Consider the following 57,671-nt stretch of genomic DNA (forward strand, 5'->3'; position numbering starts at 1 on the left):
TGTGACTGACGAATTCGTCAAATTGGATAAGATATTGTGGCAAGTATGCCAAACCATGACAGGCAAAATACTTCCTGTCAGCATTACCAACTCAGCCGTGACAATACCGAATAAACCAGCAAAAACAATTTGCACCACCGTTAAATTAAGGGCCGCCCCGCCTAAAACATTCACCAAGTGACCAATCCCAAAAAGACCAGCTGACAGTAAAATGGCTTTTTTTCTTGAACTTTTTTGTATATAGTTTAAGATTAACCCACGATAGATTAATTCTTCAAATACACCGACTGCTAACATAAAAAGAACTAACCAAACCCATTCTGTCAATTCGATGTGGTTCTTCATTCCTCCAGCAGAAGCTAAGCCTTCAATCACTAATAGCCCCATAAGCCATTTTCCGACAGTAAATTTTCTAAAGCCCAGTTCCTTAAAGGTAAACGAACTTAGTCTCGCCCAGATCAATGCCAACAAACAACCAACTGCGATTGCCACAAATTGGATCATATAGATGGTCCCTTGATTGGTTATCTCCTTGACGCCAATAATCACCCCAGCAATTGTCGGCATGATAAGTGACAGCAGTACTAATAACGTTAGCTTGCCGCCTATTTTCTCTTTTTTCTTAATTCCTAAATCTGTTGTTTTTTTAGTCATGATGATTATCCCCTTTAGCTTGTTTTTTCTCTACAAGGCTTATTCTAGGGGAGCCACGACCTGATTTCCAACGAATTTAACTAAGTGGTCATATAGCGTTACTAAGATGCATTATGCCGAATCAGTCTTGCGTTTTTTACGAGCTAAAAGCTGGGCATTAATATCAGCTGCTTCTTTTTTGTCATGGTTATAAAGCACATATTTCACCACTGCGAACAAGCCTAACACAATCACAGCATTAATGCTGATCGATAATAAACTTTGTTGCCACCCTGCCAAGTAACTGATCAAAATAATTGCCGCCATGATTATCACCAAATAACTGATTTGATTGAGAATCACTCGACGATTGCTATGGCGTTCATTGGGGATGAGCATTATTCCTAAAAGACTAGAAAAAAGCGCCATCCCTAAAAAGATACCCGTCACTTTCGCGGGAATATCGCCATTCATCATAAAATGAATCAGTGACAACACAGTGTAAACAATACAAAAGATCAAAAACCCATTCTTGCGATATGCTCTCATGACTTGTCCTTCCCAATTCCTAATTTATTTTTTAAGTTAGTGACATAAGAGCGAGAAATCGTCACTCGCTCCTGATTGACCAAACGAGCTTCGAAACGTCCACTAATTGTCGGATAAACGGCATCAATTTTATCGATATTGAGAATCATCGATTTTGACACTCGGATACAATCCACAATCGCTAGCTTCTCCTCTAATTGATACAGCTTATCCCGTAAGCTGTACACGTGTTCTTCCGTATATAAAAATGATTTTTTATCCACTGTTTCAATGTATAAAATAGCTTCATAGGCAATGGTATATAGCTCCTCATTACGCTCTCCTACAATATGAGTAACCGTCTCTTTTAAGTGAGAAATAGCTTGAGAAATTCGATCTGTCATGTGATAGACGTGAAACGAAACATATTCTTCCGCTGACTCTTCAATATTGTCGATAATTATCTTCATCTGAACCTCCTCTAGCCCAATATTCATTTTTATTTATCACAAAAAAGAACCCGATACGAGTTCTCTGCTTAACCTATTTATTCTTAATCGAACGCTTCATGTTTTTCTGCCCTTTTTGCTTATTGTCTCGATTAGGACTTTTGCCAAAACTGGCTTGATTGCCTTTATTAGACTGGATCAACGCCTGCAATTTTTGTTTCTGCTTATTTTTCTCGATTAGTTCTTTCGCTTTTTCTGTCTCACTCATCTTTTTCCCTCGCTTCCATCGTTCACCTATAAGGTTACACTGATTTGGACAAACTGTCACTAAAAAGATATTTCTTAAACCGACTTAGTTTAAAGCAATCCCTCCTACCAACCGCTAAACATCCCACTGCTTTGCCTAAGTGCCATAAAAGGGGCTGTTTGTGATATAATTAATTTGAAAACGTTTTACCTACAATCAACTGCAGATCATCACTAAGTTACACCAGCAGAGTCAATTGACAAGTAAAAGGAGATGTTAATATGTTCGATCATTTTTTTCAAAATTTAAACGATCTTAGTAGTTTATTATTGTTAGTTTGTTCTTCCTTAGTTATCTCTAACTTGAGAAAAAGAAGGAAAGAACTAAAAATCACTGACCGCATCTTTTATTATGCCTTAAATCTAATTACAACAGCATATTTCGTCAGTTATTTTTTGCTGATGCTTGGCTATCACTAATCAACAGGGGATAACCTGAACATTTAATATCGTTCATTTACATTTAGTTATTTATATCTATCAAAAAATCTAATAATTATCGTTTATGATAGTCATTGGCATTGCTATTATTAGGCGCGATAGACGTTTTAGCTGCTTTATTTACGACTGACGTAGTGCTTGCTTCGTTTATGTAAGTCTTAAATGATTAGTTAGACAAAAAGCAGATCCACTTCTGGATCTGCCTTTTGTTTATTTTGAAAGCAACTGATGTTTCACCAAATAATCGTGTGCAACCTTACTAGGTGCTTCACCATTAACATTGACATCATAATTCATTTCGCTCATCTCTTCTTCAGTAATTTTACTGGCAAGCTGATTGAGAATAGCTGCTAACTCTGGGTATTTTGCCAATGTTTCCTGACGCAGTAATGGCGCCCCTTGATAAGGTGGAAAAAGTTCCTGATCGTCTTGTAATATTTGCAAATCATATTGTTTTAACTCACTATCCGTTGAATAAGCGTCTATGACGTTGACGTCACCATTCTCAATGGCCTGATAGCGTAGAGCTGGCTCCATCGACTTAACGGTCAACTTCAATCCATAAAGACTCTCCAGTCCTTTTAAGCCATCTTGACGATCGATAAATTCCAAAGTAAAGCCCGCTGTCAACTGATTTTGAACCTTTTTCAGATCAGAAATTGACGTCAAATTGTATTCTTCTGCAAATGTCCGCTTGACGGCTACGGCATACGTATTTTGGTAGGCCATTGGGTCTAAAAAGGTGAAGTTATCTTGGTCTTGAATCTCATCCCGAGCTAGCTCATAGACCTCTTTGGGATTATTAGAGTAAGTGACCTCTTTTTTGATAAACGATTCTAAAATCGTTCCGGAAAATTCTGGATAAAGATCAATTTCAGCTGACTTTAAGGCATTGTATAAGAAAGTAGTCTTGCCAAAGTTCTCTTTTAGTTCCACTGAAATATCCGTTTGGTCCTCAATTAACTCTTTGTACATGTTAATTAGAATATCTGGTTCTGAGCCTAATTTCCCGGCAATTGTTAGTTCTTCTCGCTGCCCTATGGAGCTGTAAAAAAAAGTTCCACCTAAAATCAGCATCAAAGCGCCAAAAACGATGGCGATTTTTTTGCCACTGGCTTTTTCTAAATAACGAATGCCAAAGTTAAAAATAACCGCTAGCAAAGCTGATGAAATGGCCCCAATCAAAATCAAGTTAATATTATTGCGATCAATGCCAAGTAGGATAAAGGTTCCTAATCCACCGGCACCAATCAAGGCTGCTAATGTGGCTGTCCCGATGATCATCACCGTGGCCGTCCGAATGCCAGCAATGATCATCGGCAAGGCTAATGGCAATTCCAGTTTGATTAATTTTTGCATCTTGCTCAAACCAAAAGCTTCTGCCGCTTCTTCCAAGGAATCGTCAATTTCAATCAAGCCAGTGTAGCTGCTCTGTAAAATAGGAAAAAGGGCATAAACCACCAATGCCACAATGGCTGGTCCAGAGCCGATTCCAATCAAAGGAATCAACAATCCTAATAAGGCCAATGATGGGATCGTCTGTAAGATACCGGTAATTTGCAAGACGAATTCCGCTACTCTTTGATTATTGGTCAATAAAATCGCCACTGGCAAGGCAATTAACACCGCAATCAGCAAAGAAAAAAGGGAAATCTCCACATGTTCCACTAAGGCTTTTAACAATTCAGCTTGGCGACTGACCAATGTCTCCACAAAATTACTCATCAGCATCTCCTCCTTTTAATCGTAGTTGCAGGAAATGTAACAAATCATCATTGGAGATTGTGCCCAATACCTGTCGATGTTCTACAACGGAGACCACACGATGGGCTTGTATCAGCTCAATTAAATCCACTAATGCCGTATCTGGACTGACACTGACTGTTTCTTCTTGATGAACAAGTGGATTTTGGCTGAAAGCTAAAACATCTGCCACTGTCAATCCACTCAACTCCCCTTCGACTTGACTCTGTTCCTGTTTAAAAAATTCTGCTACAAAGTCATTTTCAGGGTGTTGTTGAATCATCTCTGGTGTATCTATTTGCACAATTTTCCCATTGCGCATCAGGCAGATACGATCGCCAAGGGCGATGGCTTCTTTCATATCATGGGTGACAAAAACGATGGTACTTTTGATTTCCTGATGAATTTCCTTAATTAGGGATTGCAATTGCTGACGAGCAATCGGGTCCAGAGCACTGAAAGGCTCATCCATTAAAATAACATCTGGTTTAGCTGCAATCGCCCGCAAGATTCCCACACGTTGCTGTTCACCACCTGATAATTCAGCCGGTTTTCGTTTTAAATAAGTGTCTGGCTCCAAATTAACTAAGGCTAATAACTCCCGAGCCCGTTCTTCTCGTTTTAAACGGGGCCACTTTTTCAACTCAGGAATCAATTCAATGTTTTCCTGAACTGTTAAATTAGGGAACAGGGCAATTTGTTGTAGCACATAGCCAATGGACTGGCGCAATTCTCTGATGTTGTAATCACTTAGCTTCTTCTGATGAAGGTAAATATGCCCCTCTGAAGGATCTATCAAACGATTAATCATTTTCAGCGTGGTGGTTTTGCCACTGCCACTTGGGCCTACCAACACAAAAAATTCCCCTTCTTCAACTGTCAAACTGATGTTATCAAGAACCGTTTGCTGTTGATAACGCTTCGAGACATTCTTAAATTCAAGCAAAGAACCACCTCGTTTTCAAATTTTGTGAAAAGAAGAAACCAGAAACTTTCTTGGTTTTCTGGTTCTTTTCATTAATGAATGCTTATCATACATTTTTTCAAAAATAAGCATTAGTTGCAAACAATTCGACTTATCTTTTACTCATTGCTCCAAATAAGATATATTTAATTATAGCGAACGTACGTTCTTTTTGTCAAGGTGAATTTATTAAAATGAAACAAGAAACGATCACTAACACATAAAAAGCTCTCTAAAACATTGCTGCTTTAGAGAGCTTCCATTAATCTTTTTCAATTGATTCATTTTCTTTAGCAACTAATTGTCGATCATAAATTTTTAAGAAGGGGTAATACATTAAGGCATTGACGACTGTTAAGCCCACAATAATCACAATTGATTTAACATCTAAAGTCGAGAAGAACCCACCAATTAGGGAAGGCATGTTCCATGATAACATCGAAAACGTCCGGTCTAAGAGGCCGATTTTCGTCAGCACATAGGCGACAATTGCATTAAAGGTTGGTGCGCAAATAAAAGGAATAAAGAACAGTGGATTCAACATCAATGGGATGCCGAAAATCAATGGTTCGGAAATCCCAAAGAATGACGGTAAAATCCCGATTCGTCCTAACACTTTCAACTGTTTTGACTTAGCAAATAGTAAAAAGAACGCTAAGCCTAAAACTGCTCCTGAACCACCAATCACGATAAAATAGACATAGAAAGGGGTCGTGAAAATATGAGGCAATGTTTCCCCTGCCACCTGTGCTGTGGCATTAATCGATAAGTTGCCATCTCTCAAAGGGCCAACAATTCCTGATAAAGCCGCATCATGTAAGCCAAAGAACCAAAAAATATGTGTAATAACCGTGATAAAAATAACCGATGGTAAACTATCTGCGGCATGAAGAGCCGGTGTTAACAACTGGAATAAGAATTTTGGAAATGGAGTGCCAATTTTATGGAAAACAATAAAAATCACCCCATAGAGTCCAATTAAAACCATCCCCGGAACTAACGAAGCAAACACTTCTGATAAACTAGCAGGGACACTATCTGGCATTTTAATCCTACCAAAATTTTTCCGTTTCATTAAAGCATAAAGTTCTGATGTTAAAAACGCAATTAGTAACGCTGGGATGATTCCCTTGCCATCGATATACGTAAAATCTAATGTTTTGGCTGCATAGCCTAATTCTACTGGAACTGTCGCTACTAGCATAAAACCTAAGGTCGCAAACATCATCGGGATAAAGGTTTCCAGTTGATAGTATTTACATAAAAAGTGAGTCACGCCCATGCAAATATATAAAGACATTGCTCCCAAGGTAAAAGCGTAAAGCCAAGAAAAAATCAGCTCGTTTGACGCCACCCAATCCGCCCAGCCTAATAAAAATTTATTAGTGGTCGTTTCTGTAATCGGCGGGGATTTTAAGATGGCAACCACCCCTCCAGTTAAGTTGATTGGTAACAAGGTAATAAACGCATCGCGAATGGCCGATAAATGCCGCTGAGTCCCCATTTTATTTGCTAATGGCATCATCTTGTTTTCTACAGCTTCCCCAATACTATGAAAAGACATCCTCATCACGCTCTTTCTCATTAGTTTCTTCATTTATGATAGTTAACATACTGAAATAATCTTGACGATATTGGCGGGTTGCTTCAATCGTCTCACCATTCGACTGACAGACAGCTTTGTACCAATAATAAGAGGCTTTAGGTTTACGTTGTCGGTCTTGATCAAAATCTAAAGCAACTAACCCATAACGCTTTTCACTACCATTTTTCCAAGAATACAAATCCATCGTTGACCAAACGTAATAGCCGCGAACATCAGCCCCATCTGCCATACTTCGTTTAATGGCATCAATGTGATCATTTAAAAAATCAATACGGAACTGATCGTTAATCACCTCGCCTGAAACATCTTCATAGGCTCCAACCCCATTTTCCGTGATATAAATCGGCACGCCATATTTTTTATGAGCCATTAAGATTCCTTCATAAAGTCCTTGAGGGTAAATCTCAGTATCCCAAGGAGTAAATTCTGAATTTGCGTGATCCCAAACTTGTTCAAACCATTCACGGACAACGACTTTGCTACTCCCTTGCCCTGAAGCTCCGCTATTATTAATTGCCAAAATAGTTTCACCAGTTTCATAAGGAGCGATCAACACTCTTGCGTAATAATTAAGTCCGACAAAATCGACCGTATTTTGCTTAATCGTCTTTAATTCTTCCGGTAAAATGAAACTTAAATCAAAGCCTTGGCCTGCCAGTTTTGCTAGCATATCTTGAGGAATTTCTCCTAATATTGCCGTATCTAAAATCCAGTTGTTGTAGTAATTATCAGCATCACGCATAGCTTGACGGGTTTCAGGGCGATCATCGACACCGTAAATCGGGCCATAACTATGGACAATGCCGATTTCACCTGGCATTGCTAATGCCTTAAATCGCTTGACTGCTTCAGCATTTGCCAACATCATATTGTAAGAGGCACTAATCGTTTGTTGAGGATTGTGCACTCCTGGTGGGTAGTTCCCAATAAAATATCCGCTAAACACATAGTAACGAGGTTCGTTAAAGGTCGTCCAGTATTTAACTTTTTGACCATATTCTTTAAAAACTAAGTCGCACAATGTAACATAGGCCTCAATTGTTTCCTTTGATAGCCAACCTCCTCGCTGTTCAAGATAATCGGGCAAATCCCAATGAAAAATCGTAATAAAGGGCTCAATGCCATTAGCTAAACACTCGTCAATCAAGCGGTGATAAAAATCCACGCCTTTAGGATTAATCGTTCCGGCTAAATCTGTTATTAAACGCGGCCATGATAGTGAAAATCGGTAAGTATTGTGGCCCCCTTCTTTCATCAATTGAATGTCTTCTTTAAATCGATGGTAATGGTCAGATGCAATGTCACCGTTTTCTAAATGATTGTCATGTAAATAGGTATCCCACAGCGACGGCACACGCCCATCTTCATTCCATGCGCCTTCACACTGATAAGACGCTGTCGCACTTCCCCATAAAAAATTAGTTGTCATCTTCTCTTCCTCCTCTTACTGCTATCTTAAGCTGACTGACTCCCAAAGAAAACTATTCTTTTGCCACAGCATGTGGCAAGAAAATAATCCAAGCAATAAGTTAAGGCCTTATTGCTTGGATTTAGTCTAACAGTTTGATTAAGCCTTCCTTTAAGCCAGAGGCATCACCGGAAAAAGTCTCTCTCACTTTTAAACGGCTATCCAACAAAGAAAAGACCGTTAGGAAAAGCAACTGCAACAGACGATTCGCATCATCATCAGCCCCCATCATCGGTAACAAGAGCCACTTAATTTCTTTTTTTTGATGGTAAATAGGTTGTTTGAAGGTCGCTACTAATAAGCGGGCTTCACCACTTCTTTTCTCTAGTCGAGGAATGGCAATACCATTATCCAAAACGGTTGAAAAAAGCTGATCTCGCTCAAGCAACTCACGCACAAAAGTGATTTTGTCTGAGACCCCATGATGCTGAGCTAATGTTTCAAGGGCTGCTTGATAGCTATCAACTTCTAAGCCATCGAAAATGTTTTGGTCAATAATAAAACGCTCAACACTTTGAACAATCGTCAACTTACGCTTCTCATCAAAATACTGCTCAATGCGCTTTTGGTCACTGAATGTAAAGTAATTTGTAATCCTGAAGGTTTTTATCTCAAAAGGCACAATCAGATAATCCGTCGTCAATAATAATTTCGCTTGATAATCCGCCATTTCCTTCAGATTGATCGCATTAAAATAACGAACATCCCTGACTTGATTTTGATACATGTTTCTAACTTTCGCCTCGATTAATTGGCTATTGGCATAGCCACTGCTACAAAAAATAGCCACGTTCATCTTTGGCAGCACTCGCCAGTAATCAATTCGTTCCAAAGCGGCTACTAATAAAAAGGTGATGGCAATGATGCCCTGAGAAGGAATTCGCTCTTGGGTTTCCTTTTGGTAGTGGCCCGCAATAAAACAGGCTAGATCAATTACAAAAGGATATTTTAACTGCAAAGCATCATAGGACTGATAACTTCGTTGATACTTCAGCCCTTGGCGAATATGGGTATCTTCTATTTCATAACGCAACGCAAGGAAAAAGTCTGAATCGTTTTGAAAATCAATGGCAAACTGTTCATTGATTAGGCGAATGACTTTTTTAGTAAATTGATGATAGGGATTTTTCCGATAGACTGAACTTTCCATCAGCGGTCGATTCAGATAAAACCGCGAGCGGTAAGCAATGATTAATTGACTAATTGACACCAGCTCATCAAAGGAATAAGTTATCGCGAAAGCCTCGCCTAACTCGCGACCAAAGGCAATACTTTGCTCCAATTCAGCTAAATACAGACTAATCTTAAATTCTGGTTGGCTATCGATAGCCTTGTTCTCTTGCATGCGAGTGATTTGAATCATCAGCGATAACAGAAATGACATATAATGATAATCAGTAAAATAAATCTGATGAGCTTCAATCACTTTATGTAAACAATCATCGGCTCGTTTTAGTTCACCTGTTGCAAAATGTTGTTGATAGCTATCTCTCACATTACGATAGTCATTGCTATAAAGTAAAAACTTAACTAGCACTTCACGAATAGCTTCTTCATTAGCAATTAGACTCAATTGATTGGCTTGCCGTTCAATTGTCGCTGAGACTTGTTCCAATTCAAAAAAATCACGTAGATTTTGTAACTCTTTATCTAGGGTTCCTTCACTAATAAACAGCTCATCTAAAATCTCGTAATAATTAACGAAGGCTGACTGACTGAGTTTCATTAAAATGTCAGATTGGCGTTTTAGCCGCTCTGAAATAAGCGGTTCATTAACAAATTGTTTAGCTTTAGAGCGAGTCTCTTGTGCTAGACGATAACCAAATTTTGGGGACGAATTAACGATAATTCCATATGACTCAAGATTACCAACTAAATTGCGAACTGTCCGTGAACTAATATCTAAGCCCTCAGCCAATTTATGGCCACTAATTCCTTGAGGATGATTAATCAATATCTCCACTAATTTGACCAACGTATCCATGCCTCTTCCCCCTTGAGTATTTCATTGACGTTAGCATATCCAAAAAAAACTTAGAATGCAAGTACCTCCTTTCATCCATTATCTGAAACAAAAAGCATTTAACACAGACTTTTCACTGAAAGTTGTGACAAATGCTTCCTTTGATTAAATTAAACGATTCTTACCAGATATCGTATTTTGCCCGTTCACCACACCAATGAACGTCTTCTATGAATTGCCGTAGCTTCATTGCTTCTTTCTTTTTTAACAATGCTAAAATTTCTTGATGTTCCTCATTGGTTTCATGTAAGGTTGCTTGAATTGCCGCACCAGGAATATTTTTATACGTCGTCCCTAAAAATGATTGTTTATACTTCTCCAACGCTGTAATCAAAGACTGATTGCCACATTTTGCCGTATAGACTTGATGAAATTGCAGTTGCAATTCATTGTATTTTGTATACAATTTGTTGTTTATAGATGATTTCATGGCATCAATTAAAAATTGCATCGTTGAAAAATCTTCTTCTGTTAGTTGAGGTAAAGACAATTCTGCCGCCTTTCCATCTAAGACACCAATCAATTGATAGATTTCCATGACTTCTTCTTGAGACAACTTTTTAATTCGGAAACCTTTGCGAGGGGTGTGTTCAAGAACACCATCAGCTGCTAATTGAAACAAGGCTTCCCTGACTGGCGTTCGACTAATAGTCAGTTTATCCGTGATATACTGTTCCGTTAAGCGTCCATTATATTCAAGATTGCCCTGACTAATTTCACTGGAGATAAAATTATAAATATGTTGTTTTTGTGATATAAACTCTTCCATTACTTTGCTCCTTCTTATATTATCTACATCTAGTATAACACTTAACCGAAAGAAAAAACATCGCTTACAAAAACATATTGACAATCGGCTGACTAAAATTGTATACTATATACAATAATAAGAAAGAAGGTAAAAATATGTTTAAAAATGTCATTGTCAGAGTTCCTTCTCCAAGTATTTCTGAAGGGCTTACTAGTGCGGATTTAGGGCAACCGGTTTATGAAAAAGCCTTAGTTCAACACGAAAACTATGTAAGCGCTCTAACGAAAGCAGGCGTTAATGTTACCGTGTTGGAACCTAAAAACGAATTTCCCGATGCTTGTTTTGTGGAAGATGTTGCCCTTTGTACGAGTAAGTGTGCCATCATTACCCGTCCTGGTGCAGAGACTCGTCGAGCAGAAGCAGAATTAAGTGACATGCATGATGCCTTGAATAAATTCTATGACCATGTGGAACAAATTGAAGCCCCAGGAACTGTCGAAGCAGGTGACATTATGATGGTTGGCGATCACTTTTACATCGGTGAATCCGCCCGAACCAACCGCGTCGGCGCTGAACAAATGATTGCTATTTTAGAAAAGCATGGCTTAACAGGTTCGATTGTGACACTAAAAGAAGTGCTACACTTAAAAACGGGTTTGGCTTATTTAGAAAACAATAACTTGTTAGTCGCTGGAGAATTTATTGACGATCCTGAATTTGCTAAATTTAACCGGATTGAAGTGCCTGAAGATGAAGCATACGGCGCTAACTGCATTTGGGTCAATGATCATGTCTTAGTGCCTGAAGGCTATCCCACGATTCAGAAGAAAATTGAAGAGCTGGGTTACGATGTTATTTTAGTCGATACGTCAGAATTCAGAAAAATTGACGGCGGCCTAAGTTGCTTGTCTCTTAGATTTTAATCCCACTCCTAAGCACCTCTCTTGAGAGTGGTGCTTCTCTTTTGATGCGAAGAACCCTTGACGAGAATCGTTTGGAGGATTAAATAAATGGAATCTACAGAAAAAAAGTTAAACCTTGTATCATTAATCGGCATCATTATTAGTGCCATTATCGGGGCCGGTATTTTCAACTTAATGTCGGATATGGCTCAAACGGCTTCCGCCGGGGCCACGATTATTGGCTGGCTAGTTGCCGGTGTTGGCATGGGCTCCTTAGCCTTTTGCATGCAAAACTTAAACAGCAAACGCCCCGATTTAGACGCTGGCATCTTTAGTTATGCTAAGACGGGCTTTGGCGATTATATGGGATTTAATTCCATCTGGGGCTATTGGATTTCCGTCATTTTAGGTAATGTCGCCTTTGGTACCTTGTTATTCAGTGCGATTGGGTATTTTTTTCCAATCTTTGCTGGTGGTCAAAATATGCCTTCAATCATCGGGGCGTCCCTCCTTTTATGGGTGATGCATTTGATGATTTGCCGCGGATTAGACAAAGCCTCTTTTATTAATAATTTGGTGATGATGGCTAAATTAGTTCCCTTAGTTATCTTTTTAGTCTGTGTCATCGGCGGCTTTAAGACAGGGATTTTCACCGATGATTTTTGGGGAACCTTAAGTGGCAATTTTAGTTTTGGCGAGGTGATGTCCCAAGTTAAAGGAACGATGCTAATCACCGTGTGGGTGTTTATCGGGATTGAAGGGGCGGTGGTTTTTTCAGGACGTGCTAAAAAGCGAAGCGATGTGGGCAAAGCCACCCTATTGGGATTTGCTGCCGTGACCTTAATTTACATGTCTGTCACGGTGTTATCCTTTGGGATTATGAGTCAAGCTGAATTAAAGGGCTTGGATCGCCCAGCTATGGCCTTTGTTCTTGAGCGGGTAATCGGCAAGCCAGGAGCCATCATCGTTAACCTCGGGGTGATTATTTCCATTTTTGGCGCTTGGATTGCCAATACCCTTTTGGCAGAGGAAGTGGCCTTCCAAGCCGCTAAGGATCAGCTTTTTCCGAAGTTTTTCCTAAAAGAAAATCAAAATGGCATGCCGATTAATTCGCTGTTTATCACCAATTTTATCGTACAACTCTTTCTACTATCGTTTCTAATAACCGATCAGGCATACACCTTAATGGCGTCACTGGCTTCCTCGACAGTTTTATTGCCTTATGCCTTTGTTGCACTCTATCAAGTCAAGTACACCATACAAGGGGAACGTCAACCTGATTTCGCGCGAAATATCGTGATTGGGATTGTGTCAACGCTCTATATTCTTTGGCTGGCTTATGCTTCGGGGGTATGGTATCTCTTGCTAACGGTCATGCTATTTTTCCCAGGGACACTGCTCTTCGCCTACGTTCAGCGTTCCTATCAGACAACCATTTTTCTTAATTACGAAAAGGTCATCGCAGGCTTATTAGGTGTCGCCTTTGTGATCTGTTTTATCCAACTGGTTCGTTAATCATTTAATCAAGAAAGGACATCACATGATGAAAACATCTATTTTCCAAGGAAAAAGTTTTATTGCTGAAAAGGACTTTTCCCAAGCAGAGCTTCAATACTTAATCGACTTTTCAGCTCATTTGAAAGCATTAAAAAAAGCAGGCATCTCCCATCGTTACCTTGAAGGCAAGAACATCGCCTTACTTTTTGAAAAAAATTCAACCCGCACACGGGCGGCCTTTACGACAGCAGCCATTGATTTAGGCGCCCATCCAGAATTTTTAGGTCAAAATGACATTCAACTTGGAAAAAAAGAATCGGTGGAAGACACGGCGAAAGTTTTAGGTAGCATGTTCGACGGCATCGAATTTCGCGGGTTCAGTCAAAAGACAGTAGAAAGCCTAGCAAAGCATGCCGGCGTTCCTGTTTGGAATGGTCTAACCGATGAATGGCATCCCACACAAATGATTGCGGATTTTCTAACCGTTCAAGAAACCTTTGGCTATTTAAAAGGGCTGAATGTGGTTTATGTCGGCGATGGGCGCAATAATGTGGCCAATTCACTATTAGTGACAGGTGCTATTCTCGGGGTCAATATGCGCATTGTCACTCCCCACTCCCTTTTCCCTGAGGAATCCCTTGTGACATTAGCCCAAACCTACGCCAATGAATCTGGCGCGACGATTCAGATTACTGATGACGTCCCAGAAGGTGTTAAAGATGCCGACGTGCTTTATACCGATGTCTGGGTATCGATGGGTGAGGAAGATAAATTCGCGGAGCGAATTGACCTGCTAGCGCCTTATCAAATCAACCGGACAATGCTTGAACTAACGAGCAATAAACAGGTGATTGTCCTCCATTGCTTACCAGCTTTTCACGATACCGAAACTGAATATGGTCGAGAGATTGCCGAACGGTTTAATATTAGTGAAATGGAGATTACCGATGAGGTCTTTCGCAGTCACCATGGTCGTCAATTTGAGCAGGCAGAAAATCGGATGCATTCAATCAAAGCGATCATGGCAGCGACCTTAGGCAATCTTTTCATTCCACGTGCTTAGAAAGGACCTCTCATGAAAAAAGAAAAAGTAGTCGTGGCACTTGGCGGCAATGCGATCTTATCCACAGAAGCAACCGCTAGGGCCCAACAAGCAGCCTTAAGGGAGACAGCTGAACAATTGATAGCCTTCGTCGAAAAAGACGTTGATTTGATTATCTCTCACGGTAACGGCCCTCAAGTCGGCAATTTATTATTGCAACAAGCAGCGGCAGACAGCGTTAAAAACCCTGCCATGCCTCTTGACACCTGCGTTGGCATGACTCAAGGGTCAATTGGTTATTGGTTACAACAAGCCCTTTACAACGCATTAGAACCACTAAAAAGCAATAAACAGGTGGTCACATTAATCACCCAAGTCGTGGTTGACCAAAAGGATCCTTCTTTCCAACAACCAACGAAACCGATTGGTCCATTTTATACTGAGAAAGAAGCTCAAGATATCATGGCAACTTCAAGCAATCTCATGGTGGAGGATGCGGGACGTGGATGGCGCAAAGTTGTGCCCTCTCCTAAACCGCTAGCCATTGTGGAAGCACAAACGATCAATCAATTGGTAAGTCAGGGAACGATTGTCATTGCAGCCGGTGGTGGTGGCATTCCAGTTATTAAAACAAAGGGCGGTTATCGCGGATGTGAAGCTGTTATCGACAAAGATTTGGCTTCAGAAAAATTAGCTGAACTGGTAGAAGCGGACACGATGATTTTTTTAACCGGCGTCAATCATGTCTGCCTCAATTTTAACACCCCTGCTGAGATTGCCTTAGGGACCGTCACCGTCTCACAAATCAAAGGCTATCTAAATGACGGACAGTTCGCTGCTGGCAGCATGTTGCCTAAAGTCGAAGCCGCCATTGCCTTTGTTGAGTCCCATCCTGCTGGTAAGGCCATCATCAGTTCTTTAGCGAATATCCATGATGTTATTCGTAACGGTAGCGGAACTATTATTGTTGCCGATTAATCTCCATTAGCTCTTAAAGTGAGAAGTCTTGATCACCATGACCTCTCACTTTTTTCGTGCAGCCGCCCCTTCTCCCAACATTAACATTCCCGCAATTTTCCCTCTGATTTGTTTTACTTCCACCCCTATTATAGGGTATAGTAAAGAGGCGAAATAAAGTGATGGTTGACCAGTCTTGTCACCCACACTAAGAAGAATTCATGACTTACGAACAAAAGAAAAGTCATTGGATAAAAGGAGAGAATCAATTGGAAAGAACCGTAGGAACAACTGTCCGTGGTCTTCGCGGCCCAATTATTAACCAGGGAGATAAATTAGAGGAAATCATCGTTGAGACTGTCTTAAATGCAGCCAAAGCGGAATCATTTAAGATTGAAGATCAAGATATTGTCACTATTACTGAATCAATCGTTGCCCGAGCTCAAGGAAATTATGCGACAGTCGACCATATTGCCACTGATGTGCAGGCTAAATTCGGTGATGATACTGTGGGGATTATTTTCCCAATTCTCAGTCGTAATCGTTTTTCAATCTGTTTACGGGGGATGGCTCGTGGCTTAAAAAAAGTCGTCTTAATGTTGAGCTACCCTTCTGATGAAGTTGGCAACCACTTGGTCGATATTGATGAGTTAGATGAAAAAGGGGTCAATCCTTGGACCGATGTCTTAACAGAGGCTGAGTTTCGTGAACATTTTGGGTATAAAAAACACACATTTACAGGTGTTGATTACATTGATTACTACAAATCATTAATCGAAGCAGAAGGCGCAACCTGTGAAGTTATTTTTTCCAACAACGCTAAAACTATTTTAGACTACACAAAAAATGTCTTAACTTGTGATATTCATACCCGCTTCCGCACTAAGCGAACGTTAGTGGCTAATGGGGCAGAGAAGGTTTATTCCATGGATGATATTTTGAGTCAATCCATTGATGGCAGTGGCTTTAATGAAGCTTATGGCTTACTAGGTTCCAATAAATCAACGGAAGACAGCATCAAACTATTTCCAAATAACTGTCAGCCTTTAGTCGATGGTATTCAAGCTAAACTTAAGGAGCTGACTGGCAAAGAGGTAGAAGTTATGGTCTACGGTGATGGGGCCTTTAAAGATCCTGTTGGTAAAATTTGGGAACTGGCTGATCCTGTTGTTTCCCCAGCTTTCACAGTAGGGCTTGAAGGCACGCCTAATGAAGTTAAATTGAAGTATTTAGCGGATAATAACTTTGCTGATTTGCGTGGTGATGAATTAAAACAAGCCATCTCCGACTACATCATAAACAAAGACGAAGACTTAGTTGGTGCAATGGAAGCGCAAGGAACAACGCCTCGTCGCCTAACTGATTTAATCGGTTCACTCTCTGATTTAACTTCTGGTAGTGGTGATAAAGGAACACCCTTTGTCTACATCAAGGGCTATTTTGATAACTACACGAAATAATAAAACCCTCCTCACTTTAATTAAGTGGGGAGGATTTTTTTGGGGGTCTTCTCAACCAACCTATCGTCTAGTGCAACTCTCACAATAGGTAAGTGTGATCAAAGGTGATTTTGACTTTATAATTACCAATTTTTTCCAAAGTTTTCCTTTGGATCTCGTCAGTAATTTCCTTTTCTGAGAGTTTAAATTTTGCTGGTACCACTAAATCAAAGAGGATCATTTCATCCTCACCATGCTTCAGCGTTCGAATATCATGAACTTTAAGCTCTGCTTCAATCGATTTCACCATCTTTTTGATTTCTTGATGAATCAATTGTTGAGTCTGATCGTATAAGTTAACTGGGTCAATATGGCAGACTAAATCAACACCTAGTTGTTTTCTAAATTTGTATTCAATTTCATCGATTCGTTCATGAGCCATGGTTAAATTCCAACGATCGTCGATTTCAATATGGACTGAAGCAAATGTTTTATTGGGACCATACTGATGAATCAGAAGATCGTGATACCCTACAATCTCCGGCACAGCCGATAAATAGTCCTTCATTAAGTCAATTTGCCCTTGATCTGGCCGCAATCCCATCAATTCGTCAATAAATTCCCGAATCAACTGAAGCCCGCTATAAATAATGTAGCAGGCAATCAACAATCCCACATAACCATCAATTCGCAAGCCGGTCGCGCCTTCAATCCCTGCTGAAACCAAGACTGTTATGGTTGTATACACATCATTAAAGCTGTCTTTTGAGGCAGCCACTAAGGTATTAGAATTAATTTTTTTGGACACGCGCTGATAAAAGACACCTTGCCAGACTTTAATTAAAATGGATAAGACTAAAATAATTAAGACAATCGGGGTTACACTGACACTTTGAGGTTCTCTAATGCGCTCAATTGAGGTCGAAAAAAATTGAAAGCCCACGAACGTAATTAGGACAGAGACCATCATGCCGCTAATATATTCAAAACGTTCGTGGCCATATGGGTGTTCCTTGTCTGCTGGCTTGCCTGATATATAAAAGCCGACAAGGGTTAAGATTGAAGAAACGGTATCTGACAGATTATTCATGGCGTCAGCCATAATGGACACACTTCCTGACAGAATCCCTATTAGTAATTTACTGACAAATAATAACAGATTTGAAACTAAGCCTACTTTCCCTGCAAAGGAACCAAAAGCCGATCTCAAATCTGTCTTTTTTTTCTGTTGTGATGTTTCAAACCTGTTAATCAAAAAATTTATCATCCATTATCCCTACTAACTTTTTAGAGTATAAATGCTACTATATGATTTTGAGAGAGATTTGTACAGTCCAAGGACTCTTTTTTTAGCGACTTCTTATTATTTAGAAAACCCCAATCCAGTTAATCCTTCCGCCTTTTTTTATTGTTAGGAGCCCCTGAAACAGCAAGTCCCCCATGGCTATTTAATCCCCACAGGTTTCGTCAACAGTCTGACCCGTCTCACTGGCACTAATTCCGTCATCTCAACCAATGCTTTTTCAATCTTCTCCTGATTAATCGTGTCCAAGTCAATCATGGTATAGACATTGCCATTTTTTCGATTGCTGCTCATATCACCAATTTCTAACTCGTACTGGGCTAATATTGCCACGATTTCAGCCCAGATGCCTTTGCTATCTTGGTAAAAAAGCGTCAAGCGATAGGGAGCTTGAAAAAGTAAGCGAGCATTGGGATAATTCACTGAGTCACGAACTGTGCCATACAATAAGAAATTGCGTAAATGACGACTGGCCATTTGTTCACCATCTTTAATCGCTTCATGAGTATTGCCACCAATATGGGGCAACATGATAATCTTGTCATGACCAATAAATTCTGCTTGAGGGAAATCGGTGATATACTGGGCAATCTTTCCCTGATCAATGGCCGCTAGTAGGGCTTGATTGTCCACAATCTGATCTCGACCAAAATTGAGCAAACAAGTTCCGCTCTTCATTAAGTTAAAGGCCTTATCATTTAACAAGTGGTTGGTTTCAGCTGTCAGTGGCAATAAGATCACAATAAAATCCGACTGTTTTAAGAGTTCTGTTAAAGCAACTTGAGTTAAAAAAGAGAGATCATGGGGGCTTCTGGCGTACCCTAACACGTCCATCCCCAACTCATAACAGATCCGCCCCACTTGTTTGCCAATTGATCCCAGACCTAATATACCCACGGTTTTCCCTTGTAGTTCATGACCGATTAACTTTTCTCGGATAGCCTCTGATTCGGCTAAAATATGGGAGCCTCTTAGTTCCTTCACTTGTTTGACAGCTGTAAAAATTGGCCTCACGGCTATTAATAAACTGGCCACCACCAACTCTTTCACCGCGTTGGCGTTAGTTCCCGGTGTATTTAAGACAACTGTCCCGTTTTCGGTACATTTTTCAACGTTGATAGTATTGACCCCTACACCTACTCGTGATATAGCCAATAAGTCACGAGTAATCTGCTGATCCGCAACGATTGAACTGCGAACCATCATGCCGTTGGGGCGCTCTGTTTGTTCTATAAAATAACTATCTTGAGACAACGCTCTGGTTGATTCTGGGGTAAAATTATCCATTAGTTGAATCTTATACATGATAGACGCCCTCCTTTAGTCACTACAATAAGTATCCCACTTATCACAAAAAATGAAAAGAATCTTACTCTTTGCCAAACATAACAAAATCAATTACACTAAAGAAAATAAGTTGGGAGGGATTTTTATGCATCTGGAAACAACTCATTTATTTCCCGACAAACCGGTCATCGGCCGAAATAGTCAAGTTCAAAGGACGACCTTTGGTAGTTATGTCGAATTAGGTGAAAGTAATTTTGTTGACCATGCCACGATCGGCGACTATAGCTATACAGGTCAATTTTGTTTTATTCAAAATACGAAAATTTCTCAGTTTGTCAGTATTGCGGCCATGGTGCGAATCGGGCCAACCAATCACCCTTATGACCGCCCTTCACAACACATGTTTGCTTATAATGGAACTGGCTATGGCTTTCCAAATAAAGACCAATCTTATTTGGAAACTCGCCAACATAACTGGGCCATCATCGGACCAGATGTCTGGATTGGGCATGGAGCGATTATTCAAGCTGGCATTACCGTCGGTACAGGGGCTGTCATCGGTGCAGGAGCCGTTGTCACCAAAGATGTGGCACCTTATACCATTGTGGGCGGCGTGCCTGCTAAGGTCCTGAAAGATCGGTTTCCTGATCCGTTAAAAGAACAGCTACTAGCTATCGCCTGGTGGGAATGGGACCGTTCAACATTAGAAACCCGTCATCCAGATTTTTCATTACCGATTGAAGAATTTGTCGCCAAATGGCAGCCATCAGCGTAAATTTTTTTAGCAAAGCAAAAAGACTAACTAGCCTTATCTCGCTAGTTAGTCTTTTATTATTTGGCTTCTTTTTCCATCATTAAATACTTGTGGACCGTTCCAATTGAGACCTCACAGAGTGCCGCAACCTCTCGAATACTTCGCCCTTGCTTATTGTACAAAAAGTAAATTTGCTTGACAATTGACTGATCGATGGTCGGGCGACCAATCGCTTTACCATTTCTTCTAGCAGTTGACACCGCTTCTTGCGTTCGACGAGACAACACAGCTTTTTCTAAAACGGCAATATCAAACAAACTCTTAATAAAAGTATCGTCATCTAACGTCGGTAATAATTGGCGTTCAACAAAGGAAACTTTCGTTTCATGTTCAATGACCTTTGTCAGAAAAGGCAGTAATTGCACGATTTGCATTCTTAAATCCTCGATACTATAGAAGATGATTTCTTGTTGAGAATGGTCATTAACTAGCGTTAATAACTGCTCGGCAATTGGTGTGGTCTTTGTTTCAAGCATTACAATATCGCAGAAACTAGCCATTTGAGATGCCTTCCCTGCATTTCTAATAAATCCTATTTTCATCCGATATTCTCCTTTCGGCGAGAGTCACATCTATTCCCCCTCTCGCCAGTTTTACTTACGGTGTATCCGATAGCAACCATTCAATTTCAGCTTGATATTCGCCTTGATAATTCCCCGGTTTCAAGTCGAATAAAATACCTTGATTTTTTTGCCATGAGACATCGACATTTGCGAAGTTTTCGGTTGTTTCTTTTTGGAAAACTTTGACTGTGCTGCCTACTGGCATTGCCACTTCTTGATTTTGTTCATTGACGTATTTAAGTGGGTTGACAATGGTACGATTGTCTTTATTTTTAAATGTCGTTGATAGTTTCGCATAAAGGGTCGTCTGGCTGCCCTTTCCTCTGAAATCTTCGATTTGAATGTTCCAATCATCTTGACGAGCTAAAGTTTGGGTTTTATTCGTAATTGTTCCTTGTTCAAAGCTTGTGGCAGCTGAGACTTGTGTAAATTTCATGCCCCCAGCCACAACCGTTAACTCAATCTCAGGGGCTGTGACCTTCGCACCGCCTGTTTGCCACTCAACGCTGACACTGATCGTATGAACGCCAATCGGTAAACTAGCTGCTGGTATTGTAGTAGTCGTGCTGTGTTTTTGATCTGCTGTAGGGTTAGCTACAACCTTTGTCAATGAGTCATTAACCACGCCATTAATGGCATACTTTAAGACAAAGCTATCTGCTTCACTTCCTGAAACCACGGTTTTAACATCATATGTCGCGCCGTTGATTAACTTGAGTTTTTCTCCAGCATCGGTCAAGGTTAATGTAGGTTCGATTACATCGTGTGCCACAGTAATCGTTATTTTGTTACTTTCAGCAAAATTAGTTTTTTGAGAAATAGTTAGCTTCGTGCCAGAACTGATAGGTGTCAAAGGTTCCAGAGCATAATTACCTTTGCTGTCAACTTCAACTTCTTTAATAACATCACCTTGCTCATTTTTCAGCTGAATAGTCAATCCAGGTGTCCCTGTTCCTTTAATTGACGTTGTTTTATCTGTCACATCACCAATCATCGTTATATCTTGTGGTTTAACGGCAAATTTCGCTGTCGCTTGGACATCTGTTTGTTCAAAAGCTAGCTCGACTGGCACCCCTTTAATCTTAAAAGTATGTTGTTTGTTAATATCTAAGGCATCAATGACAGCCTGAGACACTGGAACATTCCACTTATTTGTAGAGTCCACGTTTTTACCATAATCAGCTTCTGGTAAAGTGACCCAGCTCTCATCATTAATTTGATACTGAACGTCCTTCATTTCACGAAGATCTTCCAATTGCCACGTTCCTGTAATCTTTTGGGCTGTATTAAATGGTTCTATAGTGTCAATCGCAATATTATCTTTAACGATTCTTTCAGCAATTGTATAGCTGATTGCGGGTAAATTCTCAATGTGATTGTCACCCTCAAAACTCATCACTTCACTGATTTGTTGATCGGCCGAAAGCTCTTTCGTCCGTACATCAAAGGTAATATGTCGATTAGGTGAGGCTAAGGATAATTCACCTAAAGAATATACTTTGTTTGCAAGAAAGTTGGTATCATCGACACTTACTCCATCAACTTTTAAAGTGCCTGGTAAATAATCCACATAAGGATTATTTGTTACTACCGCATTAACTTCTTCCCAATTTTGTTTACCAGATAGGTAAGTTGTAGACATGTCATAGGTCAGAATTTCACGAGCTTCAACAGTTTTACCATCGACTGAAGCCCCTGACTTATCACGAATCGTCGCTAAACTTTTGCTATCAACTATCCCTGGAACTTTAGTAAAGACTGCTCGATTGGGCGAATATGCATCACCAGTTGACCCTGTAAAGCCCCAATAAACTTGATTTGTGCCGAAAGTATTTTGGACATCGAGAGAAACTACAACTGCAGCCAAATCTCCAAATTTATAAGTCAATTCTTGGTTTGCCACATCCCACTTGACGGAAAGAGTCTTCCACATGTTGCTTGACGCTAAATTCACAACCTGCACCTCTGCATTATGTTTAAACGTTACTAAACCACCATAAGTGCTATATGTATCTATTTTATCTGGAAAAGCGTAGGCTATATGAGCCACAGGAGAGGCTAATCTATCTGAAGCAAACTGATTATAGAATGAATCAAATTCTACAATAAAGCTTTTTGCTAAAGCCCCATTAGTATAGTTCTGCCAAGAGGTCCCATTGCCATAAACCCCTAAATTTTCACCCTTAATCCCTCTTTTACTTGTTAGGCGCAGTGGGTCATTATGCATGGCAAAGGTCATTCCATCTCCATTATTTCCTACCCTACTACCTAAGAATAGGGCTGCTTCAAATTGAAAGTCTTTAGTCAAATCCATCATATTGCTTGGCGTTGACCAAACTGCCCCTTCCAAGTCTTTCCAGTCATCAGTCACAATGACCATATTATCAACTATTCTACTATTAGTATTTTGGGGTAAGGTAAAAATACCATCTAACTTTACATGTTTAGGCGGGTTATTCATTCCTACATTGTTTCTACTTAACACACTTTTCACTTGTGGTAAACCGGTCGTTACGGTGTTGCCTTCAGCTTTTAAGTTTTCTTCTGGTTTCAGAAAGACCACCATACCGCAAAGAACAGCACTAAGCAGGACAAGACAGCTTCGTTTTTTGTTCCACTTCATTATTAAAAACCTCCATTTTATACATACGATTTATTTCCCCATACTTATCTCATCCAGACTCTTGAGATAGGTCAACAAATTATTGCAAGATGACCTGTCTTTCAGTTACTAAACTTAACTCATTCACCTATCTCTTAAATCAATGCTACGTTTCAAACTTCCCCTAACGAAACGTTTTCCCCTTACTTCTTGTTTGTCCGTTTTTTGCTTGCACGTTTTTTATCTTTTTTAGATTGATAAACAAAAATCCCGCCAATTATGACTGCTAAGATAACAGCACCACTTCCAATGATTAGATACCAATTGATGCCTGCCTCTTCTAATTCAACGGCTTCTTCGTTTAACTTTTTACTGTCCGTTGCTGAAATCGTAAACTCTTGATCAAAATCCCATTTATTGTCCCCAGAGCTGGCTTGCAGTTTCAACAGATACGTACCTGGTTCTAAACGCTGATTGTCCCAACTAATCGGAAAACCAAAGTTAGAGTTTGGCGCCATGGTCATGGCTTCTTTAATTGTTTCATGTAAAAGTTCGGTGCCCGCTTTATTGTAAACTTTAGCATCCACTTTAAACTTGCCAATCATCGTCGGCATTGTGTTTTGCAAATTAGCTGTGACGATGGTGCGGTAATTCAACAAATCAGGTTTAATCTCGTTTAAGACAACCTCTGGCGTAACTTCCTCATCGTTCATGGAAAGTTGAACCCCAATAACATAAGAATAACGATTTTTGATTTGAACGTTTTCAGAAGCTTTCTCTTCTTCTTCCGACACATTTTTATAGATATAAAAACCGCCTAGTACAATCCCTTGAAACTCTTCTGCTGGCATCGTTAAATCAAAGGTTACCTTTTTCGTTTCATTTGCGGCTAACTCGACTGTTTGCTCTTTTGAAATTAAATCTGTAAAGACATGAGTTAGACTATTATCTATATCAGTGTTACTACCTGAAAAGTCCATCTCACCATTTTGATTGGTGGTAGCCACATTTGGTTGAACAGTCACACTAACGGGCTCATCACTTGGATTATCCAATACAAGGCTAATGGCTTGTTTTTCCCCTGGTTTCATCCGTAAGTCAAAATAGGTTTGGTCTTTATCAACTTGGTTCTCTGGCAATTCAGCTTTTACTGAGAAGTTGGCATTTCCCGTGCCATCAGCCAAGGCTGTTTGCGGTAATACAAGGGCGATTAACAATACCCCGAAAATTAATCTAATCTTTTTACTAATGTTTAACATGTTGTTGCGTTCCTCCTAAATATCTTAAGGGTCATCACTTCACCAAACCCTACTGATGAAGTGATTTCCTTTAAGCCCCATTTCTTATGGAGTTGGTGTATCTGCTAAAGACCAGTTAATTGTGGCAGTATAGTTCACGCCAACATCTGCTGAGCCTTCTAGTACTAATAGTTCCACGTTGCTATTGTTGTCTTTTTCACCTGAAAAGACATCTACCCAAGAACCTTTACCATTGTCTTTTTCAGCTATCAAAATTGAATACGTCTCTTGTGTATCAAAACTGACATCTGAAGCGACTGGTGCACCTGAGACGTTATTAGGACGTGTTTTAACTACTCCATTTTTGAAAGATAAAACTGCGCCTTTTAATTCTTTGCTGCCGTCAGCATTTGCAAATTTAGAGATATTGGCTGTCAGTTTCCAACCAACACCTGTTCCGCGCAAATCGGTTACTTGGACAAACGGATTCTCATTTAAAGCAGTATACTTTTGATCGCCACTGGCTAATTTTTTCGTACCAAATTCAATATTTGGCGCATAATCAATGGTCAGTGCCCCAGTATTGCCTGTTCCATGGTTGTCTGGATCAGTTGGATCAATCGGATCTGGTGGATTTGGGTTACTTGGATCAACCGGATCGATAATCGGTTTTTCGTCTGTATTGGCTTCGAAAATAACATGGTTTTTTTCAGTTTTGGTTGTATTGGCTACTTCCGCTTGCGCAATTGTCGCCAAACCTAAGTTTGCTAATAGCGCTAGTGAAAGAACTGTTAATAACGTTACTTTTTTCATTGTTTCCTCCAATTAATTACTCATGGTTTTATTGTATTATTTAGGTGTATCTGATAATGTCCAATCAATAGTCGCTGTATACTCTCCCACATAACTTCCGCCAGGAATCACTAATTTTGAAGTTGGATTAGTCGTTGCTTTATTAAAGAAATTAGCCCAAGTGCCTAATCCAGTAGCTTTAGCTGCTGATAAAATAGACTGTGGTGCTCCATTCAATGTAACAGATGCTGCTGTTGTCGGTGCTGCTTCAGTAATGCCTGCAGGATTAGTTGTCCGTAACTCGCCAAATCCTAATGACATTTCTGCGCCTTTTAAAACGTTTTTGTCAGCTGATTCAAATTCAGAGATTTTAATCTTTAAATCCCAGCCAGCGCCTTTTCCGCGAGTATCAGTTACTTGAACATAAGGATTATTAGTATTAGCCAACGGATAGGTCACCGTTCCAGAAACAACTTTAGCATCAGCAAATTGAAAATGAGGGGCAACATCAATTGACAATGGTCCTTTTTCATCAGTGATATCAGGTTTTGGTGTATCAGGTTCAGGAACGATCGGCGGTGTAATAACTGTAGCAGTGTCTGCCTCTAATTTAACCTTTGCTGTTGATTCTACGGCTTGACTCACCTGTGCTGTTGCAGTTAAGGCGATAACGGATACTAATGCGATAGTTGATAATTTGACTAATTTCATGGGTAATTCTCCTTTTAGTTGGGTGTATTTTTTTATTTTTTAATCAGTTGTTTATGGTGTTGGTAATGATTCTAATGACCATTCAAGAGTTGCTGAATAATCCCCTTTTAAGTTACCTGCTGGGATCTTTAATTTAACATCTTTTGATTCCATAACGTTCATCCATGAACCTAAACCAGTTCCTGCAGTTGCTGACATAAATGATTGAGCGTCAGTATTCGGTACGATGATAGTTGAAGCAAATACTGATGGTGCTACAGATAGATTACCTTCTGAGCTAATAACCTCTCCTTGAGGGAACGAGATTGATGCTCCTTTTAAGACTTTAGTAGGTTCGTCTTTATCTGCAAATGCAGAAGCTTTCACTTTCAAATTCCAACCAGCACCTGTCCCACGACGGTCAGTAACCTGTACTTTTTTATTCGTAAAACCCGCTGCATTGGTCACAGAATATTCTTCTGATTTTCCTGATAATGTCAATGTACCAAATTCCAATGCTGAAATAGCATCAATCGTTAGCACGCCTTCATTCTCTGTTGGAAGTGTTTCAGGATCAGGTTTTTCTTTATCTTTGTCTTCCTCTGGTACGATAACTTCTGGTAGTTCCTTTTCATCTCCTTCAGTCAATGTAACATGACCATAAGACGTTGCTTTTGAACCGTCTTCTTTGTTACCGATTGTCTCTTGTGCGGCAAGTACTGAAGCTCCTCCCGCGGCTAATACTGTTGTTGCTACAAGTCCTGCAATAACGACTTTCTTTAATGACATTTTTTTATTTAACATGTTCCCCATCCTCTTCGTTGTTTTTTTTCTTGTCCTTAACTTATATCCACAAATTTTAACGGCTCTGTTTAAATTGGTAAGAACAATGAGATAAATGTTTGTGTGCCTGTGGCAACCATTTTTTGTTTCATTTTAAAAGCTCTCCTTTCCAACGTGCGTTTGTTTCTATAACTAAACTACATCTCGTCTTTTAATAGTGACTGCTGTTCCTAATAAGATAACTAAGCCGACAGCGATTGCTGATCCATCTGGCTTTTCGTTTGTTTTAGGTAGTATCGCCTGACTGATAACCTTTTTAGTCGTATCTGGTTGACTAGTGTCAGGTAGCTCTTTTGCTGGCTCAGAATCTATCGTGCCAGGTGGTTCATCTTTGGGATCACCTTCACTAAAGGTAATACCTGCCTTGCTGCCAGCTTCTGACGCTTGGTGAGTTAGACCTGTTCCAAAAAGAAAACCACTAACACATAACATAAGCATCATTTTTCTTTTCACATTATTCTCCTCCTCTATTCAGTGCAAACTCGTCTCATTCTCAAAAACTACTGTTAGATAGAAAAGCAATAATAAAGAAAAAGCTCTCCTTTCAAAAAAATGAAAAACCCACTAGACTGGGCTTTTTCATTCTCTAAAAAGAAGAGTAACGTGCGTTATTAAACATTCTCAAAAACAGTAGTTTATTATAAGGTCAGAACAATGTCAATAAAAAGTTTGGTCTTTTTTTTGAACAAACCATTTTATTCCTTAAAATAACTCATTTTATTTTAAAAAATCAGCCGGCATTCCTTGTTATATAAGGTTTTCGCCAATTTTATTAAGGATTTATTAAGCAAAAATAGATTTGTTGTTTTTTTAATACCCTTTATTATTTTCACTGATTTTACGTCTCATTTATCAATCCAAAAGTTGAAAAACCGTTGGTGATCGCTTTTTCATTTTCTAAATAAAAAGCTCCTTAAAAAGAGGTAATAGTACAACTAAACCTTGATTTAGCGCAAAAGAATGGAGGATTATCATGACAGTCATTGGCTATATGCGTGTTAGCACCCCTCATCAAAAATTTGACTCTCAACAAAAAGCTCTAAAAGATTACGGTGTTGAGATTGTTTATAAAGAGCATGAAAGCGGCCGTAAAGAGGCCCGTACTGAACTCAACAACGCTTTAAGTGCCCTACAGCCTGGTGATACTTTTGTCATTTTTAAACTTGATCGTCTAGCTAGAAGCACCAAACAACTGCTCTCTATATTAGAAGGTTTTGAAAAACAAAACATTCATTTCGTCAGTATTCAAAACGATATCGACACATCAACCCCTATGGGTAAGTTCTTTTTTACCGTTATGAGTGCTTTTTCAGAAATGGAAGCAGCCTTAATTCGCGAAAGAGTGTTGGCTGGTCTCGATGCGGCTCGAGATAACGGCACGACCCTTGGCAGGCCCAGCCGCACAAAAGAGATTGATGAAGCAATCAAATTATATGTGAATACCGATTTTAGTGTCAAAAAAATTTCCCAAATATGCCATATCTCAGTTCCAACTATTTATAACCATCTTCAACGGGAAAATATTCCTAGAAGAAAGAGCTATCGAGAACGACATTAATTAAGCCCCATCTAGTTCCTATTTAACTCTTGGTCTACACTTGCTCTACACCTACCAATATTATACTAGTTATATAGTAGAAACAGGACATCACGGAAGAACAATATCCTTGTTTTCCAAACGAGACAACCGATTTCCCTAAGAATAGTGTTTCTTGACACTTTAGATTCTCTAACTCAGCACTTAGAGGATAAACTAAAGGCCCCCTTAGGCTGATCCTACAGTAAAAATCAAGTCTTGTTCCTTACTAAATCTAACTTATAAGAGGTGCCATTATGGCTATTATTGGATATGCACGTGTTAGTACGACTCATCAAAAACTGGATGCTCAAATCGTTGAGCTTAAGAAATATGGCGTTGATAAAATCTATACGGAGTACGGTAGTGGACTTAGTCAAAAGAGACCCGTCTTAGATAAGATGCTAAATGAGCTTAAGGACGGGGATACTTTGGTTATCTTTAAACTTGACCGTCTAGCAAGAGGCACACAACATTTACTTAAGCTTTTGGAAGGGTTCGAAGAGCGAAACATCAACTTTGTCAGTATTCAAAATCACATCGACACGACGACTCCGATGGGCAAACTCATCTTTACGATCATGGGTGCCTTTGCTGAGATGGAAGCCGCTCTAATTAGAGAGCGTGTGTTGTCTGGTTTGCAAGCTGCTAAAGACAATGGGGTAAAGCTAGGTCGCCCAAGTGCCACAGATAAGATCGAAAAAGCCATCTCGCTGTATGCGACGACGGATCAGCCAGTTGAAGATATTTCAGCTAACTGTGAGATTTCTGTTGCAACTATTTATCGACACCTTAATAAACAAGCTGTTCCTTTAAGAAGCTAGAAAACGACATGTTTAATCATGACCGTCGTTGTCGTCCCATACTAAAAAAGTGAGTAAACGCCTTACAGCCCCGCGTTTGCTCACTTTTTTTATGATGGCAAGAAACAAAGACGTTTACAAGATCTATCAATAAGCCGATCTTAATTAACATAAAAGTGGTTCACTTTTAAGAAAATAGCGTGTGAATCAATTCTCTTGCAGAAGGGCTTCTAGCACAAAAACCGACAAGCTTTAATAAGCTTGTCGGTTTTTGTGCTAATACTAACTTGCAGAGGATGTCCCCGTAGCATACTTGTGAACTGTCCCAACTGATACCTCACAGATAGCAGAAACATCTCGAATACTGTGCCCTCTTTCATGATACAAGACTTTAATCCGTTGCATCAAGTCTTCTGTAATGGTCGGACGGCCAATCGGTTTCCCTTGTTCTTTTAATTCGGTTATGGCGTCTTTAGAACGATGAGACATTACGCTTTTTTCCTGTCTAGCTAGACGTAATAAATAGGTAAAATGCTCTTCGGCACTCATTAATGGAAATAACTGTTTATCTGAAAAGTTAATGATGATTTGATAATCATGGGCTTTTTCTAAGACTGGTAGTAATTGTACTAATTGAATTTTCAATTCATAGTTACTAGGTAGGATCAATTGATGCTCATGATACTTCTCAACAAAGCTAACTAAATCATCCACAATTGAACGATGCTCATCATGTTCAATCACTACATCACACACTTTTGTTAATGCTGTTTCCTTGGTATTATCTCTGACAAATCCTATAAGCATAGCCGTCACCTCTTAGTTTTTTTTAGAAAGAACACCTGTTAAGCAACTTCCCGGCAATTCTTTACTATTACATAACGAACGATTGCTCATTCGCCTTACAAGTATTATCATATCAGCAACCTAGGAGGCACTTGTCTCAAATCAGTTATGACTTTTATTAAAGATATGAGACAAAAAAAACAACACGCTAAACTGACGTGTTGTTTGACAAGCTATGCTTTTTTAAGACGAAGAGGGGCGTTTTATTTTTCTAGGTGGTAACTTAATGACAAATTGAATTCCTGTTCTTTCATTGGTCATCTCAAACTGGACCCCTAATTTTTCAAAATTATTAGCGACAATATATAGACCTAAACCAGTTCCACCACTTTTCCGATTGCGAGATTTATCCACGCGATAGAAGGCTTCAAACACTCGTTCTAAACTCTCATCAGAAATTGGCTTGGCCGTGTTAAATACCATTATCTCAATCCCTGCAGCATTCTCTTTCAATGAAACTGTCACATGGCCATTTTCCAGACAATATTGATAAGCATTCGAAATGATGTTCTCCAAGGCCTTACTAAAGAGGATTTGTTGTGTGTCGATTATCAGATCTTTTTGAATATCCAAAAAAGTTTGTATTGAGGAAGAAAAAAATTGTCTTTGACGTTGCACAATCTGTTCAACCAATTCTGAGAGATTCAAGGTTTGTAAATTATCCTGCAAGTCCACATAATTTACTTTGGCAATTTCCAACACATCTTCGGCCAATTTTTGCATTTCTTCCATGATGACATAACTCTCTTTTAAATACTTATCCCGGTCCGCATAAGGCCCAATATTTAACGACATCGCTTCCAACTGGCCCATCACGGCTGCTATCGGTGTTTTTAATTCGTGAGAGATCACAGCCGATAACTCACTCCGTTTAGCCTCTTCGTATTTTAATATTTGTGCATCGACTTGCAACTGCTCATTTGCGGAATTTAATTTAACCAAGTTCGTTTCCACGCTTTTAGACATACTGTTAAGATTTTTAGACAGTTGCCCTAGCTCATCTTTTCGCTGCTGAGGCAAGCTGGCAGAAAAATCAAGCTGCTCCATCTTATTGGCTGTTTCATTAATTTCAATAACAGGTCCTGTAATTCGGCGAGCCAAAATCCAAGCTCCCACTGCGGCCAAGATACTACTGACAATAAACGAATAAAACAAGAAAACCAATAACATTTGCCGAATTCGATCTTTTGCTACCACAGGAATGCTGTAAGTGATCGAATACTTTTCTCCATTTAACTCGATCATTCGAACATGGGTATAATTATCAGCTCGAGCCTGTAAGGTACCAATTCCCAACTCATTTAGGACAGATGCATCTGGTTTACTGTTTCTTCTAACAAAGGGAAACAAAAGTAAGCCATCTTCATTAACAATAATAAATTTTACATTCGTCGAACCATAAAAGATAGAAAGTTCCGTTTGCACATCTTCCGTTGATAAACCTTCTAAACCAGTAATAAAGTTTTCCAGTATCTCATAATTACGATCCAATTCCTGTCGGTACTGATAGTCCGGCAACAAGCGATACATACTGGCGAATATTGCTCCCATAATCACTAACAACAACCCGAAAATGGCGAAAAAAAGTTTAAAAGAAATACGACGCCACCACTTAATCATCTAAGCGATACCCAACATTCTTGACAGATTGAATAAAATCTCCACCTAATTTTTTGCGCAAGTTTTTAATGTGTTGATTAATAATTTTCAAATTTCCAATATGGTCGTATCCCCAAACTTTATTAATAAGCTGTTCTCTGGTAAACACTTGGTTAGGTCGGCTCATTAACTCGGTTAAGATCAGGTATTCTTTATGGGTTAAACTGACTTCAGTTGCTCCTACGAAAACACGATGTTCGTCTAAGAATACTTCGATTTCTTTAAAACGTAATACATTTGTTGTTTCTTCTCCATAAGACCTTACGAGTAAAGCTTTAATTCGTTGTAAAAAAACCGTGAAGGACAAAGGCTTCGTAATATAATCATCAATCCCACTGTCAAAGCCCTCAATCTGACTTTTCTCTTCTGACAGGGCTGTCAACATAATAATTGGCACCTTGCTCTTTTTCCGAATCATTTTACTCACGCCATAACCATCAAGTAAGGGCATCATCACATCAACAATAACCAAATCAAAAGGAGTTGCCTCAAATGCCATTACCCCTTCTAACCCATCGTCAACAGCGGTTACTTCGTAGTTCTCTGACTCTAAAAAACTAACAATTAAATGCTGAAAATTTTTATCATCTTCAATCACTAACAATTTATATGGCATTGTTTTTTTCCTCCACTCTCTCTGGATCAAATAATCCCTGGCTTACTCTTCCACTACACCTGTTCTACGCTTCGGTCTTTTACTATTAAGTTAAGACAAAAGACAATGGAGGAAATGACCATGAACATTACTTTATTACTGCCAACACAACAACAAAATGAGTTTGCTTTATTAACATTATTGATTAAGGCTAGCCCAAACTGGTTGTCAAGAGATGATCTTAGAACTAGTTTATCCCTGCCAGCTTCAGCTATTCAAAAAAGCTATCGTCAGTTAGAAAGCAAATTATTAACGGTCTATCCAAAACTTGCTCTAGAAGTCAATACTACCCTAGGTTACCGGATAAATCAAAACATTAACTCTTATTTAGGAACGATTTTATTGAGTTATTTACAAGATGCCCCTTCATTTAAGATCTTATCTGTTGCTTTTGACAGTCACCCCTTTAATGCGGCCATTTTGGCAGACTCTTTGGAGGTTAGCCGAGCAACTTATTACCGCGAAGTCAGTAACCTTAACCAGTTTTTAGCAAGCTATGAGCTGAGTTTTGATGCAAAAAAGGGTCAATTAATTGGCCAACGTCACGTCATTCGGCAATTTGCACAGCAATTTTTCTGGAGTGCTTATAAAAACAGTGATTTCCCACTAATGAGTGACCGACACCTAGATGTCACTTCTCTAATCGCTGAACTTGAAGTATTACTGGGCACAAGCTTGGACAGTGTTTCACAGAAAAAAATTCGTTTTAGTCTGGCAATCAGTTTTCTAGATATTCGCCAAAGTCATTATATTGATCAAGCGTTGCTACATCGTCTCCCAGAGGACCCGTTGTTTCAACTGATTCACAACACCCTTAGTCGTCAGTTTTACTTGCTCGATCCTAGTATTATTATCAAAGAGAGTCAATTTGTTTATCAAACATTGCTCACTCGGATTCTCTCAGTAAACACTGACTTTTCCTCTGGCATTGTTATCAACTATTTCAGCCGCTATGAGCCAAGCAGTTTTGCTTATGTGACAGATATCTTAGCCCAGCTACGGTCAACTTATCCTGCACTTTTCAGCTCTGCTGAGGACACGTTGGCGTTTCAGACAGATTTGCTCATCAGCCAACACCATTTACTGACAGATCACAGTGATCGACTGGCAATGGCCGATTATCCTTTGGAGTTTTTTTCTCAACAATACTGTTCGTTATACAGTGGCTTAATTTCCCTTTTTGAAAAGGTTGAAAGTCAACATAAAACAAATCCAGAAGACTCTGCGATTCGTTTTAAGTCATTGCTGTCTGCTATTGAATCTTCTTTTGATTTGACAGCCTTCGAGCGCCTTTTCACGGTTCAAATAATGGCTGAACGAGGCCTTTATTCTAAAAAAATCAAACGTGAATTAATTCGCAACAGCCAACATAAAATTGACTTTATTGATGGGCAGCCAACTCCAACCTCTCCAGACCTGATCATCACTGATACCCAGATCGATGGTCCGAAAAATACTTTGCTTTACCACATCTCCTATCCCCCTCGTGCCAATGATTGGCACCAAATCAATCAATTAATAGCCAAAATCAGCTAATATCAGCTGACTGACCTTTCAGTCAGCTTTTTTTGTGCAACAACGTTCAATGATAGCCTGATCCAGCACTACTATTGGCACCATCGTTTATTAATCCACTAGAAAACACCTAACAAAAAAGCAACGCTGCTGTTAGCGTTGCTTTTTCTTAGTTACTTAATAACCACATAATCCAAATCAACCATATTAGCCCAAGCGACGATTTGATCAGTCGTTAAGTTTAATGACACCACAGTGTGATGCCCACCACCATTTTCAATCCACGCTTGAACGCCTGTTTCAAAGTCCGGTTTAACTTCCCAGAGAATTCGCGCCACTGGCAAATGAGGGGCTGGTTCTGTCGGTTCAAACAACGACACTTCATTGATTAACAACTTGTAATGAGTGCCAAAATCAGCCATGGAAACAACCACTCCCGCTCCTGCTTTGCCATCAAAAACCAATCGAGCGGGGTCTTCCCGATCGCCCATGCTTAAAGGAGATACCACCACTTTTGGCTTGTTAGCGGCTAATGACGGGTCAACTTCTAACATGTGAGATTGTAAAATCGCTTCTTTTCCTTGAGCTAGCTCATAGGTGTAATCTTCCATAAAGCCGGTGTTTTGATTGTGAGCCATAATCTTCATTAAGCGATCAATGGCGGCTGTTTTCCAGTCTCCTTCACCAGCAAAACCATACCCTTCTGCCATCAGACGTTGAACAGCTAAACCAGGCAATTGTTCCATACCGTATAGATCTTCAAAATTACTAGTAAAGGCTGAATAATTCCCCGCTTCTAAGAAACGACGTAAGCCAATTTCAATTTTAGCTTGTGCTTTCACTTGTTTATCCCATAGGGCTGGTTCATAATCGCCATAGTCAAACTCGTACAATGATCGGTACTCCCCAAAGACTTGCTCCACTTCCCCTTCTGTCACCTTGTCAATCTCGGTTACTAAGTCGCCGATTCCAAAATAATCCACGACCCAGCCAAACTGGATTTGTGCTTCAACTTTATCCCCTTCGGTAACGCCAACGTTCCGCATATTATCACCAAAACGCGCGACTTTAATCTCAAAACTAGCTTCATAAGCAGCCGCAACATCCATCCATTCAGCTATTTGACTTTGGACGCTCTCACGCTGCCAATATCCGACGACGATTTTATTATTTTTTCGTAAACGTGCATTGATAAAGCCGTACTCACGATCGCCATGAGCACTTTGATTCAGATTCATAAAGTCCATGTCAATAGTTTTCCAAGGAATGCTTTCGTTGTATTGAGTCGCTAAATGCAACAGTGGTTTTTGTAACATCTTCGTGCCACGAATCCACATTTTTGCCGGCGAGAAGGTGTGCATCCATGTGATGACACCGGCTACTTCATCTCGGTAGTTGGCTTCTTTCATAATTTTAGTAATCGCATCCGCAGTCACCGCTAATTCTTCTTGCAGTCGAATTGGATAAGGCAGTTTGCCACTGTCATTTAATCCTGCTACCACTTCTCTGGCATGTGATTTCACTTCCAATAGAGTTTCTTCTCCATATAAATGCTGGGAACCGACCACAAACCAAAATTCTTTTTGACTGACTTCTAACATTATAAACACTCCTCATTGTTTTATTTTTGACCGTAATAGGCATTGTCACCGTGTTTTCGTAGATAATGCTTGTCCAAGACCCGTTGAGGTAACTCTTCAGCAAATTGATTTAATTGACGGGCGTAGAGATTAGTCTGACAAACTTCGTCTAAGACAACAGCGTTCATCACTGCGCTTTTAGCGTCTTTCCCCCAAGTAAAGGGACCGTGTCCGTGAAGCAGAACAGCAGGAATCGCCAACGGATCAAGCTGCCGTTCAGCAAACGTTGAGACAATCAAATTGCCCGATTCAACTTCATAGCCCCGATCGATTTCCTCTTGGGTTAAAAAACGGGCACAGGGGACTTTTCCGTAAAAGGTATCTGCATGAGTGGTGCCCATTGCAGGGACATCCAATCCTGCTTGAGCCCAGATTGTCGCCCAAGTAGAGTGAGTATGAACAATTCCGCCAATTGTTGGAAATTGTTTGTACAAAACGGCATGAGTGGGCATATCGGATGAGGGGTTTAAGGACCCTTCAACGACATTTCCTGCTAAATCACAGATGACCATATCACTAGCAGACATCTGGTCATAATCAACCCCACTGGGTTTAATGGCGAACAATCCTTGTTCTCGGTCAATGCCACTGACATTGCCCCAAGTGTATTTAATTAATCCTCGTTCTGGTAATTCTAAATTGGCTTGAAAGACTTCTTCTTTTAGTTGTTCTAACATCATCTTCTCCTAACTTAAATAGTCTACAGCAGCTTGTTCAATTGGCAATCCTTTTTGATAACGGGAAATAAAGGTTGCAAATCCGCTGACATCTCGTTGATCTGGAGAGAGAGTTGTGCCGAGATTGCCAGCAAATACGTTCTGTTCCAAAAAGTCAGCTAAACTTAACGAGTCCCGTTCATTTAGATAAGCTGCCAATAAGGCAATCCCCCAAGCGCCGCCTTCACCAGCTGTTTCCATGACTGAAACTGGCGTCTCAATTACCCCAGCCAAGACTCGTTGCCCCACTTCTTTCGTGGTGAAAATCCCCCCATGGCCTAAAATCCGCTCTATTTCAACCTGTTCCTCTTTTAATAAAATATCCATGCCAATTTTTAAGGCCCCAAAAGCTGAAAATAAATGGACTCTCATAAAATTCGCTAAAGTGAAGTTGCTTTCTGGCGTTCGCACAAACAAAGGCCTGCCTTCTCCTATATCGGTAATGTTCTCTCCTGAGTAATAGCCATAGGACAGGAGACCACCGCAGTCTTGATCTCCTTCCAAAGCTTGATTAAACAAGGTCTCGTATAGTGCGTTAGTCTCGATTGGGTTGCCTGATGCTTCAGCAAACTCACCGAAAAGCTTCACCCAGGCATTAATATCCGAAGAACAATTATTAGCGTGAACCATTGCGACCAAACTACCAGAAGGTGTGGTGACTAAATCAATTTCAGGGTGAACTTTTTGCAAGTTTTTTTCCAACACAATCATGGCAAATACTGATGTTCCAGCTGAGACATTCCCAGTCCGCTTCGCCACTGCATTCGTCGCCACCATTCCGGTGCCAGCATCTCCTTCTGGTGGACAAAGCGGAATACCTGCCTGCAAATTGCCGCTGCTATCCAACAGCTTGACCCCTTCTTCAGTTAACTGCCCAGCTTCCGCCCCTGCTACCAACACTTCTGGTAAAATCTCAATTAATTGCCAAGGGTAGTGCTTTGGGCTTATGAGCTGATCAAAAGTTGTAACCATCTGACGGTCATAATTTTTAATCTGACTGTCTATGGGGAACATCCCTGAAGCATCACCAATTCCAATGACTTTTCGACCGGTTAATTTCCAATGGACGTAGCCGGCCAATGTCGTCAAATAGGCCACGTCTTTAACATGGGCTTCTTCTTCTAAAATCGCTTGATATAAATGAGCAATGCTCCAACGTTGGGGAATGTTGTAATGAAATAAAGCCGTTAATTCTTTTTCTGCTTGAGCCGTGTTAGCATTTCGCCATGTTCTAAAAGGCACCAATAGCTCCCCTTTTTGATCAAAAGCCAAGTAACCATGCATCATGCCACTAAAGCCAATCGAAGCAATTTTTTCTAGGGATTCCCCATAAACCTGATTCACCGCTTCGCGTAATTCTTGGTAACTCTTTTGTAAGCCTTGCCAAATCGACTCAAGTGAATAGGTCCAAAAACCGTCTTCCAGCTTGTTTTCCCACTCAAAACTGCCCGAAGCAATTGGGCTAAAATCCGACGCGATTAAAACTGATTTGATACGGGTTGAACCAAACTCAATGCCCAAAATCGTTTTCCCGGCAGCAATCTCTCCTTTGATCTGTGCCACATCCATTCGATGTCCTCCTATCGACAACTGTTTAAAAACAAGTTGCGTTTAATACCTCAAGTATAAAATATTTGTCCGTACATGTCAACACTCTCTTTGAAGTTGTATGAACATAAAAAACCAAAGGACGTTAAATGTCCTTTGGTTTTTTATCCTCTATTTTTGCCACTGATTCGCGACGAATTAACTCTGGTTGATAGCGTATGGAATCCAATAGCTTATTTTTGCCTTCAATGGCGGCGACAATCCACTTGGCAGCATCTCGTCCCATGGTTTCTTTTGGATGGGTAATCGTCGTTAGTTTCACATCAGCGGCCGTCCCAATAAAGGAGTCATCTTGGCCAATAATCGACAAATCTGCCGGTATTTTTAAACCTAGTACTTTAATGATTTCCATAATTTCCAAGGCAATCGCATCGTTGTAACAGACAATGCCAGTAATCGATCGCTCCTGATTAAGTAGGGCTTTACGGAGCTTTTCCAACATCTCTGCCTTGCTCTCGGTAGTATAAGTAAAGATACTTTCAGAATGAAAAACTTTCCGCTGAGTTTCAAACGCTTTGATATAACCTTTCATGCGATTTTTCCCTTGTAAATCATCGATTTTAGTGATTAAGGCAATATCAGCATGACCATTGTCCAACAGCTCACTCGTCGCTAAAAAGCCCGCTGTCACATCATCCAAATCGATGTAAGGTGCTGCCAGTTCTTCATAGTGAGCATTGATCATCACAAAGGGAATTTCCGCCTCTTTAAAAGCCAAGTAGTAGGAAAGATTAGGGTTGTACTGATTGCTCTTAGTTGGCTCCACTATCAAACCGTCAACCCCATAACTAAGCATCATCTCCAGACTTTTCTTTTCTTGAAGGGTGTCGTTATTGGTGCTGGCAAGTAACAGTGAATAGCCTTTTTCGCTTAGTTCTTTTTCAATTCCCCTAATAATTGAGGGGAAGATATAGTCTGACAAATAGGTTGTAATCACACCGATTGTTTTCTTATTCCCCTGATGTATTTGAGTCAAGTAAGCATCGCTAACATAGGTGCCTGACCCTTTTTCTTTGCGCAAATAGCCTTCATTGACTAACAGGGAGATGGCTTCACGAACGGTGTGACGGCTAACACTGTAATCTTTTTGCAACTGTAATTCTGGCGGAATAGCCTCATTAACTTTTAAAGCTCCGCTTAAAATAGTAGAACGTATCTCGTCTGCAATCAGCTGATACTTTGTTTTTTTCATTTCCATTCTCCTTAGAAAAGCTAAATGCCAAAAGTTGTCCGAACATTTATTATAGAGTGAATAACAAAAAAATACAAGTCAGTCATAAGTGACTGACTTGTCCTATTAATGGGATTGCAAATTAGCTTCAACGTCTGAACTCAAGTCAATTTCTCAATTTGCTCACGTGATAGACCAGTCGCTTTCATGATTTGCTCCGTCGAAACACCGATTCGTTTAAAATCCCTCACGGTTTTCCATTTACCTTGCTCCAGTCCTTGCTTTAACCCCTGTTCTATTCCTTGTTCTAATCCCTGTTCTAATCCTTGTTCTAATCCCTGTTCTAATCCTTGTTCTAATCCCTGTTCTAATCCCTGTTCTAATCCCTGTTCTAATCCCTGTTCTAATCCCTTTTTTCTGCTATTAAGTAACAACCACTTCTGGGTTTCTTGCGCTTTTTCTGCTAAATCGACCAATTTACGTTCCTCCTTTGTTAAGTTTTGACGACGAACTTGTTCGCAAGCATCTTGAATATAACTTGGCGCCTCTGGACCGACTTTTCCAGTTAAGAAAAAATCAATCCAATGCTTGATATTCGTTAACGTTTTTGGCTGTTTAACTAGCTCAAAAAAGGTTATAACCACTATTTCCTCACCAGTCTCATCTACAAATTTCCGATTACTATTCCTGCCACGAAAAACAAAATCCTCGACAACGCACTCATCGTCGAATAGCTGATGATTCATAATATTAATGCTGTGAACTGGTTCTAATGAATCGTATTTACTCTGATGTGCCGCTGGTTTAGCTTGATCCACTTTTCCATAAGTAGACCGATATCGCTCTGCGATATAATAGAAAAGACGACGATTAAAATAACTCTGAGAAGTCACTTGAAGTTCGATCGTAATTTGACGATTATTCGCCAATGTTGCGGCTATATCAACTTCTGTGTAATTAAGCTGATTGATTCTATTTTTACTGTAAGTGTCAACATTATATGGGTCAATTACTTTTACTGTTTCTGCATTTATTCCACCTATATCTTTCAAAAATCCAATAATTATATGACTGTTGGCTTGTGTCCCAAAGGTTTTTTTAAATAAAACATCATTTAAAGGTGTGACCTCTTTTTTTGTTTGAACCATACATCACCTCTTTATCCTGGTTCAATACTGTTACGACATCAGGACAATTGGCTTTACTTACTTTGATTATAATCTCTCGTTTCACGTGTGACAACTGGTCTGCTTCTATATTTTTACCTGCTCTTTAAGACTCTAAAAAACAACGCTTCCATTTCCGTTTCATGATAAAAAACAATAGGTAACATCACAACAACAGATGATTATTGATCTTCTTCTAACTTACGTCAGGGCCGGGACATAGATCCCGCCCTATTTCACACTTTCTTACGGGTAAACAGCTCAACTTTATGACCTGACTCCGAGGGAAGGTAGCTCTTTTTTTTATTGTACTTAAATTCCATTACTTTTTCTAGTTTTTTTTGCATTTTGGCTCATTTTTAATTAGCTTCTTTAGATCACGTAACCTTCTGACAAACAAAAAAATTGAACGTCTATCTAATCCTAAAAAAATATTTCTATCTCAGTATCATTACTGGATACTCCGCGTGCTCGTTGTTACGTGTCATTTACTGCTAGACTTTCTTTACAATCTCCTTCGATTGACTCAAGCGTTCAATGGTACTGTCATAATGCCGTGACGCGTAGGCTGAAAATAGAATATCGACCGTAAAAAGTTGCACCAACATGGAGCTAGAAGCTGAACTACGCAAAACTGCCTCGCCACCACTTGCTGTTTCTAAAATCACGTCAGCAATTTTGCCTAAGGTGGATTTTTTTGAGTTTGTCATCACCACTAAGTCAATCCCTCGCTCTTTGGCAATTTTCCCTAAGTGAATCACTTCTGACTTTTCGCCGGAATTAGAAATGGCAAATAAGACCCCTTTTGAAGGGTTTGTCACAAGGGAGGTGGCGGTTAAATGATAATCTTTGGAGAAAAAAACATTCTTCCCAATCCTCGTCAATTTTTGATAAATATCCTCTGCTACTAATCCCGAAGCACCGATACCATAGGTGTAGATTACTTGAGCTTCATCCATCATTGCCATAGTTCGTTCCACCATCGTATCATCCAATTTTGACATGGTTTCGGTAAAAGAGTTGGACACTTTAAAATGCAGCTTCTTTTTAATTTGAGAAATCTCTTCATCTTTAACGATATCCGTATGTAATTCTTCGGTAATTTGCGGTAAACTTGTGGATAATTTCAACTTTAAATCAGTAAACCCATCGAGCCCCAGTGAATAGCATAAACGAACTACTGTGGCAGGACTTGATTTGGCTTTTTGAGACAAGGTCGTCACATTCATATGAATAACTTCAGCAGAATGCTGAAGAATCCACTCTGCTAGTTTTTTTTCAGCATTAGATAAGCTTCCTAGTCTTTCTTGAATAACAAATAATATATTATTTGGCATATTTTTCACCTCATCCTTATCATACACGGTAAAAAAAAGACATACAATCATAATATAATTGCATGCCTTCTTTTTTACCTCATTAGCCATTCTGGAACTTGATTGAGGGAGTCAATGATATCAGTTGCCTGACTTAAATCCAGTTGATACTTAGTATTTTTCAGTCCTAAAACCTCAATTTCAGCACCTTGGGCCGCTGCGATACCGTGTTCCGAATCTTCAATAGCCAAACAATCCCCTACTGTAACACCAAGGGTTTCAGCTGTATAGCGATAGATTTCTGGATCTGGTTTAGACCGTTCAAATTGCTGCCCACTGACGACTAAGTCAAAGTAATCTCGCAATTGATTTTGCTCAAGAACATTAACCACACTGTCATAGGCACCAGACGAAGCCACCGCTAAGCGGTAACCTCTGTCTTTTAACCAATCTAAGAGTGCTTTAATCTCAGGATTTAAAATCGATTTAACATCGACTTGATAGCTTCCTCTAAACGCCAGAAACTCTGCTTTAACTTTTTCTCGCCTTTCCTCGTCCTCTGGAAAAACCACTCGAAACATGTCATCTGGATTCGTCCCAATGAAAGCTTGTTGCATCTCATCCGTCAGCTCGATGCCTTGTTTCCGAAAGAATTCTGCTCGTCGTTTTTGATAGATTAACTCTGAATCAATGATCACGCCATCCATATCAAAAATTACTGCTTTTTTCATCTTATTCGCCTAATTGCATTTCTTTAGTCGTTCCAAAGAAATATGTGGCAATAAATCCACCTGCGTAACCAGCTAAAAGACCTAGAACATAACCAAACCAGTGACCATTAGCGATCAAAGGTATTAAAGCAACACCACTTGGCCCAACAGACGTGGCACCAATATTACCAATTAATCCTAGGACGGCACCACCAATACCACCACCGATACAGGCTGTGATAAACGGACGACCCAAAGGTAATGTCACACCGTAAATCAATGGTTCACCAATCCCTAAAATCCCAACTGGCAAGGCTCCTTTAATCAACTCTACTAAGCCTTTGTTTTTACGACATTTAATCCATAAAGCAATAGCCGCCCCAACTTGACCAGCCCCTGCCATTGCTAAAACAGGTAACAATAAAGTACTACCGGTTTGTTCAATCATTTCTAAATGAATCGGTGTTAAAATTTGATGCAGACCAAACATTACCATCGGTAAGAATGCTGCGCCTAAAATAAAGCCTGCAAAGGCACCGCCCACGTTTAAAACGGCATTAATCACGCCAACTAAGGAATTAGAAATCGCTCCTGCAATCGGCATAATTAAGAAAATTGTCATTAATCCCATAATTAGTAAAGTCACTGTTGGTGTCACAATAATATCAATTGAATCTGGAATCACTTTACGTAAATTCTTCTCAATAAATGACATGATCCAAACAGCAAAGATTACCCCAATAATACCGCCTTGACCAGCATTCAAACTGCCACCAGTAAAGATATTCGGCAGCGGCAATTCAGGATTCATCCCTGTCAATAGAGTTACACCACCAATAACACCACCTAAACTAGGTGACGCGCCAAACTCTTTGGCACTGTTCATCCCAACGTAGATAACTAAATAGCCGAAGACACCATTTTTAATAATATTCATAACCGTTGCAATATTTACCCATGTATCACCAGAAATAGTGCCTGCTGTCAGTAGGTTACCGACAATTGATGCAAATCCACCGATAATTCCGGCACCAACGAAGGCTGGAATTAAGGGAACAAAGATGTTAGAAATGGCTTTTAGCGCTTTGGACCAAGGTTTTTGGTTTTTACGTTTTACTTCTGCTTTCATCTCTGCTGCTTTTTGTTCGACGGCATCTTTTCCACTGACTGAACTACCTGCTGGAAAATCATCCCCTAAGTTCACTCCAACCATGTCAACCATGGCTTGCGCCACTTTATTAACCGTTCCAGGTCCGATGACCACTTGTAGCGTGTCATCTTCCACAACGCCCATCACACCATTAACAGCCTTTAGGCCATCCATGTCCACTTTTGAATAATCTTTGATCCCCATACGAACACGTGTCATACAGTGAACGACTTTTGAAACATTTTCCTTACCACCAACATTTGCATAAATACCAGTTGCAATATCTTGAATCTTATCTGCCATTTCTGGTCACCCCAACTTCTTTATTTTAGTGTGTTTCTAATAAATCCTTTGCCATTCACTAATTTTTCCTCAGCTTCCGCTTTTGTAGCATCTGTCAAAATCATCACAATTGCCACTTTGACATTCTCATCTGCGGCTAAAAAGGTTGCTTCAGCTAGCTCGTATGAGCATTCCGTCGCTTCCATGATGATGCGTTTTGCTCGCTCAACTAACTTTTCATTTGTTGGGCGCACATCAACCATTAAGTTTTTATAGACTTTACCAATACCAATCATTGAAACAGTCGATAACATATTTAACACTAATTTTTGCGCCGTACCTGACTTCAAACGGGTCGAACCAGTCAAAATTTCTGGACCGACTTCAACCTCGATGGGAAAGCTGGCATATTGGCTAATTTCAGCTCCCTTATTACAAGAGATGGTCGCTGTTGTCGCGCCAACTTCTGCTGCATATAATAAGCCCCCAATCACATAAGGTGTTCGACCACTGGCAGCAATTCCAATGACAATATCGTCTTTGGTTAAGTTGATAGTGATTAAATCCTCTTTACCTAATTCTCGCGAATCTTCAGCCCCTTCAACTGCTACTGTCATGGCGCTCATCCCGCCAGCAATTAAGCCTTGAACCATCTCAGGCTCTGTGCCAAATGTGGGCACACATTCAGCCGCATCTAAGATCCCTAGGCGACCACTGGTACCTGCACCTGTGTAAATTAAGCGACCACCTTTTTGGAAGCTTGCTACAATTTGATAGACCACACTTTCAATTTGTGGCATGGCTTTTTCAATAGCCGCAGGGACATTTTTGTCTTCATTGTTCATTGTTTCAAGAACTTCCATCACTGTCATTTGGTCTAGATTCATGGTGTTCATGTTACGTGTTTCCGTTGTTAACGACTCGATATTCATGCTAATTAGTTCCTCCAATTGTCTTTTCTCTATTCCTCAAGTAGCGAGGTTAAGAAAGACATCCTTTATTTGTTCATATCGCAACCCATTGTTTTATTGATATAACGCGTATTTCTGTCCCGGTTGAATCCAATCAATTAAGGCGACATCCGTTGGCACGACTTTCGCCACAACATTGACTCGCGAATCTGCCGGTAAATCTCTTTTAGTCAGTTGTAATTCCCCCATATAGCGACCGTACAACTGATTATCTAGTGTGACGGAACCTTGTTCCCGTAAGTGACAACCTTCTTGAGCAATTACAGGAATCACCTTAAAGCGAGCTTCTTGACTACGAATAACATCTCTGGCACTGTCGACGCGATTAGTATGGCTGCCAATAAATAATTCTTGGTAACTGTTCGTTAGTGGTAAGATTTGTAACGCCATGACATCCTCTTCCACATAACGAGTGAATTGCCCCATGACTTTCTCCGACAGTCGCTCATCACCAATATAGACTTCATCAACATGACAGTCTTTTAACAACTCCAGACAAGCTGCCAAAGGGTGAGTGTCACGGTGCTTTTCTAAGGTCGGTAAATGATCGAACAATGGTCCACGTAGGCGTTCATCACCAGGAACAAAGGCGATTACCTTAAAGCCTTGCCCTTTCAACCACTGATTGCGGCTGATAAATGACGCTTTATCTAAGCCTGTTTCTGGCCGCGGATAATAATTGTGCCATAACTCCATTCGGGAAAAATCAGCCCCGTACTGTTTCAACTCCACCACCTCATCTGTAGTCAACGTGCTTGCATTTAAGCCAACCGTCATTACTCTAGACACAGCGGCAATAGTTGTCATATCAATACCGTAATCCATGCGAATACCAGTAATGCCCATCTCTTGTAATTTTGATACATTGCTCTCAATCTTGACCCCAATAGCTTCCAACGCTTTGGCAGAAATGTCGACCATCAATGATAGTTCTAAATCCATCGCTGCTTTCCCCAGTGCTTGAATGCGTTTTAAATACTGAGAAGCATCATCCTCAGGAATATGTAGTGATGTAAAGATACCAGTAAAATTTGCCGCTTTCATTCGTTTCATATACTGATATGTCGCTTCGCTTAAGTCTTCACCAAGAAATATTGAACATCCTAACATCTTTCTCCTCCTCTTGATTGCTCGTTATTTAACTGATTACACGTTTATTATACCTCTCAAGAAATAATATTTCAACACTTTATGCCGAAATCGGAAATTTTATTTCAAACAATCCCAAAAAAACACACCACCTTTTTAGATGATGTGTTGCGTATTTAATATGTCGCCTTATACGAATCCACTGCTTTTCTCGATGAACGAATAGCTGCCATGTTTTCCTCATAATTTTGTAAGACATACGATTGAAATAGGACATCTAGGGTAATAAACTGTGACATCAACGAACTCGTCGCCGCACTACGTAATTCCGCTTCTTTCGATCTAACTGTTTGAATGCAAAGATCCGCTAACTTACTAAGAGAGTTGACGCCAAATTGGGTAATTCCCATCGTTTTTAAAGACAATTCTTGGGCTAACTTCATCACTGCCAACACTTCACTGGTCTCGCCAGAATTAGAAATCCCCACAAAGAGCGCTCCTTTCGGCGCAGATGACAAGCTTGACATCAGTAGATGAACATCTGTCATCGTAATGCAGACTTTTCCGACACGGTTCCATTTTTGTGACATGTTTTCAGACACTAAATTAGATGAACCGACACCATAAACATAGACAATTGATGCTTGTTCAATCATCGCGACCGCCTTCATAATCGTCGCTTCATCCATCAACTGAATGGTTTCTTTCATCGATTGATAGGCATTACCTAATAATTTCATCTTAACATCTGACAATTGCTCATCGGGTAACACATCTGAATAACTGTCTGTTACAGGTATTTCACGTTCGCCAGCTAATTGCAATTTAAGCTCAGGAAAACTTGGAATGCCAATTGATTTGCAAAAACGAATCACTGATGCAGGACTAGTATTTGACTCATCCGCCAAATCTGTAGCCGTCATTTTTAGCACATCGTTCGGACGATCCAACACTAAACGGGCGATTTTTCGTTCCGATTTTGTCAAGTCATCAAAAATACTCGTGACACGATGATACACGTGCTTACTTTCCATAATCGTTTAATCTCCCTTCTCAATTAATAATACGTTATTTTACCTAAAATTACCGCTTTACTGGCACCTGTTGCACTTGGTACATTACTCGGCCGCTTATTCAATGTTTGATGGCCTAAAACCACCATGGCAATTGCTTCTTTCGCTTCAGACGATAAGCCCAAATCTTCTTGAATTAAGACCTTGACCATTGGCATCTCGCTGCGCAACATCTCTAACAATGTCTCATTATAGCTACCACCGCCACCGACCACTAATTCTGTTTGCTCCGTTAAATAAGGAGCGAGCGCTTTGGCAATCGCTTTAGCAGTAAACAAGGTGACGGTTCTAATCCAATTATTAGCTGGCATGTCATACTTAGTCAGTAACTCTGCCACAAACTGTTCACCAAAATCTTCACGTCCTGTTGTTTTAGGACCAGTTTTTTCAATAAAGGGATGAGCCATTAACTCAGTCAAGAGCGCCTCATTTACTTGACCTAATTTAGCATAACTCCCACTTGCATCATACTCTTGCTGATAAAAATGGCGACAAAGTTCATCGATGATCATGTTACCCGGACCGGTATCAAAGGCTAATAAATCTTGTAATTCCGCTTGTTGTGGCACGATCGTCGCATTGGAGATGCCACCAATATTTTGCAATATCCGTTGAGAGTCCTCGCTCTTATAAAGCAAGTATTCCGAATAAGGAACAATCGGTGCCCCTTGTCCGCCAACTGCCATATCGCGGTAACGAAAATCTGAAACAACCGTTGTTTGGGCGATCTCTGCGATTAAACTAGACTCCCCAATTTGAAGGGTTGACGCCACAAATTGTCCTTTTGGCACTGGCTGATGATAAATCGTTTGCCCATGTGAGGCTACAAATAACAATTCACTGCTAGCCATGTCATTTCGTTCACAAATTTCTACAACTGCTTCGCCAAATAACTGGCCAAGCTCAAAATTTAAACTGCAAATTAATTCCACATTAGATTGCTCAATAGATAATGAATTTGTAATTTTCTTTTTCATCTCTTCGCTAAAAGGCAGTGTGCAAAAATCAACTAATTGATAGTGAACCTTATCCTCTTTATTATCCATCTTAACTAAAGCTGCGTCAATCCCGTCTAAGGATGTTCCAGACATTAATCCTACTGCATACTTCATCAACTCACACCTTTACTTTTATTTTGACAGTGAAAAGCTAATAAATCGCTGATTTCCACCGACTTATTAGCTTAACAATTATTTTACTTCATTAAATTTGAATTTTTGCCAAGGCTTGATATACGGCAATAAGACTTGGTCATCTACTGTAATATGTCCCACTACATTTGTTTTACCTGAGTTTTCCATCGGCAATAAGGCCACTTGTAACTCACCGGCATAGTGAGCATACAGTGATGTTTCCACTAAGATATCGCCTGTTGCCATGTTTTCTGTGTTAAACGGCACAAAATTATGCCCTTTGTATTTGACACGGCTTTGAGTCGAGCGAATCACGTAATCAGAAACATCCCCACGGTTAAAGTGAAACTCTTCTAACACAATCTTCCGTTCAAGTTCTGGCGTTGCGTCTTCAATGACACAATCCAATGTTAATTGATAAGGTGAAATGTCACTTAATGCTTTTAGCTCTTCTTCCGATGCAAAAGAGTTCGCAATAATCACATCATCGATTAAATCAGTGGCCCACAAGTGTTTCGCTTGTGTGGTAATCGGCCAATGACGATGCATTTCTAGGGTACAAAGACCTTCTTCCACTGGCCATGGTCCAATCTTAGCGGTTGGCGAATTGACAAAAGCAGCTGTCCGAATGCCGTTTTCTTTATAGATTTGTGTGGTTTCGATAAAGTGTTTGTAACTCAAGCCTGTATAACGATGTGGGTAAAAATTGTGACACCCCATTAATTTACTGGTATTGGCTTGATAGCTTAAAATATTTTCCAAATAGCGGGTGCCAGAGCTGATGTTCAATTCAATGTCTAAGTCTTGAGGATTAAACGTCATGATCGACTCTTCATTCCCAGTAAAGCCCATATCCAGACGAATACCATCGGCTCCAATTTCTTTAAAGAATGACAAATCATCGTAACTAATTTCCAATTCGCCAAAGACTTTCGGGCTAACATCTGCCACAACTTCCATGCCAAGTGATTTAGCATAATTAATGGTTTCAGTAAACTCTTGAACAATCTTTTCTTTGTCGTCTTTATCAACTGATAGCAAACAAGTAAACACCCGCGTAAAGCGATACTTCGCTGCTAAATCCATATAAGCCTTAATTTCTTCAACACTGCTGTGGTTCGGGTAAACGGAAATTCCTAATTTTCTCATTTTATACCATTCCTTTTATTATAATAGTAAGCACCAAGTGCACTTGATGCAATTTTATCTAACACTTCTACGTTTTCTTCTGGTAACTGTTCAACCAGTCCGTTGAAAAAAGCCTCTCGGACAATCGGATTTTTTTCAATCACGCTACCATTTAAGCCTATTTTTAAGTTGTCTGCCGTTGCTGGCATTTTATGGGCAAGCTGAGCCACACTTGTTGCTAACTCAGTCCCAGCGGATTGCAAGATCGCCTTAGCAATCTCATTCTCTTCCGCTAGGTCAGCTACTAAGCTTGCGACTTCCGCAATAGCGCCTTTTTCCATTGAATAGACGGCTTTAGTAATCCCAAAAACATCATCTACTTTGAAATGCTTGAATAACGCCCGAGATAATTCGCTTGGGGATTCTCCTAAGTCAAATTCAAACAAACTCTGCTTAATGGCTTTACGCGCAATATCAAAGGCACCACCGCCATCTCCTAGTAAATGGCCCCAGCCTCCAACTCGATACCATTCCTGCGAGTGACGGCCCAAGATGACTGAACCTGTACCAGCAATAACCACAATACCATCAGCTCCTTGTAGTATGGCATAGTGAGCCAATTGACCGTCGTTCATTAGCGTGATCGGCAGTTTCCAATGACTAACTTCCGCTTCCAAACGCTCCTTCAACCCACCAGAATCAATCCCAGCAATACCGAAGACAAGTTGCTGGCAACCAGCACCCAACTCATCTAAAACAGCTTGAACTGCCGCTTGAATATTTGCTAAAGCTGTTGGATAATCAACTAATAAATTGCCAAATCCTGTTACTTTTGTGGCTAACTGATGCCCTTTTTCGTCATAGGCGACGGCTTCTGTTTTAGTTCCACCACAATCAATTCCAATTACATACGTCATTTCCATCGTCCTCTTGTCTGCTTTTACTTGTCACCTTGTGGCTCAATGGCTTGGCGAATAAATCCATTATTTTCTTGCAACAACCGAATCGCCACCTCTTTCGACGCCCCTGTTAGAATTCTGACAATAGCTAACTTGACCAATTGATCAGAGTCTTCAAAATAATAAGTCGCTTCTTCCTTACTAACACCTGTAGCATCCATGATAATGCCCTTGGCACGTTCCACTAACTTTTCATTGGTCGGCTTAACATCTACCATTAAGTTGCCAAAGACTTTACCTAGTTGAACCATGCTGATGGTAGAAATCATATTAAGCACTAACTTTTGAATCGTTCCCGATTTTAAGCGGGTTGAACCAGTTAGAACTTCTGGACCAGCCGAAATCTCAATCGGGTATTGAGCAAATTGACTGATTTCCGCACCTTCATTACAAGACAGTGCACCTGTTGTTGCACCGACCTCAGCCGCATACTTTAGCCCACCAATCACATAAGGCGTTCGACCACTAGCGCTGATCCCTAAAACAAAATCTTTTGCTGTTAATTGACGCTCTTTAAAATCTTCCACTGCTAGTGTCAAAGAGTCTTCCGCACCTTCTACTGCCACTGTCATAGCTGACTCGCCACCAGCAATAATCCCTTGCACCATCTCCCCTTCAATACTAAAGGTTGGGATACATTCCGCAGCATCTAGAATGCCTAAACGTCCACTAGTTCCAGCCCCAAAGTAAAACAAGCGGCCACCTCGCTTTATGCTCAATACAACATTCTCGATTAAATTTTCAATTGATTCCGTTTTGCGACCAATCGCTTCAATGACTTTTTGATCTTCTTGGTTCATTTTTTCAATTGTCTGCTTGACTGATAGACGATCGAGATTTTGCGTACTTTCATTTCTTTTTTCAGTAGTTAAATTTTCTAACATCTTTCGACATCCTTCTCAAAAAATTTGATTTTAGCTGCTGTTCTCATCACGTCTATAACTTAACAAGTAACTTCTTTCATTTACTCAATCATAGCGACGTCATGGTCTCACACAATAGAACCGTTTCCAATAATCTTATCGGTTGTTGTTCTCGCTTTGGTTAAATCTTACCATTTAAGGAATAATATTTCAATTTTTAAAGGAAAATAATGTAATAAAAATACGTTTAAGAAATAATATTCTATTTTTTTCAATAATATCTTGAAATATAATTACATAGATTGTATACTACAAGTACGCATCCATCAAACATGTCATGAAGATGTAATCGCTTGATTACAATCAGTCATATAAGACAGGTGCTACTTGAATACACTAAAAGCCAAGGAGGTGAACAAAAATAATGGAAATTCAAAAAAAACAAACCGGTATTCCACGCTTTTCTTTTAAAAGTGCATTGATTCTTTTATTAGCCAGTGTCGTTGGAGGGATTCTGATCCCCTATCTCTTTTATTTAGTTAATTGGGACACTCGAATTGCTGTCATGCTATTTTTACCATTCTTTATTTCTTTAGCCATTGCTTATGGCCAGTGTTTTATCGAAACAAAAGACGGCATTTGTAAGCGGTTTTGGATTACGTTGATTTGCGCTTTCGTTATTTTAGAAATTCTTTCTTATTTTTGGTTATTCAAAGGGTTTATTTTTTAATAGCAGATAGAACTGCACACAATAAGGAGTGAAAACATGTTAGATAAGTTTACAAGTTTTATTGAAGAAAAGTTAGCTGGCCCAATGGCTAAATTAGCTAACCAGCGTCATTTACGCGCGATTCGCGATGGTATTATTGCGACTCTTCCGTTAATTATTATCGGATCATTTTTCCTAATTATCGCCTTCCCACCGCTTCCTGAAGCATGGGGCATCAGTGTTTTCTTAAAAGAAAACGCCGCAACAATCTTATTGCCATACCGGATGACCATGTATATCATGTCTCTGTATGCGACCTTTGGGATTGGGGCAAGCCTTGCTAAAACGTATAAACTAGATGCTGTATCTGGTGGTATCTTAGCAACAATCGCTTTCTTATTAACATTTGTACCTGTTAACATCCCTGCTGAAGCAGCTGATGCTGCTGGCGCTGTTGGCTTTGTTTTACCAATGGCTAACTTAGGTGGTGGCGGAATGTTCGTTGGAATCGTGACAGCGATAATTGCCGTTGAAGTCTACCGTATGACAGATAAATCAAAATTTAAAATCACGATGCCTGATCAAGTTCCACCGGCAGTTGCTCGTTCATTTGAAGCTTTAACTCCTACCCTAATCGTTATTTTGGGAATGGCAACTATTACTTACTTTATCGGTTTTGACTGGCATACAGCAATCGCTAAAATTGTTAGTCCATTAGTTAGTGCAGCTGATTCATTACCAAGTGTGCTATTACTTGTCTTTATGATTACCTTCTTCTGGGTATTCGGTATCCATGGCGTGTCAATCATCGGTTCTCTTGCACGGCCAATCTGGTTACAATTATTAGATGGTAACACAGCAGCCCTTGCTGCTGGTGAGACTTTACCACATATTGGCGCTGAGCCGTTCTTCCAATGGTTTATCTGGATTGGCGGGTCTGGTTGTACAATCGGTTTAGCCATTTTATTAGCCTTCACTGCTAAATCGCAATATGGTTCAAAATTAGGAAAAGCAATCATCATGCCTTCAATCTTTAATATTAACGAACCCGTTATCTTCGGTGTTCCAGTCGTATTAAACCCAGTTATCATGATTCCTTTCATTATCACACCAATGATTTGTGCCACAATTGCTTGGTTTGCAACAACTGCTGGTTTAGTAAACCCTGTATCAGTTACTGCACCATGGACACTCCCTGGGCCTGTAGGAGCTTTCTTAGCAACTGGTGGAGACTGGCGCGCAGCTGTTCTTAACGTTGTGTTAATCATTGTATCAGTTATTTGCTACTACCCATTCGTTAAACTTTATGATAAAAACGAATTGGCCAAAGAGCATGCTAATGCAACTGCTGAATAACATATAATTATACAAAGGAGCTCTTGATTTGAAATCAAGGGCTCCTTTATTCTATATGGAAGCACTCCACAAAAACAGAGCTTGAGCTGCCTATTCAAGCCCTATTCTGGCTTATTTTTTCTCAAATAATCATTGTAGCCAAACACGAAACTTTCAATTAGGACAAAAAAAGTCGAGGTAGTTTGAAGCCACCAGTCACTTGGAACAGGGCTTCTCGTGCTTCTGGCATATAAATTATAGGTGCAATTCTTTGATAGCCAATTGCTCTTATAGTTAGTAATAGACACTAAAAAAACTTTTTTCAAATTAAGGATATTGATCACCCCTTCAAGATCGGTGTTTTCACCAGATAATGATAGGACAAAAACAATATCGGCATCATTTAACTGTTCAATCATTCTTCTAAATTCTGAACTGCGTTGATTTCCCGGGATTAAGGCCACATTTTTGCCAGTCAAAAGCAATTCTCGTTCAAATTCCAAGGCCTGATTTTGCTGTGTGACGCCAGTTGAAATAATGAATACCTTGTCACTTTCTGCAATTTTCTGATACACATCATCCCAGTTTTCCTCTCGTATAGATGACACCAAAGCATTGGTATCCGCCAACACTTGATCAAGAAAATAGTGAGTATCCGAAACAATCGGACCGTCACCACGCTCCCATTTCACAAAATTCCGCAATTCACTGTAACCTGTAAAACCAAGTTTTTGTGCAAAGCGAATGACCGACGACTTGGATGATAAGCTTTTTTGAGAGAACTCTTTAATGCTCATATCACCGACCAAATCCTTATTGGCCAAAATAAACTCGCAAATATACTTGTCAGTGTCACTAAGGTCACCATAATAGGTGTTGATTAACTCGTTAAGCCCCATTTACTCACCCCATCTACAAAATAAAGAGATAAACATATTTTTATGCTTACCTCTTTATATCATATCTAGAAAATTTAGCAAATTATTTTAAAACAGGCCAGTAAGCTTGATTCGCTTCAACCAAGTCATCTAAGATGGCTTTGGCGACTGTTGCACTTGGCACTGTCTTAGATAAGGTGATGGCTTGCAATAATTTTTGATAAGATTGCTCTAAATAGGCCTGAACAACGAGTTTTTCGACGGCTAATTGCTGCTCGATCATGCCTTTTTGAAATTGTGGAATGATGCCCATTGCCAACGGTTCATACCCCCGTTTGCTAACTAAGCAAGGGACCTCAACCATGGCATCTAATGGCAGATTGGCCACTGCTCCATTATTTTCAACAATCAATAACATTCTTTCATAAGTATTGTAAGCCAAGGCACCTGCTAGCTGAACGATAAACTCCGCATGTTCACCTGCTTCAAAGCTAGTTTCAGCAGCTGTACCAGCTGCGGCTACTCGTTGACACTCAGCAAAAATTGTCTTTTCCCGATTAGCCATAACTTCATCTGCTCGTGTAAAGGTCGGATCAGAATGAGCCACAACGTCGTCTGGGAAGAGGTAATACTTCAAATAGGTATTTGGCAATGTTTCTGGGTCAACACTATAGCTATCTTTGGCTTTTTGAAAAGTGTCCATCCAACTGGCTTCTTCCAAAAGGGGATTGTCATTCTCCACAGAAGATGGACCATAGCCCCACTTGGCGACATGCTCTTTGATTTTTGGCAGTAAATCATTGCCTGATTTATCTAACATCTCAGTCCACCAGCCAAAGTGATTTAAGCCGTAATACCGATCAACGATGTCATTCCCATCGGCTAAACCAATGATATCCGCAATACCTTTTTTGATGGCAACCGGCATGTCACAAATATTGATTATTTTTGAATCTGGTTTCAAAATCCGCGTTGCTTCTGCAACAATCGAAGCCGGATTCGAGTAATTTAACATCCACGCTTCTGGTGAGTATTGCTCCATAAATTCCACCAGTTCAATCACCCCCGGAATTGAGCGCATGCCGTAAGCAATTCCTCCGGGGCCACAGGTTTCCTGTCCGACCACCCCGTGTTTTAAGGGGATCTTTTCGTCTAAACCACGCATTGGTAAACCGCCAACCCGTATGTGAGCCATGACAAAATCAACATCAGTAAAGGCCTCTTCTGGTTCCGTTGTGGCGATAAATTCAATTTCGGGTGCCCGCTCTTGAATAATAATCGCGCAAGCATCGGCCACAATTTTTTGCCGCTCACCATCATTGTCGTAAAATTTCAAGGTTCGCAGGGGGAACTTATCCTGATTTTCGATTAACATCATGACAATTCCAGCCGTATAGGTGCTACCACCACCGGCAATAACAACAGATTGTTTTTTTAGCATAGTCAAAACCTCACTTGTTTTATTAGTTATTACTCTTTCATTGTAGGCCAATCCACTCAGCTTTCAACTAGTTCAAGCTGATGTGGAATCAAGTGTCACTGATTGAGACCTACTCAAGACCTAAATACTCACATACCTCTTCTTTAAAAGGTTGAACGCCCATGCCGATGATAACTTGAACATTATTACCATTAAAAACAACCCCTTTGTGAAGTGTGACCTCTTTCAACGTTTCTTCGCTGACTTTACTAACATCAAGCACATCGACTCTTAACCGGGTAAAGCAGTTAGTGACGCTGTCAATATTGTCAGCTCCGCCTAAACCAGCTATTACAAGTTCAATATCCGTTGCTCCTGCAGCAGAAGCTTTTGCAGGCAGATCGACTGATAACGTTAGCTCTGAACCAGCCAGAACAACTTCTTCTCTACCTGGCGTTTTTAAGTTTAACTTCTTGATTAAAAAGACAAAGGTCAGATACCAAACCGCCGCCATAATTAATCCAATTAAAACAAACCAATAAACTTTTGTTAAGCTTGGACTGAAAACCGAATTCGACACAACGGTGTCGATGATTCCATCTTTTACGAAAGTACGAATTCCCAATCCCCATATTAGTGCCTCAGAAAAGCCAGCCAATAAACTGTGAACAAACCACAATAATGGAGAGGCAAACAAGTAAGTGAAATCCAAAGCTTCCGTGATCCCTGCCACAGTCCCAACGAAAGCCGCTGGTAAGACCATTCCTTTAACCTCATCTTTTTTATTCTGATTGGCACAATGAATTAAGGCCAATGCAATCGGGATACAAGCGAAGACTTTTGAAAAACCAAACATCGCAAATCGTAAAGAGGGATCAAAAGAGGTGATGGTTGCAACATTTGCCATTTCGGCATAAAAGATATTAACGGCCCCTGTGTACATTTGGCCATTTATTTCTGCCGTTCCCCCTATGGCCGTAAAACAAAATGGCATCCACAGTAAGTGATGCAAGCCCGTGGGGATCAAAAAGCGGTTTCCAAAACCGTATAAGAAAACACCAAAAACACCGGCCCCTAAAATGAGGTTTGACATGGAGTTGATGCCACTGTTGATAACTGGCCAAATGTAACAAAGTAACACTGCTAATATAAGTGTGACCGGAATCATCACGATAAACACTAAGCGTGGTCCGCCATAAATACTTAACATATCAATAAATTGCTTCTCTGAAAACTTATTGTGAACGTAGGCGGTTAAGCAGCCTAAGATCATGCCTAAAAAGACATTCATGTCCACCACTTGAAAGCCCAGTACATAACCTTGTCCTGTGCCATACAAACCCATGGCGCCTTCTTCTGCTAACATCCCTTGGCTTGTTAACCATGAATTATTAGCCGCTAAAAAAATCAGAAAAACAATGACGGCTAATACGCCGGCTTCCATCTTATTCTTTTTCGCCATTGATGAGGTGATGGCCACACAAAATATAAGGGCCAAGTTGTTCATCATGGCATCCATCATACTTTTTATTAAGCCACCTAAGCCTTGAATTACAGCAGGCATAAACTCCAGCTGCATGATCACAGAAAAGGCTAAAAACAACCCCATAACAGCCATAAATTTAATCGGTATAATAGCTGATCTTGAAAACTTTTGCATTGACTCTTTCACTTTTTTCTCTCCATTCCATCGCATTTAGTAATTACTTCCTAAACCATACCAATAACAGATAACGTTTTCAAGATTCTCCCTCCTCTTTGGACTAAGGTTTCAACGGCTGAAACTTTCGCCCACTCTTTTTTCACAAAAAATAAAACACCACTCAAATAAATGAGTGGTGCCAGTCTTAATATGACTATTTTTCTTGTTCAATTGCCTTTAATCCTGCCATATTTAACAAGTTCCAAGGCGTATCAAATTCAGGTTGGAAGAACATATCGGCATAAGCCAACTGTTCAATCGTATACTTCGTTTGAATCGCAATTGACATCGCATTGATATTAGCTGTTAGATCCTGTTTTGACATGATTTGAGCACCTAAAATAGCATGAGACTCAGGATCATAAACTAATTTAAACATCACACGTTCTTTCATTGATGCCGGCACAAAATCCATCAGTGTATCTTGATCTAAATAAACGGATTTGGTGTTGATGCCTAATCTAGACGCCATTTGATCGTTCAGACCTGTTGACGCAAATTTATAATCGAAAACTCGTAAAGCTGACGACCCTTGAACACCTGGGAATGGATACTTCGCTTCTAATAAATTTTTAGCTGCAAAACGTCCTTGACGACGGGCATTTGTCGCTAGTGAAATATTCACCTCAGTATTTCCTGGGTTATATTGAATCAAGGTAGCATCACCGACAGCAAAGACATCGGCTTCACTCGTACGCATATACTCATCGGTTTTAA

52 protein-coding genes (2 of these 52 cut by a window edge) are annotated in these 57,671 nt (G+C 40.0%); 11 read left to right on the plus strand and 41 right to left on the minus strand.

From position 1 onward, the window contains the following. The 10 genes from I6N95_RS16335 to I6N95_RS16380 all read right to left on the minus strand — a co-directional run. Positions 1 to 654 carry the 5' portion of a CPBP family intramembrane glutamic endopeptidase gene (locus I6N95_RS16335; protein WP_209529900.1) on the minus strand. Its footprint begins 96 nt before the window's first position, so the window shows 654 of its 750 coding nt (coding positions 1–654); the start codon lies at positions 652 to 654; its stop codon lies off the left edge, out of view. A 111-nt stretch (positions 655 to 765) separates the two neighbouring features. Continuing rightward, a complete protein-coding gene (locus tag I6N95_RS16340; protein WP_209529902.1) occupies positions 766 to 1,182 on the minus strand; it encodes a DUF3021 family protein in 417 nt (138 codons plus the stop codon). Further along, positions 1,179 to 1,631, minus strand: a complete 453-nt coding sequence (locus tag I6N95_RS16345; protein WP_209529904.1) for a LytTR family DNA-binding domain-containing protein — start codon at positions 1,629 to 1,631, stop codon at positions 1,179 to 1,181. Before I6N95_RS16345 ends, I6N95_RS16340 begins: the two co-directional genes overlap by 4 nt. Positions 1,632 to 1,704: 73 nt before the next feature. Continuing rightward, entirely contained in the window at positions 1,705 to 1,878 is a 174-nt protein-coding gene (locus I6N95_RS16350; protein WP_209529905.1) for a hypothetical protein, read from the minus strand. 689 nt (positions 1,879 to 2,567) lie between these two features. Further along, positions 2,568 to 4,082, minus strand: coding sequence for an ABC transporter permease/substrate-binding protein (locus I6N95_RS16355; RefSeq protein ID WP_209529907.1), 1,515 nt, complete (start codon positions 4,080 to 4,082; stop codon positions 2,568 to 2,570). Continuing rightward, complete coding sequence (locus tag I6N95_RS16360) at positions 4,075 to 5,046, minus strand: ABC transporter ATP-binding protein (protein WP_209529909.1); 972 nt, start codon at positions 5,044 to 5,046, stop codon at positions 4,075 to 4,077. The genes I6N95_RS16355 and I6N95_RS16360 overlap by 8 nt, the downstream gene beginning before the upstream one ends. 280 nt (positions 5,047 to 5,326) lie before the next feature. Further along, the gene (locus I6N95_RS16365; RefSeq protein ID WP_209529911.1) at positions 5,327 to 6,628 is read right to left on the minus strand and encodes a PTS sugar transporter subunit IIC; all 1,302 of its coding nucleotides are present in this window, start codon (positions 6,626 to 6,628) and stop codon (positions 5,327 to 5,329) included. Beyond that, positions 6,615 to 8,099, minus strand: coding sequence for a glycoside hydrolase family 1 protein (locus I6N95_RS16370; RefSeq protein ID WP_209529913.1), 1,485 nt, complete (start codon positions 8,097 to 8,099; stop codon positions 6,615 to 6,617). Before I6N95_RS16370 ends, I6N95_RS16365 begins: the two co-directional genes overlap by 14 nt. Before the next feature lie 121 nt (positions 8,100 to 8,220). Further along, positions 8,221 to 10,122 (minus strand): BglG family transcription antiterminator, encoded by a 1,902-nt coding sequence (locus I6N95_RS16375; RefSeq protein WP_209529915.1) that lies wholly within the window; start codon positions 10,120 to 10,122, stop codon positions 8,221 to 8,223. Between the two features lie 160 nt (positions 10,123 to 10,282). Beyond that, a complete protein-coding gene (locus I6N95_RS16380; protein WP_209529917.1) occupies positions 10,283 to 10,930 on the minus strand; it encodes a GntR family transcriptional regulator in 648 nt (215 codons plus the stop codon). 137 nt (positions 10,931 to 11,067) lie between these two features. Here I6N95_RS16380 and I6N95_RS16385 point away from each other — a divergent pair, with 137 nt between their 5' ends. From I6N95_RS16385 to I6N95_RS16405, 5 genes are all read left to right on the plus strand, one after another. Beyond that, complete coding sequence (locus I6N95_RS16385; RefSeq protein WP_209529918.1) at positions 11,068 to 11,835, plus strand: dimethylarginine dimethylaminohydrolase family protein; 768 nt, start codon at positions 11,068 to 11,070, stop codon at positions 11,833 to 11,835. An 87-nt stretch (positions 11,836 to 11,922) separates the two neighbouring features. Next, entirely contained in the window at positions 11,923 to 13,329 is a 1,407-nt protein-coding gene (locus tag I6N95_RS16390) for a basic amino acid/polyamine antiporter (protein ID WP_209529920.1), read from the plus strand. A gap of 28 nt (positions 13,330 to 13,357) precedes the next feature. Then, entirely contained in the window at positions 13,358 to 14,374 is a 1,017-nt protein-coding gene (gene argF, locus I6N95_RS16395; protein ID WP_209529922.1) for an ornithine carbamoyltransferase, read from the plus strand. Between the two features lie 12 nt (positions 14,375 to 14,386). After that, on the plus strand, positions 14,387 to 15,331 hold the full coding sequence (gene arcC / locus I6N95_RS16400) for a carbamate kinase (protein ID WP_209529924.1): 945 nt from the start codon (positions 14,387 to 14,389) through the stop codon (positions 15,329 to 15,331). 248 nt (positions 15,332 to 15,579) lie between these two features. Next, on the plus strand, positions 15,580 to 16,770 hold the full coding sequence (locus I6N95_RS16405) for a coenzyme F420-0:L-glutamate ligase (RefSeq protein ID WP_209529926.1): 1,191 nt from the start codon (positions 15,580 to 15,582) through the stop codon (positions 16,768 to 16,770). A 79-nt stretch (positions 16,771 to 16,849) separates the two neighbouring features. On the opposite strand, the gene I6N95_RS16410 is transcribed toward I6N95_RS16405, so the two are convergent. Together I6N95_RS16410 and I6N95_RS16415 are read right to left on the minus strand one after the other, a co-directional pair. Continuing rightward, the gene (locus I6N95_RS16410; protein WP_209529927.1) at positions 16,850 to 18,016 is read right to left on the minus strand and encodes a cation diffusion facilitator family transporter; all 1,167 of its coding nucleotides are present in this window, start codon (positions 18,014 to 18,016) and stop codon (positions 16,850 to 16,852) included. 177 nt (positions 18,017 to 18,193) lie between these two features. Further along, positions 18,194 to 19,357: an NAD(P)-dependent oxidoreductase gene (locus tag I6N95_RS16415; protein ID WP_209529929.1), complete on the minus strand. Its 1,164-nt coding sequence runs from the start codon at positions 19,355 to 19,357 to the stop codon at positions 18,194 to 18,196. 127 nt (positions 19,358 to 19,484) lie between these two features. On the opposite strand from I6N95_RS16415, the gene I6N95_RS16420 reads away from it, so the two are divergent. Next, complete coding sequence (locus I6N95_RS16420; RefSeq protein WP_209529931.1) at positions 19,485 to 20,114, plus strand: DapH/DapD/GlmU-related protein; 630 nt, start codon at positions 19,485 to 19,487, stop codon at positions 20,112 to 20,114. A 56-nt stretch (positions 20,115 to 20,170) separates the two neighbouring features. Here the strand turns inward: I6N95_RS16420 and I6N95_RS16425 are convergent, their stop codons facing one another. The 7 genes from I6N95_RS16425 to I6N95_RS16455 form a co-directional block, all read right to left on the minus strand. Continuing rightward, a complete protein-coding gene (locus I6N95_RS16425) occupies positions 20,171 to 20,695 on the minus strand; it encodes a recombinase family protein (protein ID WP_209529933.1) in 525 nt (174 codons plus the stop codon). A gap of 55 nt (positions 20,696 to 20,750) precedes the next feature. Further along, complete coding sequence (locus tag I6N95_RS16430) at positions 20,751 to 23,339, minus strand: lectin-like domain-containing protein (RefSeq protein WP_209529935.1); 2,589 nt, start codon at positions 23,337 to 23,339, stop codon at positions 20,751 to 20,753. A gap of 182 nt (positions 23,340 to 23,521) precedes the next feature. Then, positions 23,522 to 24,577 carry a WxLIP family cell surface protein gene (locus I6N95_RS16435; RefSeq protein ID WP_209529937.1) on the minus strand — a complete coding sequence of 352 codons (1,056 nt, stop codon included), beginning with the start codon at positions 24,575 to 24,577 and terminating at the stop codon, positions 23,522 to 23,524. 84 nt (positions 24,578 to 24,661) lie between these two features. Continuing rightward, positions 24,662 to 25,369: a WxL domain-containing protein gene (locus I6N95_RS16440; RefSeq protein ID WP_209529938.1), complete on the minus strand. Its 708-nt coding sequence runs from the start codon at positions 25,367 to 25,369 to the stop codon at positions 24,662 to 24,664. A 36-nt stretch (positions 25,370 to 25,405) separates the two neighbouring features. After that, positions 25,406 to 26,059, minus strand: a complete 654-nt coding sequence (locus I6N95_RS16445; RefSeq protein WP_209529940.1) for a WxL domain-containing protein — start codon at positions 26,057 to 26,059, stop codon at positions 25,406 to 25,408. A 51-nt stretch (positions 26,060 to 26,110) separates the two neighbouring features. Beyond that, positions 26,111 to 26,842: a WxL domain-containing protein gene (locus tag I6N95_RS16450; RefSeq protein ID WP_209529943.1), complete on the minus strand. Its 732-nt coding sequence runs from the start codon at positions 26,840 to 26,842 to the stop codon at positions 26,111 to 26,113. Positions 26,843 to 27,013: 171 nt separating this feature from the next. Continuing rightward, entirely contained in the window at positions 27,014 to 27,334 is a 321-nt protein-coding gene (locus I6N95_RS16455) for an LPXTG cell wall anchor domain-containing protein (protein WP_209529945.1), read from the minus strand. A 520-nt stretch (positions 27,335 to 27,854) separates the two neighbouring features. On the opposite strand from I6N95_RS16455, the gene I6N95_RS16460 reads away from it, so the two are divergent. After that, complete coding sequence (locus I6N95_RS16460; protein ID WP_209529947.1) at positions 27,855 to 28,439, plus strand: recombinase family protein; 585 nt, start codon at positions 27,855 to 27,857, stop codon at positions 28,437 to 28,439. Between the two features lie 275 nt (positions 28,440 to 28,714). Then, the gene (locus I6N95_RS16465) at positions 28,715 to 29,281 is read left to right on the plus strand and encodes a recombinase family protein (RefSeq protein ID WP_209529948.1); all 567 of its coding nucleotides are present in this window, start codon (positions 28,715 to 28,717) and stop codon (positions 29,279 to 29,281) included. 261 nt (positions 29,282 to 29,542) lie between these two features. Here the strand turns inward: I6N95_RS16465 and I6N95_RS16470 are convergent, their stop codons facing one another. From I6N95_RS16470 to I6N95_RS16480, 3 genes are all read right to left on the minus strand, one after another. After that, positions 29,543 to 30,067 carry a hypothetical protein gene (locus I6N95_RS16470; RefSeq protein WP_209529950.1) on the minus strand — a complete coding sequence of 175 codons (525 nt, stop codon included), beginning with the start codon at positions 30,065 to 30,067 and terminating at the stop codon, positions 29,543 to 29,545. Positions 30,068 to 30,289: 222 nt separating this feature from the next. Further along, positions 30,290 to 31,726, minus strand: a complete 1,437-nt coding sequence (locus I6N95_RS16475) for a sensor histidine kinase (RefSeq protein WP_209529951.1) — start codon at positions 31,724 to 31,726, stop codon at positions 30,290 to 30,292. After that, positions 31,719 to 32,381 (minus strand): response regulator transcription factor, encoded by a 663-nt coding sequence (locus tag I6N95_RS16480; RefSeq protein ID WP_209529953.1) that lies wholly within the window; start codon positions 32,379 to 32,381, stop codon positions 31,719 to 31,721. Before I6N95_RS16480 ends, I6N95_RS16475 begins: the two co-directional genes overlap by 8 nt. Before the next feature lie 120 nt (positions 32,382 to 32,501). On the opposite strand from I6N95_RS16480, the gene I6N95_RS16485 reads away from it, so the two are divergent. Next, a complete protein-coding gene (locus I6N95_RS16485; protein ID WP_209529955.1) occupies positions 32,502 to 33,956 on the plus strand; it encodes a helix-turn-helix domain-containing protein in 1,455 nt (484 codons plus the stop codon). A 152-nt stretch (positions 33,957 to 34,108) separates the two neighbouring features. On the opposite strand, the gene araA is transcribed toward I6N95_RS16485, so the two are convergent. The 15 genes from araA to murQ (I6N95_RS16560) all read right to left on the minus strand — a co-directional run bounded on the left by araA (position 34,109) and on the right by murQ (I6N95_RS16560) (position 50,931). Further along, positions 34,109 to 35,536 (minus strand): L-arabinose isomerase, encoded by a 1,428-nt coding sequence (gene araA, locus I6N95_RS16490; RefSeq protein WP_209529957.1) that lies wholly within the window; start codon positions 35,534 to 35,536, stop codon positions 34,109 to 34,111. Between the two features lie 20 nt (positions 35,537 to 35,556). After that, positions 35,557 to 36,252: an L-ribulose-5-phosphate 4-epimerase gene (locus I6N95_RS16495; RefSeq protein WP_209529959.1), complete on the minus strand. Its 696-nt coding sequence runs from the start codon at positions 36,250 to 36,252 to the stop codon at positions 35,557 to 35,559. 9 nt (positions 36,253 to 36,261) lie between these two features. Further along, a complete protein-coding gene (locus I6N95_RS16500) occupies positions 36,262 to 37,860 on the minus strand; it encodes a xylulokinase (protein WP_209529960.1) in 1,599 nt (532 codons plus the stop codon). Between the two features lie 124 nt (positions 37,861 to 37,984). Continuing rightward, entirely contained in the window at positions 37,985 to 39,091 is a 1,107-nt protein-coding gene (locus I6N95_RS16505; protein ID WP_209529962.1) for a GntR family transcriptional regulator, read from the minus strand. Positions 39,092 to 39,231: 140 nt separating this feature from the next. Continuing rightward, the gene (locus tag I6N95_RS16510) at positions 39,232 to 40,218 is read right to left on the minus strand and encodes an Rpn family recombination-promoting nuclease/putative transposase (protein WP_209529964.1); all 987 of its coding nucleotides are present in this window, start codon (positions 40,216 to 40,218) and stop codon (positions 39,232 to 39,234) included. A gap of 512 nt (positions 40,219 to 40,730) precedes the next feature. Then, the gene (locus I6N95_RS16515; protein ID WP_209529966.1) at positions 40,731 to 41,573 is read right to left on the minus strand and encodes a MurR/RpiR family transcriptional regulator; all 843 of its coding nucleotides are present in this window, start codon (positions 41,571 to 41,573) and stop codon (positions 40,731 to 40,733) included. A 74-nt stretch (positions 41,574 to 41,647) separates the two neighbouring features. After that, complete coding sequence (locus I6N95_RS16520; protein WP_209529968.1) at positions 41,648 to 42,283, minus strand: HAD family hydrolase; 636 nt, start codon at positions 42,281 to 42,283, stop codon at positions 41,648 to 41,650. A gap of 1 nt (position 42,284) precedes the next feature. Further along, positions 42,285 to 43,715 (minus strand): PTS transporter subunit EIIC, encoded by a 1,431-nt coding sequence (locus tag I6N95_RS16525; protein ID WP_209529970.1) that lies wholly within the window; start codon positions 43,713 to 43,715, stop codon positions 42,285 to 42,287. A gap of 20 nt (positions 43,716 to 43,735) precedes the next feature. After that, positions 43,736 to 44,626 (minus strand): N-acetylmuramic acid 6-phosphate etherase, encoded by an 891-nt coding sequence (gene murQ / locus I6N95_RS16530; protein WP_209529972.1) that lies wholly within the window; start codon positions 44,624 to 44,626, stop codon positions 43,736 to 43,738. Positions 44,627 to 44,719: 93 nt separating this feature from the next. Beyond that, complete coding sequence (locus tag I6N95_RS16535; protein WP_209529974.1) at positions 44,720 to 45,775, minus strand: DUF871 domain-containing protein; 1,056 nt, start codon at positions 45,773 to 45,775, stop codon at positions 44,720 to 44,722. A 155-nt stretch (positions 45,776 to 45,930) separates the two neighbouring features. Further along, positions 45,931 to 46,788: a MurR/RpiR family transcriptional regulator gene (locus I6N95_RS16540; RefSeq protein ID WP_209529976.1), complete on the minus strand. Its 858-nt coding sequence runs from the start codon at positions 46,786 to 46,788 to the stop codon at positions 45,931 to 45,933. A gap of 23 nt (positions 46,789 to 46,811) precedes the next feature. After that, positions 46,812 to 47,939 (minus strand): anhydro-N-acetylmuramic acid kinase AnmK, encoded by a 1,128-nt coding sequence (anmK, locus tag I6N95_RS16545; RefSeq protein ID WP_209529978.1) that lies wholly within the window; start codon positions 47,937 to 47,939, stop codon positions 46,812 to 46,814. A gap of 78 nt (positions 47,940 to 48,017) precedes the next feature. Next, complete coding sequence (locus I6N95_RS16550) at positions 48,018 to 49,109, minus strand: DUF871 domain-containing protein (RefSeq protein ID WP_209529980.1); 1,092 nt, start codon at positions 49,107 to 49,109, stop codon at positions 48,018 to 48,020. After that, complete coding sequence (locus I6N95_RS16555; RefSeq protein WP_209529981.1) at positions 49,106 to 50,005, minus strand: N-acetylglucosamine kinase; 900 nt, start codon at positions 50,003 to 50,005, stop codon at positions 49,106 to 49,108. Before I6N95_RS16555 ends, I6N95_RS16550 begins: the two co-directional genes overlap by 4 nt. Positions 50,006 to 50,028: 23 nt before the next feature. Further along, entirely contained in the window at positions 50,029 to 50,931 is a 903-nt protein-coding gene (murQ, locus tag I6N95_RS16560) for an N-acetylmuramic acid 6-phosphate etherase (RefSeq protein ID WP_209529983.1), read from the minus strand. A gap of 403 nt (positions 50,932 to 51,334) precedes the next feature. On the opposite strand from murQ (I6N95_RS16560), the gene I6N95_RS16565 reads away from it, so the two are divergent. Both I6N95_RS16565 and I6N95_RS16570 read left to right on the plus strand, forming a co-directional pair. Further along, complete coding sequence (locus tag I6N95_RS16565; protein WP_209529985.1) at positions 51,335 to 51,640, plus strand: hypothetical protein; 306 nt, start codon at positions 51,335 to 51,337, stop codon at positions 51,638 to 51,640. A gap of 36 nt (positions 51,641 to 51,676) precedes the next feature. After that, the gene (locus I6N95_RS16570) at positions 51,677 to 52,975 is read left to right on the plus strand and encodes a PTS sugar transporter subunit IIC (protein WP_209529987.1); all 1,299 of its coding nucleotides are present in this window, start codon (positions 51,677 to 51,679) and stop codon (positions 52,973 to 52,975) included. Positions 52,976 to 53,076: 101 nt separating this feature from the next. On the opposite strand, the gene I6N95_RS16575 is transcribed toward I6N95_RS16570, so the two are convergent. From I6N95_RS16575 to I6N95_RS16590, 4 genes are all read right to left on the minus strand, one after another. Continuing rightward, positions 53,077 to 53,853 carry a MurR/RpiR family transcriptional regulator gene (locus I6N95_RS16575; protein WP_209529989.1) on the minus strand — a complete coding sequence of 259 codons (777 nt, stop codon included), beginning with the start codon at positions 53,851 to 53,853 and terminating at the stop codon, positions 53,077 to 53,079. An 82-nt stretch (positions 53,854 to 53,935) separates the two neighbouring features. Further along, positions 53,936 to 55,273, minus strand: a complete 1,338-nt coding sequence (locus I6N95_RS16580; RefSeq protein ID WP_209529991.1) for a 6-phospho-alpha-glucosidase — start codon at positions 55,271 to 55,273, stop codon at positions 53,936 to 53,938. A 109-nt stretch (positions 55,274 to 55,382) separates the two neighbouring features. Continuing rightward, positions 55,383 to 56,948 carry a PTS transporter subunit EIIC gene (locus I6N95_RS16585; RefSeq protein ID WP_209529993.1) on the minus strand — a complete coding sequence of 522 codons (1,566 nt, stop codon included), beginning with the start codon at positions 56,946 to 56,948 and terminating at the stop codon, positions 55,383 to 55,385. 160 nt (positions 56,949 to 57,108) lie between these two features. Next, positions 57,109 to 57,671, minus strand: the final stretch of a protein-coding gene (locus I6N95_RS16590) for an FAD-dependent oxidoreductase (RefSeq protein WP_245249591.1). 787 nt of this gene lie beyond the right edge of the window; 563 of the gene's 1,350 nt are visible here — the last part of the coding sequence; its start codon lies beyond the right edge, outside the window; its stop codon occupies positions 57,109 to 57,111.

Source organism: Vagococcus allomyrinae, assembly GCF_017829975.1.
Classification (GTDB): domain Bacteria; phylum Bacillota; class Bacilli; order Lactobacillales; family Vagococcaceae; genus Vagococcus_D; species Vagococcus_D allomyrinae.

Coding starts and splice junctions, on each gene's coding strand:
- I6N95_RS16340 (WP_209529902.1), bottom strand. CDS start 1,182: ATGAGAGCATATCGCAAGAATGGGTTTTTGATCTTTTGTATTGTTTAC.
- I6N95_RS16345 (WP_209529904.1), bottom strand. CDS start 1,631: ATGAAGATAATTATCGACAATATTGAAGAGTCAGCGGAAGAATATGTT.
- I6N95_RS16350 (WP_209529905.1), bottom strand. CDS start 1,878: ATGAGTGAGACAGAAAAAGCGAAAGAACTAATCGAGAAAAATAAGCAG.
- I6N95_RS16355 (WP_209529907.1), bottom strand. CDS start 4,082: ATGAGTAATTTTGTGGAGACATTGGTCAGTCGCCAAGCTGAATTGTTA.
- I6N95_RS16365 (WP_209529911.1), bottom strand. CDS start 6,628: ATGTCTTTTCATAGTATTGGGGAAGCTGTAGAAAACAAGATGATGCCA.
- I6N95_RS16370 (WP_209529913.1), bottom strand. CDS start 8,099: ATGACAACTAATTTTTTATGGGGAAGTGCGACAGCGTCTTATCAGTGT.
- I6N95_RS16375 (WP_209529915.1), bottom strand. CDS start 10,122: ATGGATACGTTGGTCAAATTAGTGGAGATATTGATTAATCATCCTCAA.
- I6N95_RS16380 (WP_209529917.1), bottom strand. CDS start 10,930: ATGGAAGAGTTTATATCACAAAAACAACATATTTATAATTTTATCTCC.
- I6N95_RS16385 (WP_209529918.1), top strand. CDS start 11,068: ATGTTTAAAAATGTCATTGTCAGAGTTCCTTCTCCAAGTATTTCTGAA.
- I6N95_RS16390 (WP_209529920.1), top strand. CDS start 11,923: ATGGAATCTACAGAAAAAAAGTTAAACCTTGTATCATTAATCGGCATC.
- argF (WP_209529922.1), top strand. CDS start 13,358: ATGAAAACATCTATTTTCCAAGGAAAAAGTTTTATTGCTGAAAAGGAC.
- arcC (WP_209529924.1), top strand. CDS start 14,387: ATGAAAAAAGAAAAAGTAGTCGTGGCACTTGGCGGCAATGCGATCTTA.
- I6N95_RS16410 (WP_209529927.1), bottom strand. CDS start 18,016: ATGATAAATTTTTTGATTAACAGGTTTGAAACATCACAACAGAAAAAA.
- I6N95_RS16415 (WP_209529929.1), bottom strand. CDS start 19,357: ATGTATAAGATTCAACTAATGGATAATTTTACCCCAGAATCAACCAGA.
- I6N95_RS16420 (WP_209529931.1), top strand. CDS start 19,485: ATGCATCTGGAAACAACTCATTTATTTCCCGACAAACCGGTCATCGGC.
- I6N95_RS16425 (WP_209529933.1), bottom strand. CDS start 20,695: ATGAAAATAGGATTTATTAGAAATGCAGGGAAGGCATCTCAAATGGCT.
- I6N95_RS16430 (WP_209529935.1), bottom strand. CDS start 23,339: ATGAAGTGGAACAAAAAACGAAGCTGTCTTGTCCTGCTTAGTGCTGTT.
- I6N95_RS16435 (WP_209529937.1), bottom strand. CDS start 24,577: ATGTTAAACATTAGTAAAAAGATTAGATTAATTTTCGGGGTATTGTTA.
- I6N95_RS16440 (WP_209529938.1), bottom strand. CDS start 25,369: ATGAAAAAAGTAACGTTATTAACAGTTCTTTCACTAGCGCTATTAGCA.
- I6N95_RS16445 (WP_209529940.1), bottom strand. CDS start 26,059: ATGAAATTAGTCAAATTATCAACTATCGCATTAGTATCCGTTATCGCC.
- I6N95_RS16450 (WP_209529943.1), bottom strand. CDS start 26,842: ATGTTAAATAAAAAAATGTCATTAAAGAAAGTCGTTATTGCAGGACTT.
- I6N95_RS16460 (WP_209529947.1), top strand. CDS start 27,855: ATGACAGTCATTGGCTATATGCGTGTTAGCACCCCTCATCAAAAATTT.
- I6N95_RS16465 (WP_209529948.1), top strand. CDS start 28,715: ATGGCTATTATTGGATATGCACGTGTTAGTACGACTCATCAAAAACTG.
- I6N95_RS16470 (WP_209529950.1), bottom strand. CDS start 30,067: ATGCTTATAGGATTTGTCAGAGATAATACCAAGGAAACAGCATTAACA.
- I6N95_RS16475 (WP_209529951.1), bottom strand. CDS start 31,726: ATGATTAAGTGGTGGCGTCGTATTTCTTTTAAACTTTTTTTCGCCATT.
- I6N95_RS16480 (WP_209529953.1), bottom strand. CDS start 32,381: ATGCCATATAAATTGTTAGTGATTGAAGATGATAAAAATTTTCAGCAT.
- I6N95_RS16485 (WP_209529955.1), top strand. CDS start 32,502: ATGAACATTACTTTATTACTGCCAACACAACAACAAAATGAGTTTGCT.
- araA (WP_209529957.1), bottom strand. CDS start 35,536: ATGTTAGAAGTCAGTCAAAAAGAATTTTGGTTTGTGGTCGGTTCCCAG.
- I6N95_RS16495 (WP_209529959.1), bottom strand. CDS start 36,252: ATGTTAGAACAACTAAAAGAAGAAGTCTTTCAAGCCAATTTAGAATTA.
- I6N95_RS16500 (WP_209529960.1), bottom strand. CDS start 37,860: ATGGATGTGGCACAGATCAAAGGAGAGATTGCTGCCGGGAAAACGATT.
- I6N95_RS16505 (WP_209529962.1), bottom strand. CDS start 39,091: ATGAAAAAAACAAAGTATCAGCTGATTGCAGACGAGATACGTTCTACT.
- I6N95_RS16510 (WP_209529964.1), bottom strand. CDS start 40,218: ATGGTTCAAACAAAAAAAGAGGTCACACCTTTAAATGATGTTTTATTT.
- I6N95_RS16515 (WP_209529966.1), bottom strand. CDS start 41,573: ATGCCAAATAATATATTATTTGTTATTCAAGAAAGACTAGGAAGCTTA.
- I6N95_RS16520 (WP_209529968.1), bottom strand. CDS start 42,283: ATGAAAAAAGCAGTAATTTTTGATATGGATGGCGTGATCATTGATTCA.
- I6N95_RS16525 (WP_209529970.1), bottom strand. CDS start 43,715: ATGGCAGATAAGATTCAAGATATTGCAACTGGTATTTATGCAAATGTT.
- murQ (WP_209529972.1), bottom strand. CDS start 44,626: ATGAATATCGAGTCGTTAACAACGGAAACACGTAACATGAACACCATG.
- I6N95_RS16535 (WP_209529974.1), bottom strand. CDS start 45,775: ATGTTAGGATGTTCAATATTTCTTGGTGAAGACTTAAGCGAAGCGACA.
- I6N95_RS16540 (WP_209529976.1), bottom strand. CDS start 46,788: ATGGAAAGTAAGCACGTGTATCATCGTGTCACGAGTATTTTTGATGAC.
- anmK (WP_209529978.1), bottom strand. CDS start 47,939: ATGAAGTATGCAGTAGGATTAATGTCTGGAACATCCTTAGACGGGATT.
- I6N95_RS16550 (WP_209529980.1), bottom strand. CDS start 49,109: ATGAGAAAATTAGGAATTTCCGTTTACCCGAACCACAGCAGTGTTGAA.
- I6N95_RS16555 (WP_209529981.1), bottom strand. CDS start 50,005: ATGACGTATGTAATTGGAATTGATTGTGGTGGAACTAAAACAGAAGCC.
- murQ (WP_209529983.1), bottom strand. CDS start 50,931: ATGTTAGAAAATTTAACTACTGAAAAAAGAAATGAAAGTACGCAAAAT.
- I6N95_RS16565 (WP_209529985.1), top strand. CDS start 51,335: ATGGAAATTCAAAAAAAACAAACCGGTATTCCACGCTTTTCTTTTAAA.
- I6N95_RS16570 (WP_209529987.1), top strand. CDS start 51,677: ATGTTAGATAAGTTTACAAGTTTTATTGAAGAAAAGTTAGCTGGCCCA.
- I6N95_RS16575 (WP_209529989.1), bottom strand. CDS start 53,853: ATGGGGCTTAACGAGTTAATCAACACCTATTATGGTGACCTTAGTGAC.
- I6N95_RS16580 (WP_209529991.1), bottom strand. CDS start 55,273: ATGCTAAAAAAACAATCTGTTGTTATTGCCGGTGGTGGTAGCACCTAT.
- I6N95_RS16585 (WP_209529993.1), bottom strand. CDS start 56,948: ATGCGATGGAATGGAGAGAAAAAAGTGAAAGAGTCAATGCAAAAGTTT.